Below are 55,687 nucleotides of genomic sequence, written 5' to 3'. Positions count from 1 at the left end.
AGCATCTGGAGCCCGCAGCAGCCCAAGTGGCTGAAGTCGTCCGACCGGCCCGGCCAGCCGCTGGGCTATATGGAATACCGCGTCGAGGCGCCGCTGACCGTCTTCGGCCGGCCGGTCGACCACGTCGGCTTCCTGACCAACTGGGTGGTGATCGAACTGCCGCGCGACGAAGCCCTGGCCGTGGTCAAGGCCCAGGCCATGGAGCGGCTGCCGATCAGGATCGGCGAGCAGTACTACCGTTTCGTCGACGACGACCACGGGCCGATGATGGGCGTCTTCGAGCTAAGCAACGACGCCCTCCTCGCCCTGTTCGCGCCGAAGGCCCCGCGCGAGCAGGCCAAGACGCTGTTCGTCGGCTGCAATTACGGCCCGGTGTCGAAGGCTGAGTTCCTCGAGGCCGCGAGCCACGCCGACGCCGCCTCGGACAAGGCCGCCGCCGACGTCAAATCGATGATCGAGGACATGGCCAAGCCGAAGGCCAAGTCGAAGCCCTGACGCGGCGCGCTCACCCGGCCAGGCGGCGCGCGACCTCCTCGCCGAGGGCCAGCGAACTGGTCAGGCCGGGGCTCTCGATCCCGAACAGGGCGATCAGGCCCGGCAGGCCGTGCGCCTCGACGCCGTCGATGCGGAAGTCGAGCTGCGGCTCGCCGGGGCCGTGCAGCTTGGGGCGAATGCCGGCGTAGTCGGGGACAAGCGCCCCGTCCGGCAGGCCCGGCCAGAAATGGCGGACATAGTCGTAGAAGCCTTGGGCGCGGCCGGAATCGACCGTGTAGTCCTCGGTCTCGACATAGGCGAGGTCGGGGCCGAACCGGGCCTGGCCGCCCAGGTCGCGGCGATAGTGGACGCCGAGCGCGCCGGCGATCGGCGGCGGGTAGATCAGGCGAGAGAACGGCGCCTTGCCGCGCAGGGCGAAGTACACGCCCTTGCCTAGATGGCGGGCGGGGATGTCGGCCGGGGGGAAGCCCTCGATGGTCGCGGCGACCTCCTGGGCCTGGAGGCCGGGGGCCGTGACCAGCAGGCGGCAAGTCAGGCTGGTCTCCTCCGCCCCGCCGGCCCGCACCGAAAAGCCGCCGGCGGCCAGGGGCGTCGCGCCCAGGAACGGCGTTCCCACCACGACCGAGCCGCCGCGATCCTCGATCTCGCCCTGCAGGGCCAGCATGTAGCCGTGGCTGTCGAAGACGCCGCTCTCAGGCGACAGCAGGGCCATGACCGCCCGCACCTGCGGCTCCAGCGCCCGCGCCTCGGCCCCGGTCAGCCGCCGCATGTTCTCGACGCCGTTGACCGCCGCCTGTTCGCCGATGGCCTCGACCGCGGCGACCTGATCGTCGTTGGTGGCCACCACCAGCTTGCCGCACTTGTCGTAGGCGACATGGTGGTCGTCGAGGAAGGCGTAGAGCCGCCGCCGCCCCTCGACGCACAGCCGCGCCTTCAGCGAGCCGGTCGAATAGTAGAGGCCGGCGTGGACGACCTCGGAATTGCGCGACGAGACACCCTGGCCAATGGTCGGGCCCTTTTCGAGCACCAGCACCGACAGGCCGCGCCGCGCCAGGGCGTAGCCGCTGGCCAGGCCCACGGCGCCCGCCCCCACCACCACGGCGTCGAAATCGAACGATGCGCTCATGCGGTCAGCTTAGCGATGAGTCCCGCCATCGTCGCCGCCCTTCCCGTCTAGCCGAACAGGCCGCGCTCGAAGGCCTCGACCGCCGCGCCGGCCCGCTTGGGCCCCAGCACCGCCGCAGCCGACAGCGCGGGCGCCAGCAGGCGCTCGCCCAGGGCGGCCATGTCGGCCCGCGTCACGCCGTCGATCGCCTCGGCGATCTCGGCGGTGGCGAACAGGCGGTCGAACAGCAAGGTCTGGCCGGCGCCCTGCTCCGCCCGGGCCAGCGACGATTCCCGCGCCATGAACAGGTGGGCCTTGAGCTGGGCCTTGGCCCGAGCCAGCTCGGCCTCGCCGATCCCGGTCGCCAGGGCGCGGATCTCGTGGGCCGCGACCGTGGCGGCCTCGGCGGCGTTGGCGGCCTCGGCGCCGGCGTAGACGCCGAGCACGCCGCCGTCGGCGTAGGTGTCGGCGTAGGCGTCGATGTTGTAGGCGAGGCCGCGTTTCTCGCGCGCCTCCTGGAACAGGCGCGAGGACATCCCCCCGCCCAGCGCCTCGGCGAACAGGCGCAGGGCGAAATAGGCGTCGTCGCGCGCGCCGGGCGCCGGCAGGGCCAGCACCAGATGCGCCTGCTCCAGGCTGCGGCTCTTGGGCGCGCGGCCGCCGACGAAGACTGCCGCCTCGGGTTCGGCCAGGGGCCCGCTCGCCGCCTCCGCCCCGCCGAACCAGCGCTCGGTCAGGGCCAGCAGCTCGTCCTCGTCCACCGCGCCCGAGGCGCTGACCACGATCCGGTCGGGCGCATAAAGGCCGGCGCGGAAAGCGGCCAGGCTGTCCGGCGCGGCCACGCCGATGCTCTTGCGCGTGCCCAGGATCGGCCGGCCCAGCGAGGTGTCGCCAAAGGCGGCGGTCTGGGCGATGTCGAACACCAGGTCGTCGGGCGTGTCGGCCGCCTCGGCGATCTCCTGGGCGATGACGTCCTTCTCGCGTTCCAGGTCCCCGGCGTCCAGGGTCGGCCGCAGCAGCAGATCGGCGGTGACCGCCATGGCCAGCGGCAGGCCGCCCTTCAGCGCCCGGATCTGGAAGCTGGTGCGTTCATAGCCGGTGGCGGCGTTGATCTGGCCGCCCTCGGCCTCGATCGCCTCGACGATGTCGCGGGCCGAGCGCTCGCCCGCCCCCTTGAACACCATGTGCTCCAGCAGGTGCGACCAGCCCGAGGTCGCCGCCGTCTCCCAGCGCGCGCCGCGGCCGATCACCACCGACAACGCCAAGGTCTCCAGCCCGCCGACCGGATCGCTGACGATCCGCACGCCGTTGGCCAGGGTGTGAAGTCGCGCCAAGGGTCTAGGCCCCCACAAAGGCCCGGACGTAGGCTTTCGCCGCATCGACGTCGGCGGGCAGCCGGTCGAACCGTTCGGGCTTGTCGGCCAGGCCGCCGCCGGCGCGCGGCAGGGGCGGAACCACGCCGGCCGCCGCCTCGACCGCCTCGGGGAACTTGGCCGGATGGGCGGTGGACAGCACCACCAGCGGCGTCGCGCCGCTGGCCAGGGCGAAGCGCTGGGCCCCGGCCAGACCGACGGCGGTGTGCGGGTCGATCAGTTCGCCGGTCTCGTTGAACGTGGCCAGGATGGTGCGCGCGGTGTCGTGCTCGTCGACCGACGCGCCCCGGAACAGTTCGCGCATCGAAGCCAGGGCCGCCGGGGGAATCTCGATGGAGCCGGTCTCGGCGAAGGCGCGGAAGGCGCGGCCCGTCTCGACGCCGTCGCGCCGGACCGCCTCGAAATAGAGCCGCTCGAAGTTCGACGCGATCTGGATGTCCATGGCCGGGCTTTGGGTGGCCATCACCACGCCCCGGGCGTAGCGACCGTCCTCGATGGCGCGGGCCAGGATGTCGTTGCCGTTGGTGGCGATGACGATGCGTTCGATCGGCAGGCCCATCTTGTGCGCCACATAGCCGGCGAAGGCGTCGCCGAAATTGCCGGTGGGCACGGCGAAGCTGACCGGCCGGTGCGGCGCGCCCAGGGCGACGCCGGCGGTGAAGTAATAGACGGCCTGGGCGGCGATGCGGGCCCAGTTGATCGAATTGACCCCCGACAGGTCCACCGCCCGGCGGAACTGGTCGTCCAGGAACATGGACTTGACCATGGCCTGGCAGTCGTCGAACGAGCCCTGCACGGCCACGGTGCGGACGTTGGCGTCGGCGGCCGTGGTCATGAACCGGCGCTGGACCTCGCTGATGCGGCCGTCCGGGAACAGGGCGACGATGCGCACGTTGGCGCGACCGCGGAAGGCCTCGACCGCCGCCCCGCCGGTGTCGCCGGAGGTGGCGCAGACGATGGTCATGGTCCGCCGCTGCGCCGCCAGGGCCTTCTCGTAGAGCCGGGCGAGCAGTTGCATCGCCACGTCCTTGAACGCCAGGGTCGGGCCGTGGAACAGCTCCAGCAGCCAGAGGTTCGGATGCAGCTCGCGCAGCGGCGTCACGGCCGGATGGGTGAAGGTCGCATAGGCCTCGGCGCACATGCGGGCGACGTCGTCGCGGTCCAGCGCGTCGCCGGCGAACTTGCCGATCACGGCGGCGGCCACCTCGGCGTAGGGCCGCCCGGCGAAGGCGGCGATCTCCTCGCGGGTGAAGCTCGGCCATTGTTCGGGGACATAGAGGCCGCCGTCCGGGGCCAGCCCCGCCAGCACCGCGTCGAGGAAGCCGATGGCCGGGGTCTGCGCCCCCGCCGAGCCGGATCGGGTGGAGATGTAACGCATCAGGTCCTGAACCTACGCCAGAGCATGGCCGCATAGACGGCGAGCATCGCCCCGGCAAGGCCGAACCAGGTCAGGGCGTATTCGAGATGTCGATTGGGGATGTCGGCCGGCAGCGGCGCCGGCGTCGGGCCGAAACCGGCTGGCGCGGGCCGCTCCAGCATCAGGAACACCGGCGGCGCGGCGCCCGCGCCCAGCGCCCTGCTCATGGCCGCGACGTCGCGCCAGTACCAGACCCCGGCCCCCTGGGGATTGTCGGGCGTGACGAAGTTGCGCTTGTCGCCGGTCCGCAGCACGCCGACGACCGGTCCCGCCAGCCGGGGCGCGTCGGCCGTGGTCAACCGGCCGGCCACCTCCTGGGCGACGAACCCCCGGTCGACGAGAATCGCGGCGAAGTCGGCCCCCTGCAGCCGGCAGGCGGTGATGACGCGATAGCCGGCCTCGCCGTCGCGCACCGAGAACAGCTTGAGGAAGGGCGTGCGCTCGATGTCGGGGCAGTCGGCCTGGACCCGGACGAAATCGAGATCGAGATGATCGCGCGCCCGGCGCAGGACCGGACCCAGCGGCTCCGGCGGCGCGGCCTGCAGGGCGGCGATCCTGGCCAGCAGCGCGGCCTTCCATTGCAGGCGGTGCAACTGCCAGGCGCCCAGCCCGACCAGCACCGCCAGGGCGCAGACCGCGGCCGCCGTCAGGCCGACGGGAAAGCGCCGGGCCGCGGCCGCCTCGCTAGACGTCATCGCGGCCGGCTTCCGAAGCCCTGTGATGGAACTGCATGGCCAGCATCACGCCCTTGAACGGTCGCAGGAGGGCCAGCACCAGCACCGCCGTCAACGGCAGCCACACCAGAAGGTGCAGCCATACTGGCGGATGGGCGACCACCTCGGTGATCAGCGCGCCGAACCCGACGATGACGCCGACGATCAGAATGATGAACACCGCCGGCCCGTCTCCCGAGTCGGCGGCGCGCAGGTCGTAGCCACAGGCCTCGCAACGATCGGCCACCTTGAGGAAGCCCTCGAACAGGTGGCCTTCGCCGCAGTTGGGGCAGCGGCAGGCGAGGCCGGCCAGGACCGGGTTCACACCTGCCATGTCGAAATCAGCCCCGGCCGAAGATGACGTAGATGAAGGCGAACAGGAACAGCCACACCACGTCGACGAAGTGCCAGTACCAGGCGGCCGCCTCGAAGCCGAAGTGCTGCTTGGGCGTGAAGGCGCCGTTCATCAGGCGGATCAGGCAGACCGCCAGGAAGATGGTGCCGACGATGACGTGGAAGCCGTGGAAGCCGGTGGCCATGAAGAAGGCCGAGCCGTACAGGCCGGCGTTGGCGGCCTCTTCCGAGTAGAACAGCTTCTCGGTCAGGATGTGGTGGTATTCGTAGGCCTGGATGGCGGTGAACAGCACGCCGAGCACGACCGTGAGGATCAGGCCGGTCTTGGCGCCCTTGCGGTCGCCGGTCTGCAGGGCGTGGTGGGCCCAGGTGACCGTGGTGCCCGACAGCAGCAGGGTCAGGGTGTTGACCAGCGGCAGGTGCCAGGGCGACACCGTCTCGACGCCCTTGGGCGGCCAGGTGGCCCAGGCGGTGCGGACGTCCTCCAGCGCTTCATGGCCGCCGGTGCGGGCGCCGTGGAACAGCGCCATCTCGAAGAACACCCAGAACCAGGCGACGAAGAACATCACTTCCGAGGCGATGAACAGGATCATGCCGTAGCGCAGGCCGATCGAGACGACCGGGGTGTGGTCGCCCTCGTTGGCTTCCTTCACCACGTCGCGCCACCAGCCGAACATGGTGTAGAGCACGCCGGCCAGGCCGATCAGGAACACCGCCGGATTGTGCTTTTCGAGGCCGAACAGGCCCTTCATCCAGATCACGCCGCCGATGGCCATCACCAGAGCGAAGAACGAGCCGCTCAGCGGCCACGGGCTCGGGTTGACCAGGTGGTAGTCGTGTTTGACAGCTCCGTGCGCCATGTCGGCCTCAAGCCCCTCAGTCAATCAGCAGCCGCCCCCCTCAAGACGTCGGCCGCACAGGTTTCGTGGTTAGCCTATAGCCCCGCCTTCCGTGATCCGCCAAGGGCGTTTGCAGCCCCGGGCGGGTCGGATCGGGCCACCCTTTCCTGCGGCGGCGCGTCGGCGGCCGGGAAGAAGGTGTAGGACAGCGTGATCGTGGTCGCATCGCGGGTTTCGCGGTCCGACGCGAAGCGGGGATCGACGAAATAGACGACGGGAAACTCGACCGTCTGGCCCGGCTGGACCGTCTGGTCCTTGAAGCAGAAGCATTCGAGCTTCTGGAAGTAGGCGCCGGCCTGCTCGGGCACGACGTTGTAGGCGGCGCGCGCGGTCATCGGCGCGGTCCCGGTGTTGGTCACCCGGTAGAAGGCGAGGTTGGTGGCGCCGATCTTGACGACCTGGCTGGTCTGCTCGGCCTCGAACTTCCAGGGCAGCTTGCGGACGTTGGCGTCGAATCGAATCTCGACCGTCTTGTCCAGAACCTGCTGCGGCGCGGCCTCTGCCTTGCGCACGGCGCCGTTGAAGCCGGTGACCTGGCAGAACATCCGGTACAGCGGCACGGCGGCGTAGGCTGCGCCGATCATGCCGAAGAACACCACGCCGCAGACGACGGCGATGCGGAGGTTGCGCCGCCCCGCGACGGGCGGACGCCGATCAGAGGGGCTGGTGGGCGGCATTGGCGCCGAGCCTGACGACGGTGATCACGAAGACCAGCACCACGAAGGCGACGAGGCCCAGGGCCAGCACGACGTTGCGGCGACCGCGGGCCTTGGCGGCCTCGTCGCTCTCGGGCGCGGGGTGGGTCATGGGCGCAGGCTCCCTAAACCGAACACGTGCTCGACGAGCAGGGCCGCGAACAGCACGAAGAGATACAGGATGGAGAAGGCGAACAGGTTGCGGGCGTCCTTGGCCGCCGCCTTGACGTCGTAGAGCGCGCCCTGCGCGCCCTCGCGGTTGCGCGGATCGGCCGCCTCCCCCGCCCGGCTGCGGAACAGCCGCCAGGCCAGGACCAGGAACAGCAGGCCGCCAAGCCCAGCCACCGCCAGGTAGAGCGCCCCGCCCAGGCCGGTGAAGGCCGGCGCGACGCAGATCGGGATCAGCAGCAGGCTGTAGATCAGGATCTGCAGGCGGGTGGAGCGCGCGCCCTTGACCACCGGCATCATCGGCACGCCGACCTTGGCGTAGTCCTCGCTGGTGTAGAGCGACAGCGCCCAGAAATGCGGCGGCGTCCACATGAAGATGATAGCGCACAGCAGCCAGGCGTTCAGCGGCGCGGTCCCGGCGGCGGCGGCCCAGCCGATCACCGGCGGCAGGGCCCCGGCGAGGCCGCCGATGACGATGTTCTGCGCCGTCGAGCGCTTGAGCCACATCGTATAGACCACGGCGTAGAAGAAGATGGTGAAGGCCAGCAGGGCCGCGGCCAGCAGGTTGATCGCCAGGATCATCGTGCCGACCGACAGGATGCTGAGCGTGATCCCCAGGGCCAGGGCGTCGGCGCCCTGGACGCGGCCGGCGGGCACCGGACGGCCGCGCGTACGGCGCATGCGCGCGTCGATGTCGGCGTCGTACCACATGTTGAGGGACGCCGAGGCCCCCGCCCCCACCGCGATGCACAGGATGGCCACCGCCGCCAGCACCGGGTGCATCGGCCGGCCGGCGCAGATCAGGCCCGTCAGGCCGGTGAACACCACCAGCGACATCACCCGCGGCTTGAGCAGCGCCACGTAGTCCTGCCAGCGCGCCGGCGTCGCCCGGCCTTGCGGCTCGGCGGATGGGACGGCGGTGTCGGTCATCTTTCGCAAAATCGGCCTTGAGGTCTCTGTCACATGAGCGAAGGGCGCGGGACTGGAGGATGGCCCCCGGTCCCGCGCCCCCGCGTCGTACTATAGCCTAACTCAGTGGCTGTCGGCCTTGACGACCGGCAGTTCGCTGAACTGGTGGAACGGCGGCGGCGAGGACAGCGTCCATTCCAGGGTGGTCGCGCCTTCGCCCCACGGATTGGCCTCGGCCTTGCGGCGGCGGACGGCGGCTTCGAGCAGCACGATCAGGAACACGCCGACGCCGACGACGGTGATCGCATAGCCGATCGAGGAGACGTAGTTCCACTTGGCGAAGGCGGCCGGGTAGTCGACGTAGCGACGCGGCATGCCCTGCAGGCCCAGGAAGTGCTGCGGGAAGAAGATCAGGTTCACGCCGATGAACATGATCCAGAAGTGCAGCGCGCCGAGGAACTCGTTGTACTTCACGCCCCACATCTTCTCGAACCAGTAGTAGAAGCCGGCGAAGATGGCGAACACCGCGCCCAGCGACAGCACGTAGTGGAAGTGGGCGATGACGTAATAGGTGTCGTGCAGCGAGTAGTCGATGCCGGCGTTGGCCAGGACGACGCCGGTGACGCCGCCGACCGTGAACAGGAAGATGAAGCCGATCGCCCACAGCATGGGGGTCTTGAAGTCGATCGAGCCGCCCCACATCGTGGCGATCCACGAGAAGATCTTGATGCCGGTCGGCACGGCGATGATCATCGTCGCGGCCACGAAATAGGCCTGCAGATTGATGTCCATGCCCACCGCGTACATGTGGTGCGCCCAGACCAGGAAGCCGAGGAAGCCGATGGCGACCATGGCGTAGGCCATCGCCAGATAACCGAACACCGGCTTCTTGGAGAAGGTCGAGACCACGTGGCTGATGATGCCGAAGCCCGGCAGGATCAGGATGTACACTTCCGGGTGGCCGAAGAACCAGAACAGGTGCTGGAACATCAGCGGGTCGCCGCCGGCGGCGGGATCGAAGAAGTGGGTGCCGAAGTTGCGGTCGGTCAGCAGCATGGTGATGGCGCCGGCCAGCACGGGCAGCGACAGCAGCAGCAGGAACGACGTCACCAGCACCGACCAGGCGAACAGCGGCATGCGGTGGATGGTCATCCCCGGCGCGCGCATGTTGAAGATGGTGGTGATGAAGTTGATCGCGCCCAGGATCGAGCTGGCGCCGGCCAGGTGCAGCGACAGGATCGCCAGGTCCATGGCCGGGCCGGTGTGGCCCGTGGTCGACAGCGGCGGATAGATCGTCCAGCCGCCGCCGAAGCCGGTGCCCGGCCCGCCGTCGACGAAGGTCGAGGTGATCAGCAGCACGAAGGCGGCGACCAGCAGCCAGAACGAGATGTTGTTCATCCGCGGGAAGGCCATGTCCGGCGCGCCGATCATCAGCGGCACGAACCAGTTGCCGAAGCCGCCGATCATGGCCGGCATGACCATGAAGAAGATCATGATCAGGCCGTGGGCGGTGGCGACGACGTTATAGCCGTGGTGCCCCTTGAACAGGCCAAGTTGACCGAACAGGCCGGTCTCCTTGAACACCTGGATGCCCGGCTCGGCCAGCTCCCAGCGGATCAGGCCCGACAGGGCGCCGCCGATGATCCCCGCCATGATGGCGAACAGGATGTACAGCGTGCCGATGTCCTTGTGGTTCGTCGAGAAGAACCAGCGGGTGATGAAAGGCGGCTTGTGGTCACTGTCGTGGTGACCGGCGTGTGCGGATGCGGTTGCCATGGTCTTGAAACTCTCTCGAACCGTCAGTTCAGAACGACGGGCTTGGCGCCCGCGTCGTTCTGAGCCGTCTTTTGCGGAGCCGCGGGAGCGGCCGCCGGCGCCTTGGCGGGCGCGGCGGGGGCCGCTGCGGGAGCGGGCGTGGCCGGGGCCGCGGCGGTCGCGGCGGCCGGCGTCGCCTTCGGCGCGGCGGCCGCGCCGTGCTGGGCGACCCAGGCGTCGAAGTCGGCCTGGCTGACCACGCGGATCTCGATCGGCATGAAGGCGTGGTTGACGCCGCAGAGCTGGTCGCACTGGCCGTAGAACACGCCGGTCTTTTCGGCCTTGAACCAGGTCTGGTTCAGGCGGCCTGGGATGGCGTCGGTCTTGAGGCCGAAGGCGGGAACGCCGAAGTCGTGGATCACGTCGGCGCCGGTGATCTGCACGCGGACGACCTTGCCGACCGGGACGACCATGGCGGCGTCGGCGGCCAGCAGGTAGGGAACGTTCTTGGCCTTGGCGTCGGCCTCGGTCAGCGGGTTGGAGGTGAACTCGCTGATCTTCTGGTCGGGATATTCGTAGCCCCAGTACCACTGGTAGCCGGTGACCTTCACGGTCAGGTCGGCCTTGGGCATGTCGTGATAGGCGAACAGCAGCTTGAACGAGAAGATGGCGATGACCATCAGGATCAGGACCGGCACCGCCGTCCAGATCACCTCGAGCGGCGTGTTGTGGCTCCACTTGGCGGGGGTCGGATTGGCCCGCTTGTTGAAGCGCACGATGCAGATCAGCAGCAGCACCAACACGAACAGCGTGATCGCCGCGATGATCGGCAACAGGATCACATTGTGGAAGAAAATGGCGTCGTGTTTCAGCGGCGAATACGCCGGTTGAAGACCCATCCCCCCCGCCGTCGGCGCGCCGACGACGTCTTCAGCCCAAGCCTGCGCCCCCAGCGCGGCCGTGACGGTCGCGGCGGCGATGCCCGCCGCAAGCCTACGCATCCCCATTCTCGAAGCCTTCATGTCCCTCACGGCTCAATCTGCGGCCGACTGGCGCGGGCGACTCCCGCCTCATCGACCGACATGACCCAGAAATCCCGCCGACTCCAGCGTCAATTTGCACGCCGAAACCCGCGCAGAATCCCGGAGCCCTCCCGTTGATCTACGACTGCGGCGGTCAATACGCGCTCTCCCCAGGCTTGCCAAGCGGTTGCGCCGCCATCGGCCGGACATGTTTCGGCGATCGCCGTTTGGCGGCCGCCGGGGCCGAAATCCCCGCCGGTCCCGGCCTCGGGGGGCGGGCCGCGACGACGCCTCGCCGCCCGCCTTGCCGTCGGCGAGGCCCCCCACGATCTAAGAAGACGCGCCGGATACGGGCGTCCGGCCTGGACGCCCGCCCCGCGATCGTCCGATATTGAGCCCATGACCATGCACAGTTCCGCCCCGTCCGTCCTTGAAGCCTCCGGCGTGCCGGCCGAGCGCGCCCGCGAAATCCTGTCGCAGGCCCTGGCCGGCGCCGACGACGGCGAGTTGTTCGTCGAGCGCTCCGAAAGCGAATCGTTCCTGTTCGACGACGGGCGCCTGAAATCGGCCGCCTACGATTCCGGCGAAGGCTTCGGCCTGCGGGTGGTCGCGGGCGAGACCGCCGGCTACGCCCACGCCGCCGAGATCTCCGAGGCCGCCCTGAAGCGCGCGGCGGGTTCCGCCGCCCTGGCCAAGCGCGGCCACGCCGGCGTGTCGGCCGAGGGGCCGCGCGCCACCAACGCCAAGCTTTATGGCGAGGACGATCCCCTCGCCTCGCCGGCCTTCTCGGACAAGGTCGCCCTGCTCCAGGAGATCGACGCCTTCGCCCGCGCCCGCGATCCGCGCGTGGTCCAGGTGATGGCCAGCCTGGCCGGCGAGCGGCGCACGGTCGAGATCCTGCGCGCCGACGGCCGCCTGCTGCGCGACGTGCGCCCGCTGGTGCGGGTCAACGTCCAGGTGACGGTGGAGAAGGACGGCCGGCGCGAGACCGGCTCGGCCGGCGCCGGCGGCCGCGCCGGCTTCGAGGCCTGGATTTCGCCGGACAAGTGGCGGGGCCAGGTCGACGAGGCCCTGCGCCAGGCCCTGGTCAACCTGGAGGCCGCCCCCTGCCCGGCCGGCGAGATGGACGTGGTGCTGGGGCCGGGCTGGAACGGCGTGCTGCTGCACGAAGCCGTCGGCCACGGCCTGGAAGGCGACTTCAACCGCAAGGGCGTCTCGGCGTTCTCGGGCCGAATCGGCGAGCGGGTGGCCGCCCCCGGCGTCACCGTCTTCGACGACGGCTCGATCCTCGGCCGGCGCGGCTCGCTGACCATCGACGACGAGGGCACGCCCACCGAACGCACCATCCTGATCGAGGACGGCGTCCTGGTCGGCTACATGCACGACAGGATGAGCGCACGCCTGATGGGCATGAAGCCGACCGGCAACGGCCGCCGCCAGTCCTACGCCCACATGCCGATGCCGCGCATGACCAACACCGGCATGCTGGCCGGCGACCACACGCGCGAGGAGATGATCGCCTCGATGAAGCGCGGCCTCTATTGCGCCAACTTCGGCGGCGGTCAGGTCGACATCACCAACGGCAAGTTCGTCTTCCAGTGCACCGAGGCCTATCTGGTCGAGGACGGCGTGATCACCACGCCGGTGAAGGGGGCCACCCTGATCGGCGACGGCCCCTCGGCCCTGACGCGGGTGACCATGATCGGCGACGACTTCTGCTTCGACCCCGGCGTCGGGGTGTGCGGCAAGTCCGGTCAGGGCGTGCCGGTCGGCGTCGGCCAGCCGAGCCTGAAGATCACAGGGCTGACGGTCGGCGGCACCGGGGTCTGAGCGGCGGACCTGTCGAAGATTTAACCCACATTTCGGTTCTGTAACTGGCGCCGAACCGGCGCCATGCCCGAGGCTTCCTTCCAGAAACGACCTGGAGGGGAACACGGGCATGACATTGGCTATCTTTCTAGGGGCGCTGGCCGCCGCCACGCCGGCCGCCGCCGACGCGCCGGCCCAGCCCCCTGCGCCGGCGGCCGAGGCCGGCCAGGCGGTCATCAGCTATCCGGCCTCGTTCTTCGCCGCCGCCCAGGCCAACACGGCGCGCGACATGATCGGCCGGCTGCCGGGCTTCGTCTTCGACGACGGCGACAGCGTGCGCGGCTTCGCCGGCGCGGCCGGCAACGTGCTGATCGACGGCGCCCGCCCGACCAGCAAGAACGACGACCTCGACTCGATCCTGCGACGGGTGCCGGCCAGCCAGGTCGAGCGCATCGACGTCATCCGCGGCGGCGCGGCGGGCATCGACATGCAAGGCAAGACGGTCGTGGCCAACGTCGTGCGCAAGACCGGCTCGTCGGTCACCGGCCTGATCCACATCGCCGACAACCTCGTGGTCAACGACGGGCGCCACATCCCGACCCTGCGGCTGGAGACGACGCGGCGCGACGGCCCCCGCGCTCTGGAGGCCTCGCTGACGGTGAGCGGCTATATCGACGACAGCGACGGCGACGGCCGGCGCGTGCAACGTGTCCCCGGAGGCGGACCGCCCACCCTCGTCTCCCACGTCAACACCGAGGGCAACGGCCAGCAGATCATCGCCACGGCGGCCTACGAGACGCCGCTGATGGGCGGCTCCCTGCGCATCAACGGCCAGCTGTTCCACGACCGCTTCACCTATGACGAGATCGTCGACGACCACGGCCCGCCGGGCGGCTCGGTCGAACACGACCGCCAACCCAAGGACCAGGCCGAGTTCGGCGCCCGCTACAGCCGGGCCCTGACCGCGCGCGCCTCGATCGAGGCGCTATTCATCCAGCAGCTGCAGGAGGAACGCTATCGTTCCGACTTCGAAGAGCCCGGCTCCGCGGCGCTGTTCAACGAACATCACACCAACGGCGAGAGCATCGCCCGCGCCGTCCTGACCTACCGCGCCAACGGCAAGCTGACCTTCAAGACCGGCGGCGAGTTCGCCTACAACTGGCTCGACAGCGACACTCGCTACGCCGTCAACGGCGTCCCCGTCCCCTTGCCGGCCGCCAATGTCGAGGTCACCGAAAAGCGGGGCGAGGTCTTCGGCCAGGCGACCTGGAGCGCGACGCCCAGCCTGAACGTCGAGGCGGGCATGCGGTTCGAGTTCTCGACCATCGCCTCCAGCGGCGACGTCGTGCTGGAGAAGAGCCTCTATTTCGCCAAGCCCCGCCTGGCGGTGACCTGGTCGCCGAACGACCGCAACCAGTTCCGGGCGCGGATCGAGCGCGAGGTCAGCCAGCTCGACTTCAACGACTTCGTCGCCTCGCAGTCGCTCAACACCGGCGCGGTGCGGGCCGGCAACCCCAACCTCGATCCGCAGGAGGCCTGGGTCTACGAGGCCGCCTACGAGCGGCGGTTCTGGGGCAGCGGGGCGGCCACCGTCACCATCCGCCACTCGGACCTGACCAACGTCGTCGACCGGGCGCCGATCTACGATCCCTCGGGCGCGGTCTACGACGCCCCGGGCAACATCGGCGAGGGGACCAAGGACGAGCTGATGCTCAACCTCACCCTGCCGCTGTCGCGGTTCGGCGTGAAGAACGGCCTGCTGCGCGGCCAGGGCACCTGGCGCTGGTCCGAGGTGACCGACCCGGCCACCGGCCGCACGCGCGAGATCACCAAGCTCAAGCCGCTGGAATGGGAAGGCCATTTCAGCCAGGACCTGCCGCGCTGGAAGGCGACCTGGGGGCTCGACGCGTTCAGCGCCTGGCGGCAGACCTATTATCGGCTGACCGAAATCGAGGACGACAAGCTGCGCACCTGGGTGGTGCTCTACGCCGAGGTGCGCCCCCGGCGGGACCTGTCGTTGCGGGCCGAGATCGACAACCTGTTCTCTCGCGGCTACGAGCGCATCCTCCAGGAATACGCCGGCCCGCGCGGCTCCAATCCGCTGGTCAGCACCGACACCCGCGAACTCAAGTTCGGCCCGGAGATCTATCTGCGGGTGCGCAAGACCTTCGGCTGACGTCCAGGCCGCAAATGTCGGCGGCGGATGCGGAAAGGGCCCCGGATCGCTCCGGGGCCCCTGGTCGTTCCGCGGCCCGTCAGGCGCCGGGCTTGGACGGCGCGGGCTCGAGGCCGGCGGCCTCGATCTCCTCGGCCGTGCGGTTCTTGTCGACGCCGTGCGCCCAGCGCTTGAGCACCGGGCTGAGCAGCAGCAGCAGGGCGCCCAGGCCGACGCCCCAGAAGCCGATCATCCGGAAGACGCCGACATAGGTCTCCAGCGCCTTGGCCGGATCGAGCACCACGCCGGCGACGGTCTCGGCGGCGGTGAGCTGGGCGACGAGGCCCGCCACCATCTGGCCGCCCGAAGTGCCCAGGAACCAGGTGGCCATGATCGTGGCCACAACCGCCGCAGGCGACAGCTTGGTCATCCACGACAGGCCGACCGGCGACAGGCACAGCTCGCCCGTGGTGTGCAGCAGATAGGCCAGCAGCAGGAACATCAGCGGCACCCGGTGGTCGGCGTCGGCGAAGCTCGAACCCCAGACCAGCACGAAGAAGCCCAGGCCGACCTGCAGCAGCGCCAGGCCGAACTTCACCACCGGGTTGGGATCGGCCCCGCGCCGGCCCAGGAAGGCCCATAGCGCCGAGAACACCGGCGCGAACAGCAGGATGAAGAACGGGTTGAACGCCTGGGTCTGGGCCGCCGCCAGGTTCTGCGTGGCCGAGATGGCTAGTTGGGTGTTGCGCTGGGCGAACTGGTTCAGCGACGAGCCGGCCTGCTCGAACAGGGCCCAGAACACCACCGAACCCAGGATGAGGGTCAGGGCGAGCATCAGCCGCTCGCGCTCGACCTTGGTGCATTTCATCGTCATGAACCAGCCCAGATAGGCCAGGGTGGCGGCCGAACCGGCCAGCAGGATGTAGCCGACCACGGCGTTGCGCTGGACCAGGAAGAACACCACCGCCAGGCCGAGAAGGCTGAGCAGGTAGATCGACCATTCGAGGTTGATCGGCCCCGCCACCGGCTTGGCCAGCTTGACCGGGTCCGGCGGCTCGCCCTTGCCCATCAGCAGCGGCTTGCCCAGCACGAAGACCACGAAGCCGGCCAGCATGCCGACCCCGGCCATGCCGAAGCCCGCCCACCAGCCGACCTTCTCGCCGAGCAGCCCGCAGAGCAGGCCCGCCCAGAACGAGCCGAGATTGATGCCGTAGTAGAACAGGGTGAAGCCGGGGTCCCGGCGCGGGTCGCGCTCGGGGTAGAGCTGGCCGACGATGGCCGAGATGTTCGGCTTGAGGAAGCCGACGCCCAGCACGATCAGCGACAGGGCCAGATAGAAGATGTTGACATAGAGCGGGTCGCGTTCCTGGACGCTCAGGCTGTAGGAGCCCTTGGGCAGGACGGAGGGCAGCGGCGAGGCCGCGGGCAGGTCTTTGATCTGCAGGCCGCCATCGGCCGCGGGGGCGTAGTCGTAGAGCTTGTCGTCGACCTTCAGGCGAACGTGCCGCGAATCGCCGCGCCCTTCGACGTTGAACACGTACTGGCGCTCGCCATAGTGCAGGACCTGGGTGGCCGGCTTGCCCTCGATGCCCATGGTCATGTGGCCGACGACGAGCAGCAGCGCCCCGAAAACGATGGCCTTGCGGGTGCCCAGGAACCGGTCGGCGACGAAACCGCCGACCAGCGGCGTCAGATAGACCAGCGCGGTGTAGGCGCCGTACTGCCCCTGGCTGAATTTGTCGTCGAACAGGAATTGCTGCGTCAGGTAGAAGATCAGCAGCCCGCGCATGCCGTAGTAGGAAAACCGCTCCCACATCTCGGCGAAGAAAAGCACGACGAGACCGCGCGGATGTGATCGCAATTGGAGCACCACCGGGATTGCTGTCACCACCGTGACCGCGATCCCCAGCATCATTACCCAATTCATATTTGGAAGGCCCTAATTCTGATGCGTTTCGACGGTGGGCCGGCGCGATCTTAAGATCAAAACGCCCCTAACCCCCGCGTTTGGGGGCAGAGAACCATGCGATAGAATGTTTCACAAGCATGGCGTCGCCGGACGCCGCCCACGGAACCCAGGCGCGGGCTTCGCGCGTTCTCCAGGCGCCGACGGAGATATCCGATGATGAAGACCCCCGGTCCCGACCACCCCATCACCATCGCCTGGAACCCGAAGCGCGTGCGCGTGCTCTACGCCGGCCACATCCTCGCCGACACCGCCAACGCGCTGACCCTCAAGGAGGCCGGCTACAAGCCCGTGCAGTACATCCCCCGCGAGGACGTCGAGATGGAGGTGCTGGCCAAGACCGACCGCCGCACCCATTGCCCCTACAAGGGCGAGGCGTCGTACTACCGGATCTTCCGCGACGGCCGGTTCGCCGAGGACGCCGTGTGGAGCTACGAGGCCCCCTACCCCGCCGTCGAGGCTATACGCGGCCTGCTGGCCTTCTATCCCGATCAGGTCGAAATCCACGAGATCGACGAAGGCCGCACGGCCGACGACGTGCGCGCGGCGGTCGAACACACCGATTCCGGAGCCGGCTCCAGCCAGCTCGACCACTGGGCGGCCAATGTCGACATGCCCGGCGAGGAGGCCGGCGAGTACGAGGATTCCGACGACATCCGCTCCAGCTAGGCCGCCGGCGCGCCGCCCCGCCCTTTAGTAGGCGAATTCCTCGAAGACCCGGGTCACGTCGCCCTGCCAGCGGCCGTGATAGAGGTCGAGCAGTTGCTCGGCCGGCGTGACGCCGCTGTCGGCGATCTCCTCCAGCTCGCGCAGATAGACGGTCTCGTCGAGGAAGCTGGCGTCCAGGCGGGCGCGGCGCTTGAGCCCCTCCTTGGCGATGGCGACGAAATCCCTGGCCACGTCCCGCACGGGCCGGCCGGCCACCGTTCCCTTGAGCCCGGTGCGGGCGGCGTCGCCGCGCAGCCTGGCCCGGTCCTCGCTCGTCCAGTGCTTGCACAGGTCCCAGGCGGCGGCCAGGGCCGCGCCGTCGTAGAACACGCCCGTCCACAGGGCCTGCAGGGCGCAGATGCTGCTCCACGGGCCGCCGTCGGCGCCGCGCATCTCCAGGTACTTCTTCAGCCGCACCTCGGGGAAGATGGTGGTGATGTGGTCGCCCCAGTCCTTCATCGTCGCCCGCTCGCCCGGCAGCGCCGCCAGCTCGCCGGCCATGAAGGCGCGGAACGACTGCCCCGACAGGTCGACATAGCGGCCGTCGCGCTTGGCGAAATACATCGGCACGTCCATGGCGTAGCGGGCGTAGGTCTCGAAGCCGAAGCCGTCCTGGAACACGAAGTCGAGCAGGCCGGTGCGGTCGGCGTCGGTGTCGGTCCAGACGTTGGCGCGGGCCGACAGGAAGCCGTTGGGCTTGCCCTCGGTGAACGGCGAGTTGGCGAACAGGGCCGTGGCGATCGGCTGCAGGGCCAGGCTCATGCGGAACTTGGCGACCATGTCGGCCTCGGACGAGAAGTCGAGGTTCGACTGCACGGTGCAGGTGCGCAGCATCATGTCGAGGCCGAGCGAGCCGACCTTGGGCATGTAGGCGCGCATGACGTCGTAGCGCCCCTTGGGCATCACCGGAACCTGGTCGCGGCGCAGGGTCGGGCTGAAGCCCAGGCCGATGAAGCCCAGGCCCAGCTCGTCGGCGACGGCCTTGACCTCCTCCAGGTGGCGGCCGGTCTCGGCGCAGATGGCGTGGATGTCGGGCAGGGCCGCGCCGGACAGCTCGAACTGGCCGCCCGGCTCCAGGCTGACGCTGGCGCCGCCCCGCTCCAGGCCGATCAGGGTGTCGCCGCGCGGGCCGCTCTCCAGCACGTCGGTCCAGCCGAACCGGCGCAAACCCACCAGCATGGCGTGAATGCCGCCCCGGCCCTGGCCGTCGGCTTCGTAGGGGACCGGCTCGTAGCTGTGCAGCCGGAAGCCGAACTTCTCATGCTCGGCGCCGATGCGGAACTCGCTCGCCGGTTTGCAGCCTTCGGCCAGGTATTCGGCCAGGTCCTCAAGAACCAGCGGACGTTGGTCCGTCATGACATCGGCCATTCAGCATCTCCCAAGGAACGCACCTGCAACACCGGCGGCGCGGCCCCGGTCGCGGCGATCTTTACGCCGTTCAGCAAGTGGGCGCCAATATGGCGCCGCTCAAGAGGCGCGAAGAGAACTCAGTTTTCCGTCCAATCGCCGCGCGCCGCCTGCCACAGCGCCAGGGCGGCGATGGCGGCGGTGTCGGCCCGCAGGATCCTGGGACCCAGCGTCACCGGCGCGACGAAGGCCGCCTCGCGCAGACGCGCCCGCTCCTCCGGCGCGAAACCGCCCTCGGGCCCGATCAGCACCGCCCAGGGCCCGCCCCCGGCCTCGGCCAGGGCGGCGAGCGCCGAGCGCGCCCGCCCTGCCCGGCCGCCCCACTCGGCGGCGGGATCGTCGCCCGCCTCGTCGCAGAACATCAGCCGCCGCCCGTCGGGCCAGGCGTCGAGGATGCGGTCGAGCTTCTCGGGCGCGACCACCTGCGGCGTCTCCAGCCGGCCGGTCTGCTCGGCGGCCTCGGTCGCGATGGCCTGGAGGCGCGCGACGTTGGTGTGGTCGGCGTTGGTGCGCCGGGTCAGGGCCAGGCGTATGCGCCGCGCCCCCAGCTCGACCGCCTTCTCGACGATGGTCTCCAGCGGGCCGCGCTTGACCAGGGCGACGATCAGGTCGAGGTCCGGCGGCGACGTCTGCTCGCGGACCCGCTCGACCGCCGCCAGCCGGCATCCCTTCTTGGAGACCTCGACCAGCTGCGCCCGCCATTCGCCGTCGCGGCCGTTGAACAGCAGCACGCTGTCGCCGAGGCCCTGGCGCATGACGCCGACCAGATAGCGCGCCTGGTCGGCGGAAGGGACGACGACGGCGCCGGCGGCGAGCGGATCGGGAACGTGGAGGCGGATCATTCACAGTCGCCTAGCCGCATCTCCGTCAGCGTCAAGTCGGCCAGCTTCTCGTCGAGCGCCACGTAGAGGGCCCGATGCTGGGTCATGAAGGCGGTGAAGGCGTCGCGGGAGCGCCATCGATCTATGGTCACGAAGCGGGTCGGCTCCTCCAGGTCGCGCAGGAGCTGCACGCCGAGGAAGCCGTCGCCCCGGCGAAACAGGCGCGCCCAGGCTCCCATCGCCCCATAGGCCTCGACAAAGGCGTCGACCCGCTCCGGGTGCGCCAGATATTCCCAAACGACGACGTACAGGACGGCCTCCCTCGCGATGTGATCTTGCCATGGCGCGCAAGAATGCCGAGGCTGCGCCCATGAGCAAATCGGATGACTACGAAGACGCTTTGGTCAAGCTGCAGATCGAACTGGTCCGCATGCAGCAGTGGGCGATCGAGAAGGACGAGAAGATCCTCGTCATTTTCGAGGGCCGCGACGGCGCCGGCAAGGACGGCGCGATCAAGCGCATCACCGAACACCTGGCCGCCCGGAACACCCGCGTGGTCGCCCTGCCCAAGCCCTCGGACCGCGAACGCTCCGAGTGGTGGTTCCAGCGCTACGCCCGCCACCTGCCGGCCGCCGGCGAGATCGTGTTCTTCAACCGCTCCTGGTACAACCGCGCCGGCGTCGAGGTGGTGATGGGCTTTTCCTCCTCCAAGGAGCAGGAGGATTTCATCCGCGACACGCCCGCCTTCGAGCGCATGCTGGTCGAGAGCGGCATCCGCATCGTCAAGTTCTGGCTCGACATCTCCAAGAAGGAGCAGGCCCTGCGTCTGGAGGCCCGGCGCACCGATCCGCTCAAGGTCCTCAAGGTCAGCTCACTGGACGCCGTGGCCCAGGAGAAGTGGAAGGACTATTCCAAGGCGCGCGACGCCATGCTGACGCGCAGCCACACCGCCTTCGCGCCCTGGATCATCGTCCACACCGACCACAAGAAGACCGCCCGGCTGAACACCATCCGCCACCTGCTGCACGCGGTCGCCCCGGCCCACGTCACCGAATGCGTCGAGCGGCCCGATCCCGAAGTCGTCTTCCCCTTCGAGACGGCGGCGCTCGGCGACGGCCGCCTGGAGAAGTAGAAGTAGAAGCCGGCGCCCGGCGATGAAGGACAAGCTCACCGCCGGCGAGGCCCGGCGCATCGCCCTGGCCGCCCAGGGCCTGGTCGACGGACGTCCTGTCGCCGTCGACGGCCGTCGTTTCCGGACCATGGTCGACCGCGTCGGGCTGATCCAGATCGACAGCGTCAACGTCCTGGTCCGCTCGCACTACCTGCCGGGCTTCTCCCGCCTGGGAGCCTATGACGCGGCCCTGCTCGAACGCGAGGCCTACGGCGCCAAGCGCAGCCTGTTCGAGTACTGGGGCCACGAGGCCTCGCTGATGCCCCTGGCGCTGCAACCGCTGATGCGCTGGCGGATGGCCCGCGCCGAGGCTGGCGACGGGGTGTGGGGCGGCATAGCCCGCATGGGCCGCGAGCGGCGCGACTATATCGACAACATCCTGGCCGAGATCGAAAAGCGCGGCCCGGTCAGCGGGGCGGACTTCGCCACCGGGGAAAAGCGCGCCGGCGGCTGGTGGGAATGGAGCGACGGCAAGCGGGCGCTGGAATGGCTGTTCTGGGCCGGCTTCATCACCACCAGGACCCGGCGGGGCTTCGAGCGCATCTACGACCTGACCGAGCGGGTGCTGCCGCGGGCGATCGTCGACGCGCCGACGCCCGACGAGGCGGACGCCCACCGCGCCCTGCTGCGCATCGCGGCGCGGACCATGGGCGTGGCCACCGAGGGCGACCTGCGCGACTATTTCCGCATGCCGGCCGCCGAGACGAGGGCCCGCGTCGCCGAGCTGGTCGAGGCCGGCCAGCTGGTCCCGGTCCAGGTCGAGGGCTGGCGCCAGCAGGCCTATCTCGATCCCGAGGCGAAGATCGGCCGCAAGGGCGCGCCCGGCGCCCTGCTCTCGCCGTTCGATTCGCTGATCTGGCGGCGCGAGCGCACCGAGCGGCTGTTCGGCGCCCGCATCCGGTTGGAGATCTACACCCCGGCGCACAAGCGCGAGCACGGCTACTACGTGCTGCCGTTCCTGCAGGGACAGGCGATCACCGCCCGCGTCGACCTCAAGGCCGACCGCCAGGCCGGCGTGCTGCGCGTCCAGGCCGCCCATCTGGAGCCCGGCGCGCCGGAGGCCGAGACGGCCGAGGCCCTGGCCGCCGAACTGCGGCTGATGGCCGGCTGGCTGGGTCTGGACGGCGTACAGGTGAACGGCCGCGGCGACCTGGCGAGGGCGCTGGCGGCGCAAATCCGATAGCCCTCCCCCTCGATGGGGGAGGGAAATCAGGTCACCGCGCGGCGTAGACGCCCATCACGTCGCGGCGCAGGGCCGCCTGGCTGTCGGGACGGCTGTAGAACATGTGCCCGCCCGGATAGACCTTGATCTGCACCCGGCCCGCCTCGCCCATCGTCGGCATCTGGTCGACGATCAGCTTGGAGACGAAGTACGGGCACGACAGGTCGTCGTAGCCGTGGACGATCAGCACCTTCATCTTCGGGTCCGTCGCCACCGCCTGGCGGAAGTCCGTCACCGACTCGGCGGTCGCCCACCAGCCCTTCTCCCACTTCTCGCCGACGTCGTTGCTGAGGGCGTTGTAGCGAGCCGACAGCTTCCAGCCGACGGTGCGGTTGGTGAAGTCGACCATGGCGCTGGTGGTCGGGGCGATGATCTGGTTGAGGATCGGATCGCCGTCCGGCGCGTCGGGCGACCACGGGAAGGGGTCGTAGGCGGTGACGTTGGAATCGTACCACGAGCCGACCTTGCCCTGGTCGCGATAGAGCTCGCGCAGGAAGGCGCGGCTTTCGATGCGACCGCCCGAACGCTTGACGAATGTGGGATTGAGGCCGGTGAACTCGGTCACCTTGTGGACGATGCGATCGACGGCGGCCTGGTCGGAACGGCCTTTCAGCAGGTCGACGGCGAACTCGGAACGGGCGTAGGCCTCGACGGCGGCCATGGTCTCGGGCGTCAGCGGCTTGCCCTGGCGCTCGTAATTGGCGGCGGCCATCGACGGCAGCGTGCCGATCCACGACATCGGCGAGAAGTTGCCGCCCTGCTCGGACTGGGCGTCGAGGAACGGCGAGACCATCACCACGCCGCTGGGGCCGACGCCGAGGTCGGTCTGCAGATAGTGGGCGATGCGCGGGGTGCGGAAACCGCCGTAGCTTTCGCCGACCACGAACTTGGGCGAAGCCATGCGCTCGTTCTTGACCAGCCAGTCGAACACCACCCGCGACAGGTAGGCGATGTCGGACTTGACCGTGAAGAACTGCTTCTTGCTCTCCTCGTCGTTGACCAGCGAGCGCGAATAGCCGGTGCCGACCGGATCGATGAACACCATGTCGGTGAAGTCGAGCCAGGTGCCGGGGTTGTCGACCAGCCGCGCCGGATCGGAGGGGCTGTCGCCCTGGGCCCCGAACTGGATGCGCTTGGGCCCTATGGCCCCGAGGTTCAGATAGACCGAGGCCGCGCCGGGGCCGCCGTTGAAGGCGAAGGTGATCGGCCGGCTGGGATCGCGCGGCCCGTCCAGGACGTAGGCGGTGAACACCACCTCGGCGATCTTCTTGCCCTTGTCGTCGCGCACCGGCAGCGAGCCGACGGTGGCGGTGTAGTTCAGGGTCTTGCCGGCGACGTGCGTCACCTGTTTGACGCTGGCGTCCTTGGGGAACGGCGGCAGGTCGCCGATGAACTTGTCGGCCCCCTCGCCCTTCTTGCCCTCGTCCTTCTTGGCGTCGGCGGCGGGCTTGGCGTCGTCGTCGGCCCAGGCGGGCGCGGCGGCGGAGCCCGCCAGCAGGGCGACCGCGCAGGCGGCGGCCAGGATCTTCCACTTGGAGCCCATCGGCGCTTCCTTCCTCGATCTGTCGTTGCAGGCCACGGTCACCGGCCGTAGGCCGCCATCACGTCGCGGCGCAGGGCCGCCTGGCTGTCGGGACGGCTGTAGAACATATGGCCGCCCGGATAGACCTTGAGCTGGACCCGGTTCGCATCGCCCATCACCGGCATCTGGTCGATGATCAGCCGCGAGGCGAAGTACGGGCACGACAGGTCGTTGTAGCCGTGCACGATCAGCACCTTCATCTTCGGATCGACGGCGGCGGCCTGGCGCAGGTCGGTGACGGACTCGGTGTCCTTGCCCCGGCCGCGGTCCCACAGCCGGTTCACCTCGTTGCTGAGGGCGTTGTAGCGGCCCTCGACCTTCCAGCCGACGATGCGGGTGGTGAAGTCGACCATGGCGCTGGTGGTCGGGGCGATGATCGAATCCAGGATCGGGTCGTTGGTCTCCTGCTCGGGCGCGAACGGGAAGGGATCGAAGGCGGTGACGTTGGAGTCGTAACGGCTGCCCAGCTTGCCCTCGTCGCGGAACACCTCGCGCAGGAAGGCCTGGGTCTCGATCCGCCCGCCCAGCCGCTTGACGAAGCCGGCGTCGAGACCGGTCAGGCTGGTCACCTTGGCGGTGATGCGGTCGACGGCGGCCGGGTCGGAGCGCCCCTTGATCAGGTCGAGGGGATAGTCGGTCCGGACATAGGCCTCGACCTCGGCCATGGCCTGGGGCGTCAGCTTGCCCTGGCGCTCGAGGTTGGCGGCGGCCATCGACGGCAGGTTGACCATCCACGGCAGCGGCGACATCTCGCCGCCCTGGCGGGTGACGCCGTCGAGCAGCGGCGAGACCAGCACCACGCCGTTGACGCCGACGCCGAGCTGGGTCTGCAGGTAGTGGGTGATGCGCGGGCCGCGGAATCCGCCGTAGCTTTCGCCGACCACGAACTTGGGCGAGGCCAGTCGGTCGTTCTTGACCAGCCAGTCGAACACCACCCGCGACAGGTAGGCGATGTCCGGCTTGACGGCGTAGAAGCGCTTCTTGGTCTCCTCCTCCGAGGTCAGCGAGCGCGAATAGCCGGTGCCGACCGGGTCGATGAACACCATGTCGGTGAAGTCGAGCCAGGTGCCGGGGTTGTCGACCAGCCGCACCGGATCGGACGGGCTGTCGCCCTGGGCCCCGAACTGGATGCGCTTGGGACCTATGGCCCCGAGGTTCAGATAGACCGACGCCGCGCCAGGGCCGCCGTTGAAGGCGAAGGTGATCGGCCGGCTGGGATCGCGCGGCCCGTCCAGGACGTAGGCGGTGAACACCACCTCGGCGATCTTCTTGCCCTTGTCGTCGCGCACCGGCAGCGAGCCGACGGTGGCGGTGTAGTTCAGGGTCTTGCCGGCGACGTGCGTCACCTGCTTGACGCTGGCGTCCTTGGGGAACGGCGGCAGGTCGCCGATGGCCTTGTCGGCCTCTTCCTTCTTGGCCTCCACGGGCGGCTTGTCCGCCGCCTTGGCCCATGCAGGAGCCGCTGCTCCGACGGCCAGGACCACCGCCAGGGCGATGGTCCCGCCCCTCCCGTTCCTACGCATTCCACGCCCCCAGACAATTCTTGGGCGGAATTGCTAGACGAGGCGCGTCCCGCCCACAATGCGGCGGGGGGTTACGAAAAATTCATGCAAAAACCAGCCACGCCCGTCAGGCGTGAACCTGCTGGCCCGCCGCACGCAGGGCGTGTTCGACACCGGCCTGGATCTGGGCGACGCCGGCCTGGATCTCCTTGGCGACCTGGGGCGAGGGATCGCCGGGGCCGACATGGATATGGCCGCTGGCGTCGATCCAGATCAGCGGACCGTCGCCTTCGCCGGCGATCACCCGCACGTAGATCGCGTACTTCTTGCTGTTGAGCACCAGGGAATTGGCCATGGTCTCGCCTTTCACGCTGGAGGACGCTTCGGACGGGACGTCCGAGCGGGCGCGACCTTATCACTCTACCCTAGAGGGAAAAATTCCCCTGTGACGCGAAGTCGCAGGGCGCCGCCGGTCAGGCGACGCCCTGGGCCACCGCGTGCAGGCGCGCATAGGCGCCGCCCAAGGCGACCAGTTCGCCATGACGCCCCTCCTCGATCACCCGGCCGCTCTGGAACACCAGGATGCGGTCGGCGTGACGGATGGTCGACAGGCGGTGGGCGATGACGATGGTGGTGCGTCCGGCCATCAGGGCGTCGGTGGCCATCTGCACGTCGCGTTCGGTCTCGACGTCGAGGGACGAGGTGGCCTCGTCGAGCACCAGGATGGGGGCGTCGGCCAGGAACGCCCGGGCGATGGCCACCCGCTGGCGCTCGCCGCCCGACAGCTTGATCCCCCGCTCGCCGACCAGGGTGTCGTAGCCGTCCGGCAGCGTCATGATGAAGTCGTGGGCGCGAGCGCGGCGGGCCGCGGCGTGGATCTCGTCCATGCTGGCGTCCGGCCGGGCGTAGGCGATGTTCTCGGCGATCGAGCGGTGGAACAACGCCGGGTCCTGCGGCACCACGGCGATGGCGCGGCGCAGGCTGCCCTGAGCGACGCCGGCGATGTCCTGGCCGTCGATGCGGATCTGGCCGCCGTCGAGGTCGTAAAGCCGTTGGATCAGCTTGACGAAGGTCGACTTGCCCGAGCCGGTCGGCCCGACCAGCGCCACCCGTTCGCCCGGCGCTATGGCCAGGGTGAAGCGTTCGTAGAGCGGCGTGGCCTTGTTCTTGTAGCGGAAGGTCACCCGGTCGAAGACGATCTCGCCGCGCTGCGCGCGGAAGACCGGCGCGTCCGGGCGATCGGACACCTCCGGCGTCTGGCGCATGTAGCCAGCGACGTCCTCGACGTCGTCCAGGCCCTTTTGCAGCATGCGCACGTTCTCGCCGAGATTGCGCAGATAGCCGCTCATCAGCATGAACGAGGTGATGGCGAAGGCGACGTCGCCCGGGCTGGCGCGGCCCTGGCTCCACAGCCAGACCAGCATGCCGGAAAGACCGGCCTGCAGGATGATCATCAGGACGTTCTGCATGGCCCAGACGTCCATGAAGCGGTTCCAGGTCTTCTGGACCGCCGTCCGCCAGGACGCGGTGACCTCGCCGAGCCGCCTCTCCTCGCGCGCCTCGGCGCCGAAGCTCTTGACGGTCGGGTTGGCGGTGATGGCGTCGGCCAGGGCGCCGCCGATCTGACTGTCGAGGGCGTTGGACTTCAGGTTGGCCGGCCGCACATAGGCCTTGACCGTCCAAAGGTTCAGGCAGACGTCGGCGATCACCACCGCCAGCGAGAACAGGCCCACCGCCGGCCAGCGTATGGCCATCGACACGCTGAGGCCCACCAGCACCAGCAGCGACGGGCCGAGCCAGAGCACCAATGCGTCCGAGGCGCTGTCATAACCCCACATGGCGCGGCTGACCTTGCGCACGGTCGATCCGGCGAAGGTGTCGGCGTGCCAGTCGGCCGAGAAGGACTGCACCCGCGAGAACGCCTCGTTGGTCATCTCCTCCATGTTGCGGGCCGCCAACGGGTTCCAGAACCGGAAGGCCCCGTTGCGGATGATCACGAAGGCGACGTAGACGCCGACGAACAGCGCCCAGCCCTTCCAGGCCTCGGCCACGGGATGGGCGCCGCTGACGGCGTCGACCAGACGGCCCGCCGCCCAGGGCAGCGCCAGGTCGCACAGCACCGCCAGCAGCATCAGGCCCGCCGCGCCGGCCAGCAGCCCGCGCCTGCGCAGCCAGAAGCCGGCGATGAACGCCGTCACCTGTCCGTTGGACAACACCCGCTTGCGGATGTCGCCCTCGTCCTCGTCGAAATACTCGTCGCTCATCGCGCCCACATAGGGGCTCCCCTTTGGCCTTGCGAGACGGGCTAAGGGCTATCGCGAAGATTGGCGACGGACAGTGTCGCTCAGGCCTCGCAAGGGACCGCGACGCCGCGTTGCGCGGCCGCCGCCCAAAGGGCCAGCGCGGCGGCGAAGGCCGCGCCCGCCTGCCACGGCCCGCCCAGCAGGTCGCGGCTCAGCCACAGCGCGCCGAGGGCGGCGGCCACGGCGGCCTTCAGCGCCGCCTCGGCCCGCTCGGCCCGGCTGGGCGCGAGGCCCCGCAGGCGGCGGCGAATGCGGGCGCCGAACTTGGGCAGGCCCTGCAGCCGTTCGGCCATCGCCCTGTCGCCGGCGCGCTGGAAAGCCCGGGCGGCGGCGGTCCACAGCGGCGTGGTCGGGGCGAGCGGGATCGCCGCGCCCAGGCCGCCGCCGACGAGCAAGGCCCATCCGGCCAGGCGCCAGGCCGGCGCGGCGGCGGGAGCGGTGGAACGATCGGCGGCGATAACGGTCATGGTCGGAAACTCCGGAATTCAGGCGGCCGGAAGCGACCGCTTCTCCCGCTGGGCGGTGGGAGAAGCGGCGCCTTCGGTCCGGCCGGGCCGGCGGCGGGCGCCGGCCGCGGGGGATCGAGCGCTATTCGGCGGCCCGCGCCGCCGTCAGGCCCAGGCGTTCGGCGACCCCCGCGCCATAGGCCGGGTCGGCCTTGGCGAAGTGGCCGATCTGGCGACGCTGGATGTCCTCCGGCACGCCGGTCATCGCCTCGGCGATATTGTCCATCAACTGCCGCTTCTGGTCGTCGCTCATCAGGCGGAACAAGGCCCCGGGCTGGCTGTAGTCGTCGTTGCCCTCGCGATGGTCGTAGCGGGCCGCGTCGCCGTGCAGCGGCAGGGGCGGCTCGTTGAACCGGTCCTGCTGCACCGGGCCGCCGAACGAGTTGGGCTCGTAATAGGCGTCGGTGCGGCCGGGCTTGTCGAACCGCATCGAGCCGTCGAGGTGGTAGGTGTTCACCTTCGACTTCGGCTGGTTCACCGGCAGCTGCTCGTAGTGCGTGCCGATCCGGTAGCGGTGGGCGTCGGCGTAGGAGAAGATCCGCGCCTGCAGCATCTTGTCCGGCGAGAAGCCGACCCCCGGCACGATGTTCGAAGGGCTGAAGCTGGCCTGCTCGACCTCGGCGAAATAGTTGTCCGGGTTGCGGTTCAGTTCCAGGACGCCGACCTCGATCAGCGGGAAGTCGCCGTGCGGCCAGACCTTGGTCAGGTCGAAGGGGTTGTAGGCGGTCTTCTCGGCCTCGGCCTCCGTCATCACCTGGATGCAGAAGCGCCAGCGGGGATAGTCGCCCTTCTCGATGGCCTCGAACAGGTCGCGCTGGGCGCTTTCACGGTCGGTCGCCACCACGCCCTCGGCATGGCGGTTGGTCCAGTTCTGGATGCCCTGCATCGACTTGAAATGGAACTTGACCCACACCCGCTCGCCGGCCGCGTTGATGAAGCTGTAGGTGTGCGAGCCGAAGCCGTGGATGTGGCGATAGCCGTCGGGCAGGCCGCGATCCGAGAACAGGATCGTCACCTGATGCAGGCTCTCGGGCGACAGCGACCAGAAATCCCACATCGCCGTCGGCGAGCGGAGGTTGGTCACCGGGTGCCGCTTCTGCGTATGGATGAAGTCGGGGAACTTCAGCGGGTCGCGGACGAAGAACACCGGCGTGTTGTTGCCGACCAGGTCCCAGTTGCCGTCTTCGGTGTAGACCTTGAGCGCGAAGCCGCGCACGTCGCGCTCGGCGTCGGCCGCGCCGCGTTCGCCGGCCACGGTGGAGAAGCGCAGCAGCACCTCGCTCTTGGCGCCCTTCTGCAGCGCCTTGGCCTTGGTGTAGCGGCTGACGTCCTGGGTGACGGTCAAGGTCCCGTAGGCGGCGGAGCCCTTGGCGTGGACCACGCGCTCGGGGATGCGCTCGCGGTTCTGGTGCGCCAGCTTCTCGATCAGCTGGTAGTCCTCGAGCAGCAGCGGCCCGCGCGGACCGGCCGAGATCGAGTTCTGATTGTCGGGGACCGGCGCGCCGCCGGTGGTCGTCAAGATCGGTCTGTCGCTCATGGCCGCCTCCTCATGCGTCATGAACGGACGGTCGCGCCGCCGGCTCCATAAATCCAATTGTTAGTTTTGATCCAGTCGATAGTGAATTTCTATATTGGGCGAAGCGCGCGACTTGCTAAGCCTGCGCCATGACCACCGCCCCGCTTCCCGACGCCGCCCCGACCAACTGGGTGGACCGCTACGCCCCCGCCGCGCTGCGGCCGTGGCTGAAGCTGGGCCGCTTCGACCGGCCGGCCGGCATCTGGCTGCTGCTGCTGCCGGGGTGGCAGGGCATCGCCCTGGCCGGGGCCATGCGCGGCCAATGGCCGGACCTGAGGCTGCTGGTCCTGTTCGCCGTCGGCTCGGCCCTGATGCGGGCGGCGGGCTGCGCCTTCAACGACATCGTCGACCGCGACTTCGACGCCAAGGTCGCCCGCACCGCCAGCCGGCCGATCCCGTCCGGCCAGATCAGCCTCAAGCAGGCCTGGGCCTTCCTGGTCGGCTGCAGCCTGGTCAGCTTCCTGATCCTGGTGACGCTGGGCCCCGTGGCCATCGCCCTGGGCGTCGCCTCGCTGCTGCTGGTCGCCGCCTATCCGTTCATGAAGCGCATCACCTGGTGGCCGCAGGCCTGGCTGGGCCTGACCTTCAACTGGGGCGCCCTTCTGGGCTACGCCGCCGCCACCGGCGAGATCGCCTGGCCGGCGATGCTGCTCTACGCCTCGGGCATTTTCTGGACCCTGGGCTACGACACCATCTACGCCATCCAGGATATCGAGGACGACGCCCTGGCTGGGATCAAGTCCTCGACCCGCCGGCTCGGCGACAACACCCCCAAGGGCGTGCTGGTCTTCTATGTGCTCAGCTTCGTCCTGGCCCTGACCGCCGCCTTCGCCGGCGGCCTGGGCCCGCTGTTCATCCCCCCGGCGGTGCTGTTCGGCGTCCACCTTTCCAGGCAGGCGGCGGCGGTGCGCATGGACGACGGCCCGCTGGCGCTGAGGCTGTTCCGCTCCAACCGCGACGCCGGCCTGCTGCTGTTCGCCGCCCTCGCCGCCGGCCTGTGGAGACACCACACCCTGTTCCCCGGCTTCGGCTGACGCTGGGTCAGCGTTGCGCCCGCCCAGGCGAAAGCGCATCCTGACGGCGACGCCAAGCAATCGGGAAACGCCAGCCGTGGCCGTCGCCGCCCGTGTCAGACCCGGTCAGTTCTTCACCCCCGAGGAGTGGGCTCCTTTGTCGGCGCGCTCGTCCTGGAAAGGGCTGGCCCTGGTCGCCCACTGCTGGGCGACCATCGCCGCCGCCGCCGCCGTGGCGGTGATCTGGCCGAACCCGCTGACCATCCTGCTGGCGATCATGATCATCGGCGCGCGCCAGCTCGGCCTCGCCATCCTGATGCACGACGCCGCCCACGGATGCCTGCATCCGGACCTCAAGGTCAACGACTGGGTCGGCCAATGGCTGTGCGGCGCGCCGACAGGCGCCGGGCTGCTCAAGTACCGCGACTATCATCTCAGCCACCACAAGTTCGCCCAGCAGGCCGAAGACCCCGACCTGATCCTGTCGGCGCCCTTCCCGACCACGCGCGCCTCGCTGCGGCGCAAGATCGTCCGCGACCTGACCGGCCAGACCTTCGTCAAGCAGCGCTTCGGTCCGCTGGCCGGCAAGCTCAAGGCGCGCGGTCGAACCGGCCAGTCGGCCTGGGCCGTGATCGCCGGCGAGGCGGGGCGCCAGCGCGCCTTCCTGTTGTGGAACCTCGGGATCCTTGTCGCCGCCTCGGCGGCCGGCGTCTGGTGGGCCTGGCCGGTGCTGTGGCTGGTCCCGATGGCGACCTGGTATCCGCTGGTCACGCGGCTGCGCAACATCGCCGAGCACGCCCTGGTCGCCAAGGACGAGCCCGATCCGCTGCGTCACGCCCGCACCACCCGGGCCAACCCGGTCGAGCGGCTGTTCCTGGCTCCCTACTACGTCAACTATCACTGCGAACATCACATGTTCATGCACCTGCCCTGCTGGAGCCTGCCCAGGGCGCACCGGCTGCTGGTCCGCAAGGGCGTCGCCGAGGGGATGTTGGTCGCGCCCGGCTACCTGTCGGTGTTGAAGGCCGCCTCCGCCAAGCCGGCCGTCGCGGCCTGAGGGCTGGCCGCCGCCGGCCGGTCCGGCTATCGGACGGCATGATCAGCGACCGCCGCGCCTTCATCCTCGCCAACACCCGCCTGCAACGGCCGCCGCACACGCCGGAGCTGTCGCTGCATCTGGCCGACGAGATCACCCCGATCTGGCGGATGACCGAAGACGAACTGGGGGCCATGGGCCTGCCGCCCCCGTTCTGGGCCTTCGCCTGGGCCGGCGGCCAGGCGCTGGCCCGCTGGCTGATCGACAATCCGCACGAGGTCGCCGGCAAGCGCGTCGTCGATTTCGCCAGCGGCTCGGGCCTGGTGGCAATCGCCGCCATGAAGGCCGGCGCGGCCAGCGCCCTGGCCGCCGACATCGACGTCTTCTGCGAAGCCGCCGTCGCCGTGAACGCCGAGGCCAACGGCGTCGCCGTCGCCTTCACCGGCGTCGATCTGCTCGACGCCCCGCCTCCCGAGGTCGAGGTGATCACCGCCGGCGACATCTGCTACGAAAAGCCCCTGGCCGAACGGGTCCTGGCCTGGCTGAAGACGGCGCGCGACCAGGGAACCCGCGTGCTGATCGGCGATCCGGGCCGCAGCTATTTCCCCAAGGAAGGCCTGGAGTTCCTGGCGGAGTATCAGGTGCCGACCACGCGGGAGCTCGAGGACATGGCCGTCAAGAAGACCGGCGTCTGGGCGTTGCCTTGATGAGGAAGACGCGGGCCGCCATGGCCGCCCTCGGCGCGGTGCTGCTGACGGCGGGCTGCGGGCGGCTGGGTTTCGGCGGGGGCGATCCGCAGGGCGCGGAGGCCGCCAATGCGGCGCGGGCGCCGTTGGAGCGGCGGCTGGCGGCCAAGGGCTTCAAGACCGGCGCCCGCGTACACATCCGTATATTCAAGGCCGAGAACCGGCTGGAGCTCTGGCTGTCGGACGGCGGACGCTATGGCCTGTTCGAGACCTATCCGATCTGCCGATGGTCCGGAACGGCGGGGCCCAAGATCAAAGAGGGAGACGGTCAGGCGCCGGAGGGGTTCTACGCCGTGCGCCCGGCCCAGATGAACGCGGCCTCCAAGTATCATCGGGCGTTCAATCTCGGCTTCCCCAACGCCTACGATCAGGCCCTCGGCCGGACGGGCTCGGCCTTGATGGTCCATGGCGCCTGCGTCTCGGTCGGATGCTACGCCATGACCGACCCGGCCATCGACGAGATCTTCACGCTGATGGAAGGCGCTTTCGCCGGTGGTCAAAGCGAGATCGCCGTCGACGCTCTTCCCTTCCGCTTCGACGGCGGAGCGAACGAAGCGCCCGCCGGCCGATGGGCCGGCTTCTGGTCGGACCTCGCAGAAGGCGACCGCATCTTCCGCGACACCGGGCGCCCGGCCGCCGCGTTCACCTGCCAAGGGCGCTACCGGTTCGAGGGCGGGCCCGGTTGTCGTACGGTGCGCGAAGCGGATTGACGCCGACCCGCGAGGATGGAACAAATAAAGAACAAAACGGAGGTGACGATGCGCCAGGACGGCAAGATCGACTATGTGGAGCTGCCGGCGGGCGACCTGCCGGCGACCAAGACCTTTTATGCTCAGGCCTTCGGCTGGCGGTTCGTCGACTATGGGCCGGCCTACGCCGCGTTCGAGGACGCCGGGCTGGACGGCGGCTTCGACGCCGACGCGGCCGCCGCGTCGCACCCCAAGGCGCCGCTGGTGGTGCTGTACGCCGAGGACCTGGAGGCGATGGAGGCCAAGGTGCGGGCCGCCGGAGGGACCATCACCGTGCCGATCTTCAGCTTCCCCGGCGGCCGGCGGTTCCATTTCCGCGACCCGTCCGGCAACGAGCTGGCCGTCTTCACCGAGGCGTGAAGCGGGGGCGAAAGCCGCGCGGGGTCCAGTCGAAATCGCGGGCGGCCGGGCCGCCGTCGAACGTCAGGTCCTCGCTCATGCGCGCGCCCATGCCGGCCGTCGCGCCCGGCAGCAGGGGCGAGGCCAGCATCAGGCCGAACCGCCATAGCGCGGGCGGCGCCGAAACGATCCTCGGCGCGCGCCCGAGCCCCTCGAACACCCGCTCGACCATGGCCCGATAGGTCAGGGTCTCGCCGCCCGGCAGGTCGTAGGCCCGGTCCAGCGCCGCCGGCGAGACGGCCGCGTCGAGGCAGGCTCCGGCCAGATCGTCGGCATGGACGGGCTGGCGCCGGCCGCCGCCGTCGCCGGCCAGGGGCAGGAAGCCCAGCCGCCGGATCAGCGCCGCCAACCGGCTGACGTTGCGGTCCTGGCCCTCGGCGTAGATCAGGGTCGGCCGCAGGATGGTCCAGCCGACGCCGTTCCCGGCGCAGAAGGCGGCCACCGCGTCCTCGGCTTCCGCCAGCCGCCGCGCGACCTCGCGCTCGGCGGCCACGGGCGAGGCCGGCTTGGTGAAGCGGCTGGTCGACGAGAAGGCGACGAGGCGGGTCATCCCCGCCGCCTTGAGCGCCGCCAGGACCGGCGCGGTCAGCAGCCAGATCGGCGACAGGCTGAGCACCGTCGCGGCCGGCGGCAGCCGGTCGGCCAGACCGGGCGCGGCCAGATCGGCCTCGACCCAGCGGATCGCCCCGCCGCCGCCCGCGCATCGGCTGAGCGCGGCCGCCTCCACCCCCGCCCGTTCGAGCCGGGGCGTCAGGAAACGGCCGATCAGGCTGGTGGCGCCGAGCACCAGGACCGGGGAGGAAAGCGTCGCGCGAGTCATGCCCCGCCATGATGCACAACCCCGCCGACAGTTTCGAGACGGCGAGGCGACGACATATCGCTGTCGCACGCCCCCTCGCCAGCCCCGGCCGACGGCCTATAGTGCCTCGTCGCCAGGGGGAGTTCGCGTCCATGCGTCGCCGCACGTTTCTGTCCATCCTTCCCGCCGCCGCCGCAGCGCCCGCGCTGGCCCGCGCCCAAACCGGCGCGGCGCCGTCCAATCCCAATCTGAAGCGGGCCGACATCCACGGCGGCGACCGCATCGCCGGGGCCAGCTACGCCTCGCGCTCGGCCGCCTGGGGCGTCCACGGCGCGGCGGCGACCGCCCATCCGCTGGCGACCATGACCGCCATCGACATCCTGCGCAAAGGCGGCTCGGCCGTAGATGCGGCCATCGCGGCCAATGCGGCGCTGGGCTTCCTGGAGCCGGTGTCGAGCGGCGTCGGCGGCGACTGCTTCGTGATGCTGTGGGACCCGAAGACCCGCAAGGTCGTCGGCCTCAACGGCTCGGGCCGCTCGCCGCGCGCGCTCAGCCTGGAGACCCAGCGCGCCCGCGCCAGGAACGGCCACATCGCCAGCCACGGCGCGGTCTCGGTCAGCACCCCCGGCGCGGTCGACGCCTGGTGGAGCCTGCACCAGCGCTACGGCAAGCTGAACTGGGCCGAGCTGATGGCGCCGGCGATCGACATGGCCGAACAGGGCGTGCCGACAGCCCAGACCATCGCCTACTACCTGGCCTCCAGCCACCGCGCCTTCACCAAGCCGGGCGCCGGCATCGAGGAGGTCGAGAACTTCAAGAAGACCTGGGCGGCGTCCGGCCGCACCCCGGCCGAGGGCGAAATCTTCAAGAACCCCGACCTCGCCCGCACCTATCGCCGCATCGCCGAGGGCGGGCGCGAAGGCTTCTATGGCGGCGAGACCGCCGAAACCATCGACCGCTACTTCAAGCGCATCGGCGGCTGGCTCAGCAAGGCCGACCTCGCCGCCCACCACAGCGAGTGGGTGCAGCCGCTGACGGTCAATTATCGCGGCGTCGACGTCTGGGGCCTGCCGCCCAACAGCCAGGGCCTGGTCACCCTGCAGATGCTCAACATAATGGAGACCTTCGACCTGCGCGCGATGGGCTTCCAGTCGACCGCCAGCCTGCACCGCCAGATCGAGGCCAAGCGCCTCGCCTTCGAGGATCGCGCCCGCTACTACGCCGATCCCGACTTCGCCAAGATCCCGGCCGAGTGGCTGATCTCCAAGGCCTACGCCGCCGAGCGGGCCAAGCTGATCCGCCCCGACCGCATCCTGACGCCGGTGCATCCCGGCCAGGCGCCCAGCCACGGCGACACCACCTATTTCTGCACCGCCGACAACGAAGGCATGATGGTGTCGATCATCCAGTCCAACTATCGCGGCATGGGCTCCGGCCTGGTCGCCGACGGCCTGGGCTTCATGTTCCAGGACCGGGGCGAGCTGTTCGCGCTGGAGGACGGCCACCCGAACATCTACGCCCCCGGCAAGCGGCCGTTCCAGACCATCATCCCGGGCTTCGCCACCCGCGGCGGCGAGCCCTGGCTGGCCTTCGGCGTCATGGGCGGCGACATGCAGCCGCAGGGACAGGCGCAGATCATCGCCAACCTCGTCGACTACGACCTCGACATCCAGGCCGCCGGCGACAGCCCGCGCTGGCACCACGAGGGCTCGTCCGAGCCCACCGGCGAGCCGCAGCAAGGCGTCGGCACGCTGCGGCTGGAGACCGGCGTCCCGGAGGCGACCAGGCAGGGGCTGGCGGCGCTGGGCTGGCAGTTCGGCCCCTCGGACGGCGGCTTCGGCGGCTACGAATGCATCCAGCGCTGGCCGGGACGCTATGCGGCGGCCACCGAAATGCGCAAGGATGGCGCCGCCCTCGCCTACTGACGGAGAGACGCCATGACCTTCGAGGACGTGCGCAAGATCGCCCTGGCCTGGCCCGGCGTCGAAGACGGGACCTCGTACGGCACGCCGTCCTTGAAGGTGAAGGGCAAGTTCCTGACCCGCCTGCGCGAGGACGGCGACACCCTGGTGCTGACCGGGATCGGCTTCGACGAACGCGAGATGCTGATCGAGGCCGCGCCCGAGGTCTATTACCTGACGCCGCATTACAAGGACTGGCCGACCGTCCTGGCCCGCCTGTCCCAGGCCGATCCCGCCGCCATCGCGGCGCTGCTGCTGCGCCGCTGGCGCGAGGTCGCGCCCAAGACCCTGGTCAAGGCCTTCGACCAGAAGGCCTGACCGCCGCAACCACCTTTCCTAGTGAGTCCGGAGTATCCGATGTCGAACGCGCGCCTAACCCTGGCCGTCCTGTTCTGCGGCCTGGCCGCCGCCTGCTCCGACGCCAAGTCGGCCCAGGTCGCGTCGGCCCAGGCCATCGCAACCCAGCCGGCCGGCGCGCCGCAGCCCTACACGCTCAAGGACACCGAGGTCCGGGACGTCCACTCCGCCATCCTCAATCGCGACTATCAGATCTTCGTCGCCCTGCCGCCGTCCTATGGCCAGCGGCCCGAACACCGCTATCCGGTGCTGTTCGTCACCGACGCCGACTACGCCTTCCCCCTGACCCGCAGCATCGGCCGCCGGGTCGGCGATCACGGCGCCGGCCTGGACGAGTTCGTCCTGGTCGGCCTGTCCTACGCCAAGGGCGACACGCCGGTTTACAGCCGCAACCGCGACTACACGCCGACCGCCGCCGGCGGACTGGACGGCAAGATCTCCGACATGCCCGGCCGCGCGCCGGCCTTCGGCGAGGGCGACGCCTATCGTCGGTTCATCAAGGAGGAGGTGTTCCCCGTCGTCGCCGCCGACTATCGCGTCGACATGAACCGCAAGATCTTCGCCGGCCATTCCTTCGGCGGCCTGCTCGGCGCCCAGATGCTGCTGGCCGACCCGACGATGTTCGACAGCTACATCCTGAGCAGCCCGTCGCTGTGGTACGACCACAAGGTCATGTTCCAGCGCGAGCGCGACTACGCCGCCGCCCACAAGGACCTGCCGGCCAAGGTCTATCTGGCCGTGGGCGGCTACGAGACGGTCAAGCCCGGCTCGACCGACCCGCGCTATCACAAGAACAACGACCTGGTCGGCGACAACGCCGCCTTCGCCGCCCAGCTCAAGGCGCGCGGCTATCCCGGCCTCAGGCTGCAGACCGAGGTGATCGAGGGCGAGGACCACATGACCGTCAACGCCATCACCATCACCCACGGCCTGCTGTGGGCCCTGCCGCCGGTGAAGCGATGATCTAGCGGCTTCCACCCGGACGCGGCGCGCACTAGGTTCCGCGCCGCAACGGGAGCGCGCCATGGCCTATCGGTCGCTGAGAGACTTCATCGCCAAGCTGGAGGCCGAGGGCGAGCTGGTGCGGGTCGCCGAGCCGGTCTCCACCGTGCTGGAGATGACCGAGATCTGCACGCGGCTGCTGGCGACCGGCGGCCCGGCGGTGCTGTTCGAAAAGCCGATCCGCGCCGACGGCGAGATTTCCGACATCCCGTGCCTGGCCAACCTGTTCGGCACGGTCAAGCGCGTGGCCATGGGCGTGACGCTGGAAGGCAAGGCGCGGACGACGGCGCAAGACCTGCGCGAGGTCGGCGAACTGCTGGCCTTCCTGCGCCAGCCGGAGCCGCCGCGCGGCTTCAAGGACGCCATGGAGATGCTGCCGATCGCCCGCACGGTGATGGGCATGCGGCCCAAGACCGTCAGCAAGGCCCCGGTGCAGGAAGTGGTGCTGACCGGCGACCAGATCGACTTCTCCAAGCTGCCGATCCAGACCTGCTGGCCGGGCGAGCCGGCGCCGCTGATCACCTGGCCGCTGGTGGTGACCAAGGGCCCGTCGGACTCCAAGGAGGACGACTTCAACCTCGGCATCTACCGCATGCAGGTGCTGGGCAAGAACCGGGCGATCATGCGCTGGCTGGCCCATCGCGGCGGGGCCCAGCACTACGCCCGCCACAAGAAGGCCGGCAAGCGCGAGCCCCTGCCCGCCTGCGTCGTGCTGGGCGCCGATCCGGGCACCATCCTGGCGGCGGTGACGCCGGTGCCCGACACCCTGTCGGAATACCAGTTCGCCGGGCTGATGCGCGGGGCCAAGGCCGAGCTGGTCCCGGCCAAGACCGTGCCGCTGATGGTGCCGGCCGAGGCCGAGATCGTCATCGAGGGCCACGTCCTGCTCGACGAGCACGCCGACGAGGGGCCCTACGGCGACCACACCGGCTATTACAACTCGGTCGAGACCTTCCCGGTGTTCCAGGCGACGTGCGTCACCATGCGCAAGGACCCGATCTACCTGACCACCTTCACCGGCCGGCCGCCGGACGAGCCCAGCGTCCTGGGCGAAGCGCTGAACGAGGTGTTCATCCCGCTGATCCGCCAGCAGTTCCCCGAGATCGTCGACTTCTGGCTGCCGCCGGAAGGCTGCAGCTACCGCATCGCCGTGGTGTCGATGAAGAAGGCCTATCCCGGCCACGCCAAGCGGGTGATGCTGGGCGTCTGGAGCTATCTGCGCCAGTTCATGTACACCAAGTGGGTCATCGTCGTGGACGACGAGATCAACGCTCGTGACTGGAAGGACGTGATGTGGGCGGTCTCGACCCGCATGGACCCGGCCCGCGACATCACCATCATCGAGAACACCCCGATCGACTATCTCGACTTCGCCTCGCCGGAGTCGGGCCTTGGCTCCAAGATCGGCCTCGACGCCACCAACAAGTGGCCGCCCGAGACCAAGCGCGAGTGGGGCGAACTGCTCGGCATGGACAAGGCCGTGGTCGAGGCCGTCAGCGAGAAGTGGGCCAGCCTGGGCCTGCCCGGCGACGGCAAGCCGATCTGGAAATAGGTCAGGCCGCCGCCCACAGGTGCTGGGCGGCGTAGGCCCGCCACGGCCGCCAGCGCTCCGACCGGGCGAGCAGTTCGCCGGCGTCCGGCCGGCCCCCTTCAGCCGTCTCCAGCGCCCGCATCAGGCCGACATCGGCGGCTGGAAAGGCGTCGGGCTCACGCATCTGGCGCAGGGCGATGTATTGCGCCGTCCATTCGCCGACCCCGCGTATGGCCTTGAGCCGGCGGATCGCCTCGTCGAGGTCGCGATTGGCGCTGAACAGGTCCGGGTCGGCCAGCACCGCCTCGGCGACGGCCGACAGGGCGGCGGCCCGGCTGCGCGGCATGCCCAGGATCGACAGGTCGGCGCCGGCCAGCCGCTCGGGCCTCGGGAAGGTTCGGACCAAGGCTCCGTCCGGCGCGGGCAAGGGATCGCCATAGGCGGCGGCCAGCTTCCCCGCCAGGGCGATGGCGGCCGAGACGGTGATCTGCTGGCCCAGCACCGCACGGACGGCCAGCTCGAAGCCGTCCCAGCCTCCGGGCACGCGCAGCCCCGGACGGGCGGCGACCAGCGGGGCCAGGACCGGATCGCCGGCCAGATGCTCGGCTATGGCCAGCGGATCGGCGGCAAGGTCGAAGACCCGCCGCAGCCGGGCGATGATCGCCGGCAGGGCTGAAAGCTTCGGAAAGCGGACCACGGCGCGCAAGGCGGCGCCGTCGGCCGGCTCGACGCTGACCGTTCCCTGCACGCCGTCGATCTGGATGGCGCGGGCGTAGCGGCCGGCCTCCACCCGCTCGACGCCGGGAATGGCGCGCCTCTCCAGAAAGGCCAGCATGGCCGGCCAGTCGTAGGGCGGCAGGTAGCGCAGCCGCACGACGATCTCGCCGCGCGGGCCGGCCGGCGTCTCCTCCGCCCTGCCCCGCCGCAGGTCGCCCGGCGCGCGGCCGAACAGGGCCTGGAAGGTTTCGTTGAAGCGGCGGACGCTGCCGAAGCCGGCGGCGAAGGCCACCTCGGTCATCGGCAGGCGGGTCTCGTGGATCAGCTGCTTGGCCAGCAGCACCCGGCGGGTCTGGGCCACCGCCACCGGCGAGGCGCCGAGATGCTGATGGAACAGGCGGCGCAATTGCCGCTCGCCGACGCCGAGGCGGCCGGCCAGGGCGTCGACGTCGCCCTCGTCCAGCGCCCCCAGCTCGATCAGGGCCAGGGCGCGCGAGACGGTGTTGGACGTGCCGCGCCACGCCCCGAGGTCGGGCGCGGTCTCCGGCCGGCAGCGCAGGCACGGCCGGAACCCCGCCTCCTGGGCGGCGGCGGCGCTGGGATAGAACACGACGTTCTCGGACCGGGGCGTGCGCGCCGGACAGATCGGCCGGCAATAGATCCCCGTGGTCTTCACCGCGGTGAACAGCCGCCCGTCGAAGCGGGCGTCGCGCAGGCTGATGGCGCGATAGCAGGCGTCGTGATCGAGGTCCATGTCGTCAAGGCTCGACCCGAACCGGGCGGCCGTCTAGCGGTTTTCGGACATCGTCCTCCGGACGCGACGCCGCGTTGAACAGGTCCGAAAACCGCCAGCCCGGATCGACGACGCGGGGAAATGTCGATCGACGAACCGCAATCGAGCCTATCGCCCATGCCCGACTTCCACCTGGAACGCCTCGACACCCCCACCGGCCCGATGCTGATCGCCAGCGACGGCGAAGACCGCGTCCGCGCCGTCGACTGGGAGGACTACGAGCACCGCATGCACGCCCTGTTCCACCGCCGCTATGGCGCCGGCGAGGTGCGGCTGTCAGGGCCGCCGGCCCGTCCCTCCCGCGCGCGGCTGGCTCTGGAGGCCTATTTCGCCGGCGATCTTTCCGCCGTCGACGCGGTCGAGACCGCCGACAACGGCACCGCGTTCCAGCGCCGGGTCTGGCGCGCGCTCAGGGACATCCCGGTCGGCGGCGCCACCACCTACGGGGCCCTGGCGAACACCATCGACCATCCCAAGGCGGTGCGCGCCGTCGGGCTGGCCAACGGCTCGAACCCGATCGCCATCATCGTCCCCTGCCACCGGGTGATCGGCGCCGACGCCTCGCTCACCGGCTATGGCGGCGGCCTCGACCGCAAGCGCTGGCTGCTGGCCCACGAGGGCGTCGCCGGCTTCACCCAGCTCGAACTGGAGGCCCGTCCATGACTTCGGACGCCAACCGGAACGCCGTGATCGCCGCCTGGCAGGCTTTCGCCAGCCGTGACGCGGGCCGGATCGCCGCCGCCTTCACCGACGACGCCGAATGGCTGGCTCCCGAGGGCAACGCCACCGCCCTGGCGACGAACTTCACCAACCACATGATCGGCAAGGCCGAGATCGCCCGGTTCATCGCCGTCGAGTTCGGCAAGCTGTTCGCCAGCGAGGTGTCAATCGAGTTCAAGGGCGTCCACGCCGCCGGCGACATGGTGGTCGTCGAGGAGCGCATGCGCGCGACCCTGGCCGACGGCGGCCGCTACGACAACGACTACTGCTTCGTCTTCGAGCTGGAGAACGGCCTGATCCGTCGCGTGCGCGAATACATGGACACCGCCAAGGGCCATCGGATGATCTTCGGCGAGGGCCACGCCGCCTGAACGGCCTCGCAGCCGGCGGACTTGCCCTCGACCGCGAAGCGCGCGCTAATCCGCGCCTTCGCCCGCCCGTCGAGAGGACGCCCGCATGGACCCAGTCATCACTTCCGGCCGCGCGGCCGCCCTGTGGGTCGGCCTGCTGCTGATCCTGCTGGTGGTCCTGTCGGGACTGGTCGTGCGGCAGCGGCGGCGGCACAAGGTGATGATCGGCGACGGCGGCGTGCCCGAACTGGTCCAGGCCAGCCGCGCCTTCGGCAACGCCGTCGAATACGCCACCCCCGGCATGGCCGCCCTGGCCACCCTGGCCGTGGTCAACGCGCCGCTCCTGGCCATCCATCTGGTCGGCGGCCTGCTGTTCCTCGGCCGGGTCGCCCACGCCGCCAGCCTGAGCGGCAGCGCAGGGCCGACCTTCGGCCGCTCGATCGGCATGCTGCTGACCTGGCTGGCCTTCGTCTTCGCCGGCGCGGCGCTGTTGTTCTACGCCATCGGCTGATCCGGTTCGGAAATGGGCGCGGCGGCGGGTTGCCCCCGGCCCGCGCCTTCGGCCATAAGGGCCCATGGATCAAAACCTTCTGCACGATGTCGTCGCCGCCGCTCTGAAGGCCGGCGCCGACGCCGCCGAGGCCGTGGCCGCCGAACGCCAGTCGCTGTCCGTCACCGTGCGCATGGGCGCGCTGGAAGAGGTCGAGCGCGAGGAATCCCGCGACCTGGGCCTGCGGGTGTTCGTCGGGCGGCGGCAGGCCAGCGTCTCGGGCTCGGACATCTCGGCCCCGGCGCGGGCGCGCCTGATCGAGCGGGCCGTGGCCATGGCCCGCCTGGCGCCGGAAGACCCCTACGCCGGCTTGGCGCCCGAGGAACGGCTCGCCCGCGGGCCGGGCCCCGACCTCGATCTCTACGATCCGGCCGAACCGTCCGCCGACGACCTGGAGGCCGCCGCGCGGCTGGCCGAGGCCGCCGCCCGCGCCGTGCCCGGCGTGACCAACAGCGACGGCGGCTCAGCCACCTGGGGCGCCTCGTCCTGGCGGCTGGCGACCAGCACCGGCTTCGACGGGCCGCACCGCGCCTCGGGCTTCTCCCTGTCGGCCTCGGCCATCGCCGGCGAGGGCTCGGCGATGGAGCGCGGCGGCGAAGGCCGCTCGACGCGCTGGCGCGACGACCTGCCGACCGCCGAAGCCGTCGGCGCCGAAGCCGGCCGCCGGGCGGTGGGCCGCCTCGGCGCGCGCAAGATCGCCTCGACCGTCGCGCCGGTGATCTTCGAAAACCGGCTGGCCACCTCGCTGATCGGTCCGCTGATCGGGGCGATCAGCGGACCGGCCATCGCCCGCGGCACCTCTTTCCTGAAGGACAAGCTGGGCCAGGCGGTGTTCGCCAGCGGCGTGCGCATCGTCGACGAACCCCACCGCCCGCGCGGCCTCGGCTCGGCCCCGTTCGACGACGAAGGCGTGGCCAACCAGGCCCGGGCCCTGATCGACGACGGCGTGCTGACCACCTGGCTGCTGAACAGCGCCTCGGCCCGCCAGCTCGGGCTGGAGACCACCGGCCACGCCTCGCGCGGGCTGGCCGGCCCGCCCGGCGTCAGCCCGTCCAACCTCACGGTGCGGCCGGGCGAGCGCGACCTCGCCGCCCTGATGCGCGACGCCGGCCAGGGCCTCCTGGTCACCTCGATGTTCGGCCCCTCGCTCAACGGCAACACCGGCGACTGGTCGGTGGGCTGCTCGGGCGTATGGTTCGAGAACGGCGAGGCGGCCTATCCGGTCGCCGAAATCACCGTCGCCGGCAACCTGATCGACATCTACGCCCGCCTGATCCCTGGATCGGATCTCGAACTGCGTGGAGCCGCCAACGCGCCGTCGCTGCTGGTCGACGGCCTGGCGATCGCCGGAAAATGAGCGACGCCGGCGACGATCTGGCCCTGATCCGCGAGGCCGCCCGCGAGGCGGGCGCGCTCAGCCTCGCCATGCGCGACGCCGGCCTCAAGATCTGGTCCAAGGACGGCGGCTCGCCCGTCACCGACGCCGATCTCGCCGTCGACGCCATGCTGAAGGCCCGCCTCGGCTCGGCCCGCCCTGACTACGGCTGGCTGTCGGAAGAGACCGCCGACGATCCGGCCCGGCTGGGCAAGAGCCGGCTGTTCGTCGTCGACCCGATCGACGGGACGGCCGCCTATCTCAAGGGCCGCCCTTGGTTCGCGGTGTCCATCGCCGTGGTCGAGAACGGCCGGCCGGTCGCGGGCGCGCTCTACGCCCCCGCCCTCGACGAGATGTTCGAGGCGGCGGCCGGCGGCGGGGCCCGGATGAACGGTTCGGCCATTGCGCCCAGCCGGGCCGAGGTCCTGGAGGACTGCGCGATGCTGGGCGACGCCAAGATGTTCGTCCATCCGGCCTGGCCGCGCCCCTGGCCCGCCATGCGGGTCGAGAGCCGCAACTCGGTGGCCTACCGCATGGCCCTGGTCGCCGCAGGGGTCTTCGACGCGGCGCTGGCGCTGTCGCCCAAGAACGAATGGGACCTCGCCGCCGCCGACCTGATCTGCCGCGAGGCGGGGGCGACGGCGGTCGACCACCTTGGCCGGCCGTTCGGCTACAACCGGCCGGTTCCGCGCGCGCCCAGCGTGGTTTGCGCCGCGCCGGCGCTAGCCCCATTGATCCTGGAGCGTGTCAGGCATATCGAGCTGCCGAACTGACCTTTTCCGGCGAAAACCTCCCAGGCGAACCCCCAATGTCCGACAAACAACTCCTTCACCTCGTCATCGGCGGCGAATTGAAAGACGTCTCCGGCTCCGAGTTCCGCGATCTCGACAAGGTCGACCTCGTCGGCGCCTATCCGAGCTACGACGACGCCCACAGGGCCTGGAAGGCCAAGGCCCAGGCCACGGTCGACAACGCCCACATGCGTTACTTCATCATCCACGCGCACAAGCTGATGGACCCCAGCGCCGACTGACGCGCCGGGTTTCCTAGCCCACGCCGCCCGCGGCCTCGCCCGCCGAAGACCGCGCCCAGTCGGGCGCGGTTTTTTCGTTGCTCTCGTCCTGTCGTCGCGGCGGCTCGACCAGCGGCGCCGGAATTATGTGGCCGTTGAACTCCAGGGCCTGAGCCACCACCGCGGCGGCGGCGGCCAGCGGCGGACGCGGCGCGCCGCCCATCAGCCAGGTCAGGTGCGCCTCCAGCCGGTCGTGGGCCCCCTCCTGCGCCGCCGAGAACACCGCCACGATCAATTGCTCGTCGCGGGTCAAGGTCAGGCAGCCCGGCGGCGCCAGCCGCACGCGGCGGCGGCCCAGGCGCTGAAGCTCCCGGACGAAGACGATGAAGGCGTTGCGGCTCTCCTCGGCCACCGGCGAACAGGCGTCCTCGAACGTCCTGGCCACCACCGGATTGTCGTTGCGCCCCAGGGCGAGGGCTCTGAACGCCCAGACGACGAAGTGCGCGCCGAAGGTCAGTTCGCGGATGTCGGCGGGAGCGTCGGGCCTGGCGAGGGACATGGGCTGCGCCTTTCGTGCTGGATCGGCTCGCACATAATATTGCGAGTCATTCGCACTTTAGGCTCGCCGACCGACTTGGCAAGCGGTTCGTCCGCCGTTCACACCGACAGATTGAAGGCGATGGATATCCGGCGACGGCCGCCGACGTAGGGGCGGACGGCGTGTACGAGCCACGACGGGAACAGCACCATCACGCCCGTGCGCGGAAAGAAGAAGTCGGCCTGGCCGGCGCTCAGGCATCCGGGGATCGCGTAGCGCAGCTGCGGCGCATAGAAGGCCGGCAGGATGCCGCGCGGATCGTGCATCTCGAATTCGCCCCCGCACTGGTCGATGTCGGGGTCGTCGCCGGCGTCGACCCAGTAGACGCCCGACCAGAACGCCGCCGGATGATGGTGGGCGTGGTTGGCGTGGCCGTTGAGGTTGAGGTTGGCCCAGGCGTTGATCTTCCAGGCCGGGCCGCCGCCCGCCAGCCCCTTGTCGGTGTCCACCGCCGTCACGCTGTCGGCCAGCCGCCGCCCGGCCTCGAGCAGAGCCGCGCCCTCGGCGCCGCCCCAGTCCTGGAAATCGTCCGATGACTGCCAGCCGCCGGCGTTGCTGCGCACCACGCCCGGCGACACCGCCGAACGGCGCAGGATGGTCCGGGTCAGGGCCTCGTTCAGCGCCTCGTATTCGTTGACCGGCGCGACCAGGAAGGGCGTGGCGAACAGGCGCTGAATTTCAAACGCCTCGGCGCTGAAACTCAAGCTTGCGTCAGCGTCTGGTACGAAGGACCGGGAAGCCATGGAACACCGTCTGAATGCGACGAGGTGTTGTCGTCCGATTCTGGGTCCCCGCGATTGGGGAAAACGTCGCGCCCGCCCCCATCTATTCGCGCCGCAGCAGCTTCTCGGTAAGCAAAGAGCCGATCCACTGGGCGCGGAAGTCCGCCTTGATCTTGGCGGGGTCGTAGGCGTCGCTCTCGACCCATTCGACGAAGGACTGGCCGGCCGGCTCGCCCTCCTCCAGGTAGCGTTCGAACACGTAGTCGAGCACGCCGGTCTTGCCCTGCTTGACGTGCAGATAGCGCAGCGACAGCTCGGCCATCGCCTCGCGGATCGGCTTGCCCTGGCGGAAATGCATGTAGAACACGCTCATGATGCCGGCCCGGTCGGCTCCGGACTTGCAGTGCATCAGGGCGGGATACTCGATGCTCTCGAACAGGTCGCGGGCGCCCAGCACCCGGGCGCGGCTGGGGACCTCGCGCGAGGTGATGGTGAAGTCGACCATCTTCAGCCCCAGGCGCTCGCAGGCGTCCTTCTCAAGGGCGTAGAAGCTGGCGTCGAAACCGCCGCGCAGGTTGATGACCGTCTTGATCCCCTGCTTCTTCCACCAGGCCAGCTGGAACGGCCAGGGCTGGTTGGTGCGCAGCAGCTCGGGGCTGACCCAGTGGGCGTTCTGGAAGCCGATCCGCAGGAAGGCGTGGTCGGCCCAGAAATAGTTCCACTTCGTGCGGAAGCGGCCCCAGGCGGTCGAGAGGTCGAAACGGGACAAATGGCGATCCTTGCAGAACGGCCCTAAGTAGGGCGACGAGCCCGAGACCACAACCGCCCTATCCCGGGCCGTCTTGACACCCTGGCCGTATCAGCCGACCGATCCCCGCATGAGCGACGACACGCCCTCCATGACCAACCGCGCCCTGATCGGCCGCATCGCCAGGACCTATCTGGCGCCGCGGTGGAAGGGCTTCGCGGTCGCGGTCGTCTCGGCGGTGATCATCGCCATCCTGACCACCCGGCTGATCGGCATCATCCAGCCGGCGGTCGACGACATCCTGAACCGCCACAAGCCGGGCGCGCTGGTGGTCATTCCGCTGACCATCGCCGGCCTGGCCCTGGCGCGGGGCCTGTTCCAGGTCATCCAGGCCAACTTCATCAACCGCATCGGCAACGGCGTGGTCGGCGACGTCCAGGTGCAGCTGTTCGGCCGGCTGGTGCGGGCCGACCTGGCGCGGCTGCGCGGCGCGCACTCGGGGGCCTATGTCTCGTCGGTGCTCTACGACGCCGGCCTGATCCGCGAGGCTGCCACCACCGGCGTCATCAACTACACCCGCGAGTTCCTCACCGTCGTCGGGGCCCTCTGGGTGATGTTCCGCCTCGACCCCTGGCTGGCGCTGGCCATCCTGCTGATCGGCCCGATCGCCAGCCTGGTGATGCGGCGCTTCTCCAAGCGCACCACCAAGGCCGCCAAGGGGGCGATGGTCGAGACCTCGGCCCTGTCGACCGCGATCATGGAGAGCCTGGACGGCATCAAGATCGTCAAGATCGAGAACCGCGAGGCCGACGAGGAGGCCCGCGTCGCCGCCGTGGTCGAGCGCCGCCAGCAGCACCTGATCAAGGGCTCGAACGCCCGCGCCCAGGCCGCGCCCGCCACCGAGACCCTGATGATGTTCGTGCTGGCCCTGGTCTTCGCCTATGTCGGCTGGAGCGGCCGCATGGGTTCGGCGGCGTTCTTCACCTTCATCACCGCGCTCGGCGCGGCCTCGCAGTCCCTGCGCCAGGTGGCCAACCTGCAGACGGTCATGGCCGAGGGCCTGACCGCCGCGCGGCGGCTGTTCGGCGCGCTCGACGTCGAGCCCGAGATCCGCGACGCCGCCGGCGCCCGGCCGCTGGTCCTGACCGACGCGGCCATCCGCTTCGAGAACGTCTCGTTCTCCTATCACGACGGCGCTCCGGCGCTCGACGGCGTGTCGCTGGAGGCCCTGCGCGGCGAGACCGTCGCCCTCGTCGGCCCGTCGGGCGGCGGCAAGAGCACCATTCTCAACCTGATCCCCCGCTTCTACGACGTGACCGCCGGCGCGGTGACCATCGACGGCGTCGACATCCGGGCCGTGACCATGGCCTCGCTGCGCGACCGCATCGCCCTGGTGACGCAGGAGCCCTTCCTGTTCGACGACACCGTCCGCGCCAACATCGCCTACGCCAGGCCGGACGCCGGCCAGGAGGCGGTCGAGGCGGCGGCGCGGGCGGCGGCGGCGCACGATTTCATCACCGCCCTGCCCGACGGCTACGACACCGTGGTCGGCGAGGCCGGCGCGCGGCTGTCGGGCGGCCAGCGCCAGCGCATCTCCATCGCCCGCGCCTTCCTCAAGGACGCGCCGATCCTGCTGCTCGACGAGGCGACCAGCGCCCTCGACACCGAGAGCGAGGCCCAGGTCCAAGCGGCGCTGGAGCGGCTGATGGCCGGCCGCGCCACGCTGCTGATCGCCCACCGCCTGTCGACCGTGAAGGGCGCCGACCGCATCTATGTCATCGACCAGGGCAAGGTGGTCGAGACCGGCGACCATGCCGCCCTGATGCGCGCCCAGGGGCTCTACGCCCGCCTGGCCCGCGCCCAGGACCTCGACCACGAACCCGCCGCGGAGACCGTCGCCCGATGAGGCCTTTGCGTTCGCCGTGGGTGGTGCGGACCCTGTCCACCCTGTTCTCGGCCTATCTGCGGTTCGTCTACGCCACCCTGCGCTGGACCCGGGACGAACAGGAACGCGCCGAGGCCGTCTGGCGGCGGCGCGAGGAGACCGGCGCGATCCTGTGCTTCTGGCACGCCCGCATCCCGCTCTCGCCCAATTCCTGGCCGCAGTCGCCGCAACGGCAGGACATGCGCGCCCTGATCTCCAAGTCGGCCGACGGCGAGTTCATCGCCCAGACCATGGAGAAGATCGGCTTTCCCTCGATCCGCGGGTCGCGCCAGAAACAGACCGACCCGGCCAAGATCAAGGGCGGCTCGGCGGCGTTCCGCGACATGGCCAAATGGGTCAAGGGCGGCGGCGGGATCGCCATCACCCCGGACGGCCCGCGCGGCCCGGCCCAGGTGATGGGCGAAGGGCCGCCGATGCTGGCCCGCCTGACCGGCGCGCCGGTGCTGCTGGTCGGCATGGCCTCGCGGCCCTGCATCCGCCTGAGCACCTGGGACCGGACATCCATCCCCCTGCCCTTCGGCCGCGCGGCCATGGTCTGGGACGGCCCGTTCACCGCCGGCGGCGACGCCGACCTCGCGGCCCTGGGCGAGGACTGGGGCGCGCGCCTCACCGCCGTCACCGATCGCGCCGAGGCGCTGCTCGCGTGAGCCGCCGGCCGCTATCCCTGATCCTCTACGCCGCCGCGACGGCGCTGCTGCAGCCGCTCGTCCCCCTGATCCTCGACCGGCGGGCGCGGCGCGGCAAGGAAGACCCCGCGCGGCTGGGCGAGCGGCTGGGCCGCAGCGCCACGCCCCGCCCGGAGGGGCGCCTGGTCTGGCTGCACGGCGCCAGCGTCGGCGAGAGCCTGTCGCTGCTGCCCCTGGTCGAGGCGATCCGTCGGGAGCGGCCCGAAACCGCCGTGCTGGTCACCTCCGGCACCCGCACCTCGGCCGAGCTTCTGGCCGCCCGCCTGCCGGCCGGCGCCATCCACCAATACGCGCCGGTGGACGCCCCGTCGGCCGTGCGCCGCTTCCTCGACCACTGGCGTCCCGACCTCGCCGTCTTCGTCGAGAGCGAGCTGTGGCCCAACCTGATCCTGGGCGCGCGGGCGCGCGGGACGCGGCTGGCCCTGCTGTCGGCCAAGCTGTCGGAGGCCAGCTTCCGCAACTGGTCGCGCCTGCGCTCGGCCGCCCGCGCCCTGCTGGGCGCCTACGACCTGATCCTGGTCCAGGACGCCCGCGCCGCCGAGCGGTTCGCGGCCCTGGGGGTGGCGACCCAGGGGCTGGCCGACCTCAAGTTCGGCGCCCCGCCGCTGCCGGCCGACCCGGCGGCGATCGACAAGCTCAAGCCGGTCACCAAGCGGCGGCCGATCGTGCTGGCCGCCAGCACCCATCCCGGCGAGGACGAGCAGATCCTCGACGCCTTCGTGCAGCTGGCCGTGCCCGGCGCGGGTCCGCCGCTGCTGGTGCTCGTCCCCCGCCACCCCGAGCGCGGCGAGGCCATCGCCCAGCTCTGCGCCGACCGGGGCATGAGCGCGGCGCGGCGCAGCCAGGCCGCCTCGCCCATCGGCTGCGACGTCTATATCGCCGACACCCTGGGCGAACTGGGCCTGTGGTTCCGGCTGGCCCGCCTGGCGATCATGGGCGGCAGCCTGGTCGAGGGGATTGGCGGCCATAATCCGCTGGAGCCGGCCCGACTGGGCTGCCCGTGCGTCAGCGGGCCGTTCGTCGCCAACTGGCGCACGGTCTATGACGAGCTGGAGGCGGCCGAGGCGGTCGCCCGGCTGAAAGAAGCCTCGGCCCTTGATCCCTATCTGACTTCGGCGGTGCTGGACGGACGCATCCTGGCCGACATGGCCGCCAAAGCCCGCGCCTATGTCGAGGCCCGCGACGCCGAGGCGCGCGAAGTTCCGGCCCGCGTGCTGGAGCTGATCCCGTGAAGCTGGCCACGCCGCGCTGGTGGTACGTGCGCGAGCGCCGCACCGCCATGCTGACGCGCATGCTGTTGACGCCGCTGTCGTGGATATGGGCGGGGGCCACCGCGCGGCGCATCGCCAGGACCGTTCCCGCCGATCCCGGCGTTCCGGTGATCTGCGTCGGCAACCTGACGGTGGGCGGCGTCGGCAAGACGCCGATCGTCCGCGAACTGCTGACCCGCCTGACCGCGGCCGGCGTCGCCGCCCACGGCCTGTCGCGCGGCTATGGCGGCAAGCTCGCCGGGCCGCTGCGGGTCGATCCGGCCGCCAACACCGCCGCCGAGGTCGGCGACGAGCCGCTGATGCTGGCCCAGGACTTTCCGGTGTGGATCGCCCGCGACCGCGCCGCCGGCGCCCGGGCCGCCGCCCAGGCCGGCGCCCAGGCGGTCGTGCTCGACGACGGCCACCAGAACCCGACGGTGCGGAAAGCGCTTTCCCTGGTCGTGGTCGACGGCGAGACCCGCAACGACGAATGGCCGTTCGGCGACGGCGCGGTGTTCCCGGCCGGGCCGATGCGCGAGCCGCTGGCGACGGGCCTGGCGCGCGCCGACGCGGTGATCGTCCTCCTGCCCGGCGACCTCGTCGAACCCGACGCCGGGCTGGTCGCCCTGTTCGCCGGCAAGCCCGTGCTGATCGCGCGGCTGGAGCCGCTGGCCCCGCCGCCGCCCGGCCCGCAACTGGGTTTCGCCGGGATCGGCAAGCCGTGGAAGGTCGAACGCAGCCTCAAGGCCGCCGGCTGCGAGTTGGTCGACTTCGCCCAGTTTCCCGACCACGGCGCCTATGACGAGCGCACCTTGCGCTTCCTCGCCGACCGCGCGGCGCTGTTCGGCGCCGGCCTGGTGACCACCGAAAAGGACTGGGTGCGCCTGCCGCCGGCCTGGCGCGAGCGGGTCGCCTCCTGGCCGGTCCGGGCCCGGTTCGAGGACGAGCAGGCGCTCGACAGCCTTTTGGAACAAGCCGTTACACGCTGATCCTACGCTAATGGACGAGGATCGGCCGCTTCAGGCGCCGGCCCGTTGGGCGAACTCCCAGGCGCCCTTGGCCAGGATCGGCACCCGGGCCTCCATCAGCGCGGCGTGGGAACTGGCGGCGGTGCCGTCGCGCACCCGCCCGACGATGCCCTGGCAGATGCCGGCCAAGCGGAACAGGTTGTAGGAGAAGTACCAGTCGAGCTGGGGCAGGCCGTCACGCCCGGTCAGGCGGCAGTACTGCGCCACCGCCTCCTCGACGGTCGGAATGCCGTAGGCGCCGAGATCGGTGATTTCCGAGAGGCCGCCGCGCTGGTCGCTCGGCATCACCCAGTTCATCAGGAAGTACGAAAAGTCGGCCAGCGGGTTGCCCAGCGTCGACAGCTCCCAGTCCAGCACCGCGATCACCTTCGGCTCAGTGGCGTGCAGGATCATGTTGTCGAGCCGATAGTCGCCATGGACGATCGAGGTCTGGTCGTCGGCCGGAACGGTGGCGGGCAGCCATTCCATCAGCCGGTTCATGGTGTCGAGGCTGGCGGTCTCGGACGCCTTGTACTGCTTGGTCCAGCGGTCGATCTGGCGGGCGAAGTAGTTGCCGGGCTTGCCGAAATCGCCCAGGCCGATCGCCTGGTAGTCGATGGTGTGCAGCCGGGCCAGGGTCTCGATCTCGGCGTTGTAGATCGCCCGGCGCTCGGCCGGCTGGTGTTCCGGCAGCGTGCCGTCCCACAGGATGCGGCCCTCGACCATGTCCATGACGTAGAACATGGTGCCGATGACGGCCTCGTCCTCGCAAAGGGCGTAGGCGCGCGCGACCGGGAAGCCGGTCTTGCCCAGGGCCGAGATCACCTTGAACTCGCGGTCGACGGCGTGGGCCGACGGCAACAGCTTGCCCGGCGGCTTGCGGCGCAGGACGTAGCGCTTGGCCGGCGTGACCAGCTGATAGGTCGGGTTGGACTGGCCGCCCTTGAACTGGCGCACCTCCAGCGGCCCCGCGAAACCCTCGACATGGTCCCTGAGCCACGCCGCCAGCCGGGCCTCGTCCAGGCGATAGCGCTCGTCGACCTCCTTGGTGCCCGAATTCATCTCCTGGGCGGACTGTTCGGCGGCGGCCATGGCGCTTCCTCGTACACTTGTTTGAACGCCAGTTTAGCCGCCGAAATGACCGGGGCAAGGGATGCTCCGCCGTGTCGGCCTTCGGGCGAGAGCGTCTCGCAACGCGAACTCACATGCCCAGTCGTGGAGTTGCGCCCCAGAACGCACCGAGGAGTTCGGGGCCGGGCCGGATCGGACCGTCAGACCGCCGGGGATGCGCAACAGCCAATGTCGGCGCGGTGGAAACACCGGCACCTGGGACTTCTACGAGGTCACCGCCGGTACGGTTGAGCAGACTTTGGCGTAACGAGGCCACGGACTGTCCAGAAGCAGCCGCATTGAGAGGATCAGAGGCAATGTTTATCGGTCGTCCCGAGCGTCGGCCGATGCCGCTCGCTTTCCTCGCCATCTGCCTTTTGCTCATCGCCCCGACCTCTCATGCAAGGGCAGACACACCGCTCGATTTCCTAGTCCAGCAGGTATGCGACGATGGTAGTGGTGGCCACACGAGCGCCGATCCCGTCACATGCCCAGCGACCGCTCGTAAGCTGAAGATCGGCGAAAGCCTGCCCTATCACAAGTGGGACATCGGCGGCGGCCAGATAAGCGACTCTTATCCGATAGCTGAATTGGGCGGCCGTTTGCGGGTGGTGCAAACAGCTTTCTTTGATAGCCAGACTTCCTTCGTGCCCCCTGTCTTTGACGCGGCGGACCCTGCTACCGGACGTAGCGGATATGATCTTCTTCTGGCGGACGGTGCATATGTTTCTGCAGCGGGAACCTACGATCCAGGCGCTGGATGGCAGCCTATTTGGAACAATTCGGCATGCAGTCTAGCGGACTCCTGGGTTTACGCGCCCAAAACACTCACCGTTCCATTTTCATATGGCGACACCACAACGTCGTTAAACGTGTCATCGCCACAATGCCCACCGAATTCTAATTTCGGAATGTCATATACTGGATGGAATTACTATCCACTCATGAAATACGAGAGCGGAAAGAATCTAAACACGATAAAGATTTGGCACTTCTCCGGACAATCGGTCAATTCTAGTGGAATCGAAGAATTCTATTTTACAAAAGAATATGGAAAAACTCGGTGGGAAGCTTGGAGTTCGACTGTCTCCGCTGCGAACTCATCCGTAGTATCTCGCTGCCCAACCGGCACTAACTCCGGCACCGTAATATTCGGTTCCACGACCTATTATCTTGTCGATTGTCATGATTGGAGCACTGCGATCCCATCCGCCACGGGCGACTGGTATCCAGCAAGCTCCTGGCACATAGATCCTTTATACTACAGCTTAAATATACTTAAAAACACTCACATGCAATGCACTAACAACAGCGGTGCCTCAGGGCAATGCGGGGCATCCTATAGCTGCGGAACAATTTTGCCTTGGAATCGAACTGGCAACCTCAACTGGGGGTACGATCAGAACGTTCAAGCCCCAAACAGCAGTTCAAATTGCGCCCTCATTCTTTCAATACCAGATGGCCCAAATGGGCAGTCCGTCTATCAGGACGTAACGTCAATACCATCCGGGTATTCAACTTATAGTTTTAGCGCCGCGCTTTGGACCCCAAATGGATCAGCACTTGGAGCTACGGTCGCAGTTGATGAAATCGACAATTCCGGAAGCGTCATCGCGCAGCACGGCGCGTCCGCCACGGTAACGCGGCAAAGACGATATATCCAAGGCACATTTTCAATATCATCCGCCACCAAAGCTCTTAGATTTGAGATTAGGCCGACCTCCACGAGTTATACATATGAATTTACCGAGGCCTGGATTGCCCCTCAACCGTAGTAAATTCATCCGTTGCGGTCAGATTGGGACCCGCACGTCGCGACTGTGAGGGGGAGATGTAGTGCTCGGAAAAAGACTAGGTGCGATTATAACTGCGCGGCTCGCCAACGCCCTCGCCCCCGAAATCTTGAACCGCCTTGAAGCGGCCGCGCCGTGGAAGCAGATGGTCTTTTTCCCGTCGCCGGAGGCCATCGGCCCGTCGCGCGACTACCCGTTTATGGCTTCGTCCGCCTGTGTCGCGAGCGACTTCTTCCATGCTGAGTTCGCCCGCATCTGCGCCTTGATCGGCGTGGGCGTCAGCTTTCACCGCAAGCTCTGGGAATGGGTGTTCATCCTCCATCACGCCGAGCGCCTCGGCGTCCTGCGGCCGGGCGCGCGAGGCCTCGCCTTCGGCGTGGGGCGCGAACTCCTCCCGGCGTCCTTCGCCGCGCTGGGCTGCGAGATCGTGGCGACCGACGCGCCCCCGGAACAAGCGGAAAGTTCGGGGTGGAGCGCTAGCGGCCAATTCGCGGCCGGGCTGGACGCTCTGCCGAACGGTTCCCTGGACCGCACGATTTTCGAACAGCGGGTGCGCTGGCAGACCTGCGACATGAATGCGATCGATCCAGCGTTGGTCGATTTCGACTTCTGCTGGTCCTCCTGCTGCTTCGAACACCTAGGCGACATCGAGGCGGGGCTCGACTTCGTCGTCAATTCCGTCGAGCAAACGCTCAAACCGGGCGGCGTGGCGCTGCATACGACGGAGCTTAACCTCTCTTCGAACGACGCGACGATCGAGCGCGGACCGACCGTCCTCTTCAGGCGTCGCGATCTGGAGGCGCTTATCGCGCGCCTGCGCGCCCGCGGACACGAGGTTGAGAGTCTCCGCGTCGGCCCAAACGTTTTCGTCATGAACAACTACGCAGACACCCCGCCCTATTCGGCGCCGCATCTTCTGGTCAGCCTCGGAGGATTTGTGACGACTTCCGTCGGCCTCGTCGTACGGCGCGGCCATCGCCGGAATTGAACAGACCCGGAATGGCCGGGGCAAGGGATGCTCCGCCATAGCCGCAGAAGCGCCGCTCAGGCGCCCGAAGCGCAGGACGCCGCCAAACGCGCCTTGT

General features: G+C 69.6%; 55 protein-coding genes (2 of these 55 running past the window's edge). 27 read left to right on the top strand and 28 right to left on the bottom strand.

The features are described 5' to 3' along the window. Positions 1-495: the 3' portion of a hypothetical protein gene (locus C5708_RS12580; protein ID WP_242921611.1), read on the top strand. 156 nt of this gene lie to the left of the window's left edge; 495 of the gene's 651 nt are visible here — the last part of the coding sequence; the start codon falls outside the window, past its left edge; the stop codon is at positions 493-495. 10 nt (positions 496-505) lie between these two features. Here the strand turns inward: C5708_RS12580 and C5708_RS12575 are convergent, their stop codons facing one another. From C5708_RS12575 to coxB, 11 genes are all read right to left on the bottom strand, one after another. Beyond that, a complete protein-coding gene (locus C5708_RS12575; protein ID WP_242921609.1) occupies positions 506-1,621 on the bottom strand; it encodes an NAD(P)/FAD-dependent oxidoreductase in 1,116 nt (371 codons plus the stop codon). Between the two features lie 47 nt (positions 1,622-1,668). Next, positions 1,669-2,934, bottom strand: coding sequence for a pitrilysin family protein (locus C5708_RS12570; protein WP_242921607.1), 1,266 nt, complete (start codon positions 2,932-2,934; stop codon positions 1,669-1,671). Between the two features lie 4 nt (positions 2,935-2,938). Next, positions 2,939-4,351 carry a threonine synthase gene (thrC, locus tag C5708_RS12565; protein ID WP_242921606.1) on the bottom strand — a complete coding sequence of 471 codons (1,413 nt, stop codon included), beginning with the start codon at positions 4,349-4,351 and terminating at the stop codon, positions 2,939-2,941. After that, positions 4,351-5,085: an SURF1 family protein gene (locus tag C5708_RS12560; protein WP_242921604.1), complete on the bottom strand. Its 735-nt coding sequence runs from the start codon at positions 5,083-5,085 to the stop codon at positions 4,351-4,353. The genes thrC and C5708_RS12560 overlap by 1 nt, the downstream gene beginning before the upstream one ends. Continuing rightward, on the bottom strand, positions 5,075-5,437 hold the full coding sequence (locus tag C5708_RS12555; protein ID WP_242921602.1) for a DUF983 domain-containing protein: 363 nt from the start codon (positions 5,435-5,437) through the stop codon (positions 5,075-5,077). Before C5708_RS12555 ends, C5708_RS12560 begins: the two co-directional genes overlap by 11 nt. A gap of 7 nt (positions 5,438-5,444) precedes the next feature. Continuing rightward, a complete protein-coding gene (locus C5708_RS12550) occupies positions 5,445-6,317 on the bottom strand; it encodes a cytochrome c oxidase subunit 3 (RefSeq protein ID WP_242921600.1) in 873 nt (290 codons plus the stop codon). A gap of 74 nt (positions 6,318-6,391) precedes the next feature. After that, complete coding sequence (locus C5708_RS12545; protein WP_242921597.1) at positions 6,392-7,033, bottom strand: cytochrome c oxidase assembly protein; 642 nt, start codon at positions 7,031-7,033, stop codon at positions 6,392-6,394. Continuing rightward, on the bottom strand, positions 7,011-7,163 hold the full coding sequence (locus C5708_RS12540) for a hypothetical protein (RefSeq protein ID WP_242921596.1): 153 nt from the start codon (positions 7,161-7,163) through the stop codon (positions 7,011-7,013). Before C5708_RS12540 ends, C5708_RS12545 begins: the two co-directional genes overlap by 23 nt. Continuing rightward, positions 7,160-8,149, bottom strand: coding sequence for a heme o synthase (gene cyoE / locus C5708_RS12535; RefSeq protein ID WP_242921594.1), 990 nt, complete (start codon positions 8,147-8,149; stop codon positions 7,160-7,162). Before cyoE ends, C5708_RS12540 begins: the two co-directional genes overlap by 4 nt. Positions 8,150-8,251: 102 nt before the next feature. Further along, positions 8,252-9,904, bottom strand: coding sequence for a cytochrome c oxidase subunit I (gene ctaD / locus C5708_RS12530; protein ID WP_242921592.1), 1,653 nt, complete (start codon positions 9,902-9,904; stop codon positions 8,252-8,254). 23 nt (positions 9,905-9,927) lie between these two features. Next, positions 9,928-10,905, bottom strand: a complete 978-nt coding sequence (coxB, locus tag C5708_RS12525) for a cytochrome c oxidase subunit II (protein WP_242921589.1) — start codon at positions 10,903-10,905, stop codon at positions 9,928-9,930. 405 nt (positions 10,906-11,310) lie between these two features. Between coxB and tldD the strand changes: the two genes are divergently transcribed. Then, positions 11,311-12,735: a metalloprotease TldD gene (gene tldD / locus C5708_RS12520; RefSeq protein WP_242921587.1), complete on the top strand. Its 1,425-nt coding sequence runs from the start codon at positions 11,311-11,313 to the stop codon at positions 12,733-12,735. Between the two features lie 109 nt (positions 12,736-12,844). Beyond that, the gene (locus tag C5708_RS12515; RefSeq protein ID WP_242921585.1) at positions 12,845-14,890 is read left to right on the top strand and encodes a TonB-dependent receptor; all 2,046 of its coding nucleotides are present in this window, start codon (positions 12,845-12,847) and stop codon (positions 14,888-14,890) included. Between the two features lie 79 nt (positions 14,891-14,969). On the opposite strand, the gene C5708_RS12510 is transcribed toward C5708_RS12515, so the two are convergent. After that, positions 14,970-16,796 carry a peptide MFS transporter gene (locus C5708_RS12510; protein WP_242921583.1) on the bottom strand — a complete coding sequence of 609 codons (1,827 nt, stop codon included), beginning with the start codon at positions 16,794-16,796 and terminating at the stop codon, positions 14,970-14,972. A gap of 195 nt (positions 16,797-16,991) precedes the next feature. On the opposite strand from C5708_RS12510, the gene C5708_RS12505 reads away from it, so the two are divergent. Next, positions 16,992-17,504 carry a DUF427 domain-containing protein gene (locus tag C5708_RS12505; RefSeq protein WP_242921581.1) on the top strand — a complete coding sequence of 171 codons (513 nt, stop codon included), beginning with the start codon at positions 16,992-16,994 and terminating at the stop codon, positions 17,502-17,504. A 24-nt stretch (positions 17,505-17,528) separates the two neighbouring features. Here C5708_RS12505 and C5708_RS12500 read toward each other — a convergent pair whose 3' ends face one another. From C5708_RS12500 to C5708_RS12490, 3 genes are all read right to left on the bottom strand, one after another. Further along, positions 17,529-18,911 carry a glutamate--cysteine ligase gene (locus tag C5708_RS12500; RefSeq protein ID WP_242921579.1) on the bottom strand — a complete coding sequence of 461 codons (1,383 nt, stop codon included), beginning with the start codon at positions 18,909-18,911 and terminating at the stop codon, positions 17,529-17,531. Between the two features lie 119 nt (positions 18,912-19,030). Then, complete coding sequence (locus tag C5708_RS12495; RefSeq protein ID WP_242921577.1) at positions 19,031-19,792, bottom strand: 16S rRNA (uracil(1498)-N(3))-methyltransferase; 762 nt, start codon at positions 19,790-19,792, stop codon at positions 19,031-19,033. Continuing rightward, positions 19,789-20,082, bottom strand: a complete 294-nt coding sequence (locus C5708_RS12490) for an antibiotic biosynthesis monooxygenase family protein (protein ID WP_278253959.1) — start codon at positions 20,080-20,082, stop codon at positions 19,789-19,791. The genes C5708_RS12495 and C5708_RS12490 overlap by 4 nt, the downstream gene beginning before the upstream one ends. Before the next feature lie 59 nt (positions 20,083-20,141). Here C5708_RS12490 and ppk2 point away from each other — a divergent pair, with 59 nt between their 5' ends. Then, positions 20,142-20,903 (top strand): polyphosphate kinase 2, encoded by a 762-nt coding sequence (gene ppk2 / locus C5708_RS12485; protein ID WP_242921574.1) that lies wholly within the window; start codon positions 20,142-20,144, stop codon positions 20,901-20,903. Positions 20,904-20,925: 22 nt separating this feature from the next. Further along, the gene (locus C5708_RS12480) at positions 20,926-22,125 is read left to right on the top strand and encodes a winged helix-turn-helix domain-containing protein (RefSeq protein ID WP_242921572.1); all 1,200 of its coding nucleotides are present in this window, start codon (positions 20,926-20,928) and stop codon (positions 22,123-22,125) included. A 31-nt stretch (positions 22,126-22,156) separates the two neighbouring features. On the opposite strand, the gene C5708_RS12475 is transcribed toward C5708_RS12480, so the two are convergent. The 6 genes from C5708_RS12475 to C5708_RS12450 form a co-directional block, all read right to left on the bottom strand. After that, a complete protein-coding gene (locus tag C5708_RS12475) occupies positions 22,157-23,707 on the bottom strand; it encodes a peptidase S10 (RefSeq protein WP_242921570.1) in 1,551 nt (516 codons plus the stop codon). Between the two features lie 38 nt (positions 23,708-23,745). Beyond that, positions 23,746-25,269: a S10 family peptidase gene (locus C5708_RS12470; protein WP_242921568.1), complete on the bottom strand. Its 1,524-nt coding sequence runs from the start codon at positions 25,267-25,269 to the stop codon at positions 23,746-23,748. A gap of 106 nt (positions 25,270-25,375) precedes the next feature. Continuing rightward, positions 25,376-25,603: a hypothetical protein gene (locus C5708_RS12465; RefSeq protein ID WP_242921566.1), complete on the bottom strand. Its 228-nt coding sequence runs from the start codon at positions 25,601-25,603 to the stop codon at positions 25,376-25,378. A 118-nt stretch (positions 25,604-25,721) separates the two neighbouring features. Beyond that, positions 25,722-27,512, bottom strand: a complete 1,791-nt coding sequence (locus C5708_RS12460) for an ABC transporter ATP-binding protein (RefSeq protein ID WP_242921868.1) — start codon at positions 27,510-27,512, stop codon at positions 25,722-25,724. Between the two features lie 80 nt (positions 27,513-27,592). Then, entirely contained in the window at positions 27,593-28,018 is a 426-nt protein-coding gene (locus C5708_RS12455) for a hypothetical protein (protein WP_242921564.1), read from the bottom strand. Positions 28,019-28,139: 121 nt separating this feature from the next. Then, entirely contained in the window at positions 28,140-29,594 is a 1,455-nt protein-coding gene (locus tag C5708_RS12450; RefSeq protein ID WP_242921562.1) for a catalase, read from the bottom strand. A 128-nt stretch (positions 29,595-29,722) separates the two neighbouring features. Here C5708_RS12450 and ubiA point away from each other — a divergent pair, with 128 nt between their 5' ends. From ubiA to C5708_RS12425, 5 genes are all read left to right on the top strand, one after another. Beyond that, positions 29,723-30,667, top strand: coding sequence for a 4-hydroxybenzoate octaprenyltransferase (gene ubiA / locus C5708_RS12445; RefSeq protein WP_242921560.1), 945 nt, complete (start codon positions 29,723-29,725; stop codon positions 30,665-30,667). A 76-nt stretch (positions 30,668-30,743) separates the two neighbouring features. After that, positions 30,744-31,703, top strand: coding sequence for a fatty acid desaturase family protein (locus tag C5708_RS12440; RefSeq protein WP_242921559.1), 960 nt, complete (start codon positions 30,744-30,746; stop codon positions 31,701-31,703). Positions 31,704-31,741: 38 nt separating this feature from the next. Next, positions 31,742-32,389: a 50S ribosomal protein L11 methyltransferase gene (locus tag C5708_RS12435; protein WP_242921557.1), complete on the top strand. Its 648-nt coding sequence runs from the start codon at positions 31,742-31,744 to the stop codon at positions 32,387-32,389. Beyond that, positions 32,389-33,138 (top strand): L,D-transpeptidase family protein, encoded by a 750-nt coding sequence (locus C5708_RS12430; RefSeq protein WP_242921555.1) that lies wholly within the window; start codon positions 32,389-32,391, stop codon positions 33,136-33,138. Before C5708_RS12435 ends, C5708_RS12430 begins: the two co-directional genes overlap by 1 nt. A 48-nt stretch (positions 33,139-33,186) precedes the next feature. Further along, a complete protein-coding gene (locus tag C5708_RS12425; protein WP_242921553.1) occupies positions 33,187-33,537 on the top strand; it encodes a VOC family protein in 351 nt (116 codons plus the stop codon). Here C5708_RS12425 and C5708_RS12420 read toward each other — a convergent pair. Further along, positions 33,524-34,396 (bottom strand): NAD-dependent epimerase/dehydratase family protein, encoded by an 873-nt coding sequence (locus C5708_RS12420; protein ID WP_242921551.1) that lies wholly within the window; start codon positions 34,394-34,396, stop codon positions 33,524-33,526. The genes C5708_RS12425 and C5708_RS12420 overlap by 14 nt on opposite strands. 131 nt (positions 34,397-34,527) lie before the next feature. Here C5708_RS12420 and C5708_RS12415 point away from each other — a divergent pair, with 131 nt between their 5' ends. From C5708_RS12415 to C5708_RS12400, 4 genes are all read left to right on the top strand, one after another. After that, positions 34,528-36,300, top strand: a complete 1,773-nt coding sequence (locus tag C5708_RS12415; protein ID WP_242921549.1) for a gamma-glutamyltransferase family protein — start codon at positions 34,528-34,530, stop codon at positions 36,298-36,300. Between the two features lie 12 nt (positions 36,301-36,312). Continuing rightward, positions 36,313-36,654 carry an MmcQ/YjbR family DNA-binding protein gene (locus C5708_RS12410; RefSeq protein ID WP_242921547.1) on the top strand — a complete coding sequence of 114 codons (342 nt, stop codon included), beginning with the start codon at positions 36,313-36,315 and terminating at the stop codon, positions 36,652-36,654. Positions 36,655-36,693: 39 nt separating this feature from the next. Further along, positions 36,694-37,656 carry an alpha/beta hydrolase-fold protein gene (locus C5708_RS12405; protein WP_242921545.1) on the top strand — a complete coding sequence of 321 codons (963 nt, stop codon included), beginning with the start codon at positions 36,694-36,696 and terminating at the stop codon, positions 37,654-37,656. Positions 37,657-37,717: 61 nt separating this feature from the next. Further along, positions 37,718-39,247, top strand: a complete 1,530-nt coding sequence (locus C5708_RS12400; RefSeq protein ID WP_242921544.1) for a UbiD family decarboxylase — start codon at positions 37,718-37,720, stop codon at positions 39,245-39,247. A 1-nt stretch (position 39,248) separates the two neighbouring features. On the opposite strand, the gene C5708_RS12395 is transcribed toward C5708_RS12400, so the two are convergent. Beyond that, positions 39,249-40,697: an AlkA N-terminal domain-containing protein gene (locus tag C5708_RS12395; RefSeq protein ID WP_242921542.1), complete on the bottom strand. Its 1,449-nt coding sequence runs from the start codon at positions 40,695-40,697 to the stop codon at positions 39,249-39,251. Positions 40,698-40,853: 156 nt separating this feature from the next. On the opposite strand from C5708_RS12395, the gene C5708_RS12390 reads away from it, so the two are divergent. The 6 genes from C5708_RS12390 (at position 40,854) to C5708_RS12365 (ending at position 44,764) form a co-directional block, all read left to right on the top strand. Next, positions 40,854-41,399: a methylated-DNA--[protein]-cysteine S-methyltransferase gene (locus C5708_RS12390; RefSeq protein ID WP_242921540.1), complete on the top strand. Its 546-nt coding sequence runs from the start codon at positions 40,854-40,856 to the stop codon at positions 41,397-41,399. After that, positions 41,396-41,827 carry a nuclear transport factor 2 family protein gene (locus tag C5708_RS12385; protein WP_110962010.1) on the top strand — a complete coding sequence of 144 codons (432 nt, stop codon included), beginning with the start codon at positions 41,396-41,398 and terminating at the stop codon, positions 41,825-41,827. Before C5708_RS12390 ends, C5708_RS12385 begins: the two co-directional genes overlap by 4 nt. A gap of 85 nt (positions 41,828-41,912) precedes the next feature. Then, a complete protein-coding gene (locus C5708_RS12380) occupies positions 41,913-42,317 on the top strand; it encodes an MAPEG family protein (RefSeq protein ID WP_242921538.1) in 405 nt (134 codons plus the stop codon). A 64-nt stretch (positions 42,318-42,381) separates the two neighbouring features. Continuing rightward, entirely contained in the window at positions 42,382-43,713 is a 1,332-nt protein-coding gene (locus C5708_RS12375) for a metallopeptidase TldD-related protein (RefSeq protein ID WP_242921537.1), read from the top strand. Continuing rightward, the gene (locus C5708_RS12370) at positions 43,710-44,504 is read left to right on the top strand and encodes a 3'(2'),5'-bisphosphate nucleotidase CysQ (RefSeq protein ID WP_242921535.1); all 795 of its coding nucleotides are present in this window, start codon (positions 43,710-43,712) and stop codon (positions 44,502-44,504) included. Before C5708_RS12375 ends, C5708_RS12370 begins: the two co-directional genes overlap by 4 nt. 35 nt (positions 44,505-44,539) lie before the next feature. Continuing rightward, the gene (locus C5708_RS12365) at positions 44,540-44,764 is read left to right on the top strand and encodes a DUF4170 domain-containing protein (protein ID WP_242921533.1); all 225 of its coding nucleotides are present in this window, start codon (positions 44,540-44,542) and stop codon (positions 44,762-44,764) included. A gap of 13 nt (positions 44,765-44,777) precedes the next feature. Here C5708_RS12365 and C5708_RS12360 read toward each other — a convergent pair whose 3' ends face one another. From C5708_RS12360 to C5708_RS12350, 3 genes are all read right to left on the bottom strand, one after another. Next, complete coding sequence (locus C5708_RS12360; RefSeq protein ID WP_242921531.1) at positions 44,778-45,302, bottom strand: hypothetical protein; 525 nt, start codon at positions 45,300-45,302, stop codon at positions 44,778-44,780. Between the two features lie 98 nt (positions 45,303-45,400). Further along, positions 45,401-46,045, bottom strand: a complete 645-nt coding sequence (locus tag C5708_RS12355; protein WP_242921529.1) for a TIGR02466 family protein — start codon at positions 46,043-46,045, stop codon at positions 45,401-45,403. Positions 46,046-46,166: 121 nt separating this feature from the next. After that, positions 46,167-46,832, bottom strand: a complete 666-nt coding sequence (locus C5708_RS12350; protein ID WP_242921527.1) for a protein tyrosine phosphatase — start codon at positions 46,830-46,832, stop codon at positions 46,167-46,169. Between the two features lie 109 nt (positions 46,833-46,941). Here C5708_RS12350 and C5708_RS12345 point away from each other — a divergent pair, with 109 nt between their 5' ends. From C5708_RS12345 to lpxK, 4 genes are read left to right on the top strand one after another with little or no spacing between them, the layout of a single operon-like run. Next, positions 46,942-48,717, top strand: a complete 1,776-nt coding sequence (locus tag C5708_RS12345; RefSeq protein WP_242921525.1) for an ABC transporter ATP-binding protein — start codon at positions 46,942-46,944, stop codon at positions 48,715-48,717. Beyond that, positions 48,714-49,403, top strand: coding sequence for a lysophospholipid acyltransferase family protein (locus C5708_RS12340; RefSeq protein WP_242921523.1), 690 nt, complete (start codon positions 48,714-48,716; stop codon positions 49,401-49,403). Before C5708_RS12345 ends, C5708_RS12340 begins: the two co-directional genes overlap by 4 nt. Next, positions 49,400-50,674 carry a 3-deoxy-D-manno-octulosonic acid transferase gene (locus tag C5708_RS12335; RefSeq protein WP_242921521.1) on the top strand — a complete coding sequence of 425 codons (1,275 nt, stop codon included), beginning with the start codon at positions 49,400-49,402 and terminating at the stop codon, positions 50,672-50,674. Before C5708_RS12340 ends, C5708_RS12335 begins: the two co-directional genes overlap by 4 nt. Next, positions 50,671-51,681 (top strand): tetraacyldisaccharide 4'-kinase, encoded by a 1,011-nt coding sequence (lpxK, locus tag C5708_RS12330; protein ID WP_242921519.1) that lies wholly within the window; start codon positions 50,671-50,673, stop codon positions 51,679-51,681. The genes C5708_RS12335 and lpxK overlap by 4 nt, the downstream gene beginning before the upstream one ends. Positions 51,682-51,711: 30 nt before the next feature. On the opposite strand, the gene C5708_RS12325 is transcribed toward lpxK, so the two are convergent. Further along, entirely contained in the window at positions 51,712-52,791 is a 1,080-nt protein-coding gene (locus C5708_RS12325) for a phosphotransferase family protein (RefSeq protein WP_242921517.1), read from the bottom strand. 335 nt (positions 52,792-53,126) lie between these two features. Between C5708_RS12325 and C5708_RS12320 the strand changes: the two genes are divergently transcribed. Both C5708_RS12320 and C5708_RS12315 read left to right on the top strand, forming a co-directional pair. Next, entirely contained in the window at positions 53,127-54,584 is a 1,458-nt protein-coding gene (locus C5708_RS12320) for a hypothetical protein (RefSeq protein WP_242921515.1), read from the top strand. A 61-nt stretch (positions 54,585-54,645) separates the two neighbouring features. Further along, positions 54,646-55,590 carry a class I SAM-dependent methyltransferase gene (locus tag C5708_RS12315; RefSeq protein WP_242921513.1) on the top strand — a complete coding sequence of 315 codons (945 nt, stop codon included), beginning with the start codon at positions 54,646-54,648 and terminating at the stop codon, positions 55,588-55,590. A 56-nt stretch (positions 55,591-55,646) separates the two neighbouring features. Here C5708_RS12315 and C5708_RS12310 read toward each other — a convergent pair whose 3' ends face one another. Further along, positions 55,647-55,687, bottom strand: the end of a protein-coding gene (locus C5708_RS12310; RefSeq protein WP_242921511.1) for a hypothetical protein. 418 nt of this gene lie beyond the right edge of the window; only the last 41 of its 459 coding nucleotides appear in the window; its start codon lies off the right edge, out of view; it ends in the stop codon at positions 55,647-55,649.

It is taken from the genome of Caulobacter sp. CCUG 60055 (genome assembly GCF_022750545.1).
Classification (GTDB): domain Bacteria; phylum Pseudomonadota; class Alphaproteobacteria; order Caulobacterales; family Caulobacteraceae; genus PUIC01.
The sequence above is the reverse complement of the archived record's forward strand: the minus strand, read 5'-3'. Positions and strand labels throughout refer to the sequence as shown.

Excerpts from the sequence above, each read along its gene's own strand:
- C5708_RS12575 (WP_242921609.1), bottom strand. The coding sequence starts at position 1,621 with ATGAGCGCATCGTTCGATTTCGACGCCGTGGTGGTGGGGGCGGGCGCC.
- thrC (WP_242921606.1), bottom strand. The coding sequence starts at position 4,351 with ATGCGTTACATCTCCACCCGATCCGGCTCGGCGGGGGCGCAGACCCCG.
- C5708_RS12560 (WP_242921604.1), bottom strand. The coding sequence starts at position 5,085 with ATGACGTCTAGCGAGGCGGCCGCGGCCCGGCGCTTTCCCGTCGGCCTG.
- C5708_RS12555 (WP_242921602.1), bottom strand. The coding sequence starts at position 5,437 with ATGGCAGGTGTGAACCCGGTCCTGGCCGGCCTCGCCTGCCGCTGCCCC.
- C5708_RS12550 (WP_242921600.1), bottom strand. The coding sequence starts at position 6,317 with ATGGCGCACGGAGCTGTCAAACACGACTACCACCTGGTCAACCCGAGC.
- C5708_RS12545 (WP_242921597.1), bottom strand. The coding sequence starts at position 7,033 with ATGCCGCCCACCAGCCCCTCTGATCGGCGTCCGCCCGTCGCGGGGCGG.
- C5708_RS12540 (WP_242921596.1), bottom strand. The coding sequence starts at position 7,163 with ATGACCCACCCCGCGCCCGAGAGCGACGAGGCCGCCAAGGCCCGCGGT.
- cyoE (WP_242921594.1), bottom strand. The coding sequence starts at position 8,149 with ATGACCGACACCGCCGTCCCATCCGCCGAGCCGCAAGGCCGGGCGACG.
- ctaD (WP_242921592.1), bottom strand. The coding sequence starts at position 9,904 with ATGGCAACCGCATCCGCACACGCCGGTCACCACGACAGTGACCACAAG.
- coxB (WP_242921589.1), bottom strand. The coding sequence starts at position 10,905 with ATGAAGGCTTCGAGAATGGGGATGCGTAGGCTTGCGGCGGGCATCGCC.
- tldD (WP_242921587.1), top strand. The coding sequence starts at position 11,311 with ATGCACAGTTCCGCCCCGTCCGTCCTTGAAGCCTCCGGCGTGCCGGCC.
- C5708_RS12515 (WP_242921585.1), top strand. The coding sequence starts at position 12,845 with ATGACATTGGCTATCTTTCTAGGGGCGCTGGCCGCCGCCACGCCGGCC.
- C5708_RS12510 (WP_242921583.1), bottom strand. The coding sequence starts at position 16,796 with ATGAATTGGGTAATGATGCTGGGGATCGCGGTCACGGTGGTGACAGCA.
- C5708_RS12505 (WP_242921581.1), top strand. The coding sequence starts at position 16,992 with ATGATGAAGACCCCCGGTCCCGACCACCCCATCACCATCGCCTGGAAC.
- C5708_RS12500 (WP_242921579.1), bottom strand. The coding sequence starts at position 18,911 with ATGGCCGATGTCATGACGGACCAACGTCCGCTGGTTCTTGAGGACCTG.
- C5708_RS12495 (WP_242921577.1), bottom strand. The coding sequence starts at position 19,792 with ATGATCCGCCTCCACGTTCCCGATCCGCTCGCCGCCGGCGCCGTCGTC.
- ppk2 (WP_242921574.1), top strand. The coding sequence starts at position 20,142 with ATGAGCAAATCGGATGACTACGAAGACGCTTTGGTCAAGCTGCAGATC.
- C5708_RS12480 (WP_242921572.1), top strand. The coding sequence starts at position 20,926 with ATGAAGGACAAGCTCACCGCCGGCGAGGCCCGGCGCATCGCCCTGGCC.
- C5708_RS12475 (WP_242921570.1), bottom strand. The coding sequence starts at position 23,707 with ATGGGCTCCAAGTGGAAGATCCTGGCCGCCGCCTGCGCGGTCGCCCTG.
- C5708_RS12470 (WP_242921568.1), bottom strand. The coding sequence starts at position 25,269 with ATGCGTAGGAACGGGAGGGGCGGGACCATCGCCCTGGCGGTGGTCCTG.
- C5708_RS12465 (WP_242921566.1), bottom strand. The coding sequence starts at position 25,603 with ATGGCCAATTCCCTGGTGCTCAACAGCAAGAAGTACGCGATCTACGTG.
- C5708_RS12460 (WP_242921868.1), bottom strand. The coding sequence starts at position 27,512 with ATGAGCGACGAGTATTTCGACGAGGACGAGGGCGACATCCGCAAGCGG.
- C5708_RS12455 (WP_242921564.1), bottom strand. The coding sequence starts at position 28,018 with ATGACCGTTATCGCCGCCGATCGTTCCACCGCTCCCGCCGCCGCGCCG.
- C5708_RS12450 (WP_242921562.1), bottom strand. The coding sequence starts at position 29,594 with ATGAGCGACAGACCGATCTTGACGACCACCGGCGGCGCGCCGGTCCCC.
- ubiA (WP_242921560.1), top strand. The coding sequence starts at position 29,723 with ATGACCACCGCCCCGCTTCCCGACGCCGCCCCGACCAACTGGGTGGAC.
- C5708_RS12435 (WP_242921557.1), top strand. The coding sequence starts at position 31,742 with ATGATCAGCGACCGCCGCGCCTTCATCCTCGCCAACACCCGCCTGCAA.
- C5708_RS12430 (WP_242921555.1), top strand. The coding sequence starts at position 32,389 with ATGAGGAAGACGCGGGCCGCCATGGCCGCCCTCGGCGCGGTGCTGCTG.
- C5708_RS12425 (WP_242921553.1), top strand. The coding sequence starts at position 33,187 with ATGCGCCAGGACGGCAAGATCGACTATGTGGAGCTGCCGGCGGGCGAC.
- C5708_RS12420 (WP_242921551.1), bottom strand. The coding sequence starts at position 34,396 with ATGACTCGCGCGACGCTTTCCTCCCCGGTCCTGGTGCTCGGCGCCACC.
- C5708_RS12415 (WP_242921549.1), top strand. The coding sequence starts at position 34,528 with ATGCGTCGCCGCACGTTTCTGTCCATCCTTCCCGCCGCCGCCGCAGCG.
- C5708_RS12410 (WP_242921547.1), top strand. The coding sequence starts at position 36,313 with ATGACCTTCGAGGACGTGCGCAAGATCGCCCTGGCCTGGCCCGGCGTC.
- C5708_RS12405 (WP_242921545.1), top strand. The coding sequence starts at position 36,694 with ATGTCGAACGCGCGCCTAACCCTGGCCGTCCTGTTCTGCGGCCTGGCC.
- C5708_RS12400 (WP_242921544.1), top strand. The coding sequence starts at position 37,718 with ATGGCCTATCGGTCGCTGAGAGACTTCATCGCCAAGCTGGAGGCCGAG.
- C5708_RS12395 (WP_242921542.1), bottom strand. The coding sequence starts at position 40,697 with ATGGACCTCGATCACGACGCCTGCTATCGCGCCATCAGCCTGCGCGAC.
- C5708_RS12390 (WP_242921540.1), top strand. The coding sequence starts at position 40,854 with ATGCCCGACTTCCACCTGGAACGCCTCGACACCCCCACCGGCCCGATG.
- C5708_RS12385 (WP_110962010.1), top strand. The coding sequence starts at position 41,396 with ATGACTTCGGACGCCAACCGGAACGCCGTGATCGCCGCCTGGCAGGCT.
- C5708_RS12380 (WP_242921538.1), top strand. The coding sequence starts at position 41,913 with ATGGACCCAGTCATCACTTCCGGCCGCGCGGCCGCCCTGTGGGTCGGC.
- C5708_RS12375 (WP_242921537.1), top strand. The coding sequence starts at position 42,382 with ATGGATCAAAACCTTCTGCACGATGTCGTCGCCGCCGCTCTGAAGGCC.
- C5708_RS12370 (WP_242921535.1), top strand. The coding sequence starts at position 43,710 with ATGAGCGACGCCGGCGACGATCTGGCCCTGATCCGCGAGGCCGCCCGC.
- C5708_RS12365 (WP_242921533.1), top strand. The coding sequence starts at position 44,540 with ATGTCCGACAAACAACTCCTTCACCTCGTCATCGGCGGCGAATTGAAA.
- C5708_RS12360 (WP_242921531.1), bottom strand. The coding sequence starts at position 45,302 with ATGTCCCTCGCCAGGCCCGACGCTCCCGCCGACATCCGCGAACTGACC.
- C5708_RS12345 (WP_242921525.1), top strand. The coding sequence starts at position 46,942 with ATGAGCGACGACACGCCCTCCATGACCAACCGCGCCCTGATCGGCCGC.
- C5708_RS12340 (WP_242921523.1), top strand. The coding sequence starts at position 48,714 with ATGAGGCCTTTGCGTTCGCCGTGGGTGGTGCGGACCCTGTCCACCCTG.
- C5708_RS12325 (WP_242921517.1), bottom strand. The coding sequence starts at position 52,791 with ATGGCCGCCGCCGAACAGTCCGCCCAGGAGATGAATTCGGGCACCAAG.
- C5708_RS12320 (WP_242921515.1), top strand. The coding sequence starts at position 53,127 with ATGTTTATCGGTCGTCCCGAGCGTCGGCCGATGCCGCTCGCTTTCCTC.